Raw genomic sequence first — 57,671 nt, 5'->3', positions numbered from 1 at the left:
CCTTGCAGCGGGTACACCAGGAAACTGCCGCTGTTGAACGACAGCGGGATGATCACCAGCACCGGCAGTATCAGGAACAGCAGGATCAAGCCGCACAAGATCCGCAGGCTGTAGAACCACAGGCGTTCCACGGGCGACATATAAGGACTCAACATCGCAAGGTCTCCTCAGCTCAGGCGCAGGCGGCTGGCGCCCACCAGCCGGTTGTAGATCAGGTACAGCAACACGGTCGCCAGCAGCAGCAAGCCGCCCAACGCCGTGGCCATGCCCCAGTTGATGCTGGTGTTGGTGTAGAACGCCACGAAGTAGCTGACCATCTGGTCGTTCGGGCTGCCGAGCAGCGCCGGGGTGATGTAGTAACCAATCGCCAGGATGAACACCAACAGGCAACCGGCACCGACGCCGGCGTAGGTCTGCGGGAAATACACGCGCCAGAAGCTGGCGAACGGGTGGCAACCCAAGGAAATCGCCGCACGCATATAGGTGGGTGAAATGCCCTTCATCACGCTGTAGATCGGCAGAATCATGAACGGCAACAGGATGTGCACCATAGAGATGTAGACCCCGGTACGGTTGAACACCAGTTCCAAGGGTTTGTCGATCAGGCCCATGCCCATCAAGGCACTGTTGATCAGGCCGCCGGATTGCAACAGCACGATCCACGCGGCGACCCGCACCAGGATCGAAGTCCAGAACGGCAGCAGCACCAGGATCATCAGCAGGTTGCTTTTGCGCGCCGGCAGGTTGGCCAGCAGGTAAGCCAAGGGATACGCCAGCAACAGGCAGATGAAGGTAATTACCAGGCCCATCCAGAAGGTCCGGGCGAAGATGTCCAGGTAGATCGCCTGGTCCGGCGTGGCCGGGGCCACTTCACCCAGGTCGTTGATGCGGTGGTCGACAGCCGCCAGCAGGTAAAACGGCGTGAGACTGCTGGTATTGCGCCGGATCGCCTGCCAGTACGCGGGGTCGCCCCAGCGTTCATCGAGGCTTTCCAACGCTTCTTTATAGGAGGTGGGCGCCTCGGCAAAGGGCAGCGCCCGCGCGGTTTTGGTCAACAGGCTGCGATAGCCGGCCAACTCCATGTTCAAGCGCTTGGACAGGTCGCCCAGCGTCTGGTTTTTGCGGGCTTCGCCCAGGTCTTCGCTGAGTGCCTGATACACCGGATCGCCGGGCAGGCCACGGCCGTCCCAGGTCTTGACCGCCACCACGGTACGCGGCAAACCACCGACCACTTCCTCGTTACCGATACTTTTGTAGAGCAGCGCAATGATCGGCACCAGGAATACCAGCAGCAAAAACAGCACCAGCGGTGCAATCAATGCCTGGGCCTTCCAGCGGTTGAGCCTTTCGGCACGCGCCAGGCGCTGCTTGAGGGTGGGGCTGGGAATGGCGATCGCCATGGCTGACTCCGGAACTTGAGAAGAAATGCAGCCCCCTGTGCGAGAGAGCAGGGCCTCTCCCACAGGGGCTACGCGGTGTTATTTGGCTGCCCAGGAATTGAAGCGCTGCTCCAACTGCTCGCCGTTATCCGCCCAGAAGCTCACATCGATCTGCACCTGGTTCGCGATGTTTTCCGGGGTGGTCGGCATATCCTTGAGGATGTCCTTGGCCAGCAACGGCACGGCTTGGGTGTTGGCAGGGCCGTAGGCGATGTTTTCCGAGTAGGTCTTCTGCTGCTGCGGCTGTACCGAGAAGGCGATGAACTTCTTCGCGGCTTCGGCACGGTCTTTCGCCAGGCCTTTAGGAATGGCCCATGCGTCAAAGTCGTAGATGCCGCCGTTCCATACCACTTTCAGATTGCTTTCTTTCTGCACGGCGGCGATCCGGCCGTTGTAGGCTGAGCTCATCACGACATCACCCGAGGCCAGGTACTGCGGCGGTTGTGCGCCCGCTTCCCACCACTGGATAAACGGTTTGAGTTCGTCGAGCTTCTTGAACGCACGGTCCTGACCATCTTTGCCCGCCAGCACCTTGTACACATCTTTCGGCGCTACGCCGTCGGCCATCAAGGCGAATTCCAGGGTGTACTTGGCACCTTTACGCAGGCCGCGCTTGCCAGGGAATTTCTTGGTGTCCCAGAAATCCGCCCAACTGGTCGGCGCGGAAGCCAACTTGTCGGCGTTGTAGGCCAACACGGTGGACCATACGAAGAAGCCTACGCCGCACGGCTGGATCGCGCCCTTCACGTAGTCCGCGCCATTACCGAACAGTTTCGGGTCCAGAGGCTCGAACATGTCTTCGTCACAACCACGGGACAGCTCCGGCGACTCCACTTCCACCAGGTCCCAGGACACGCTCTTGGTGTCGACCATGGCCTTGACCTTGGCCATTTCACCGTTGTACTCGCCGGCGACGATCTTGCCGTTGCCCGCGCTTTCCCAAGGTGCGTAGAACGCTTTGACCTGAGCGGCCTTGTTCGCGCCACCAAAGGACACGACGGTCAGGTCCGGGCCTGCCATGGCCTGGGTTGCGCCGATCAAGCCAATAGCCAGCGCTGAATACTTAAGGGATCTCAACATTGTTGTGCTCTCCACGTGCAGGGTTGGTGAAGCCATGGGGGCGATCAATTCGCCTCTAGAAGTGGGTCGAGTGCGCGAACGTGCTCGACTTGCCAGCCAATCGGTACCACGTCGCCGACCGCCATGGCCGGGTCCAACTCGGCGATCGGTTGTTTCACAAAAAAATCGCTCTTGCCGCAGACTTCCAGACGCACGCGCACGTGGTCGCCCAGGTAGATGAATTCCGCCACCCGTCCCGAAAAACGATTGATGCAGCTTTCGCTGGAACTATTGAGGCTGATTCGCTCCGGACGCACCGACAGCGTCACCGGCTCGCCGAGCTGACCCACATTCACCGCCAGCGCTTCGACTTTTTCGCCGCGCGCCAGCTCCACTACGCAGCGCTCGCCGGTATGGCTGTGCAGGCGGCCGTTGAGGCGGTTGTTCTCGCCGATGAAGTTGGCGACGAAGGTATTTTTCGGTTCTTCATACAAGGTACGCGGCGCAGCAATCTGCTGGATCTCGCCCTGGTGAAACACCGCCACGCGGTCGGACATGGTCAAGGCTTCGCCCTGATCGTGGGTCACGTACACCACGGTCACGCCGAGACGTTGATGCAGGTGTTTGATTTCCATCTGCATGTGTTCACGCAGTTGCTTGTCGAGGGCGCCGAGCGGTTCGTCCATCAATACCAGTTGCGGTTCGAACACCAGCGCACGGGCCAGTGCCACGCGCTGTTGCTGACCACCGGAAAGTTGGGCCGGGTAACGCTGGGCGAAAGCATCGAGCTGGACCATGCTCAGCACGCGCTTGACCCGTTCACTGATATCGGTCTTGCTCAACGAGCGCACCGATAGCGGGAACGCCAGGTTCTCGGCGACCGTCATGTGCGGGAACAACGCGTAGTTCTGGAACACCATGCCGATATCGCGCTTGTGCGGCGGCACATTGTTGATGGAGCGTCCGGCCAGGAGGATTTCGCCGGCGGTCGGTGTTTCAAAGCCGGCGAGCATCATCAGGCTGGTAGTCTTGCCCGAGCCCGACGGCCCAAGCAGGGTAAGGAACTCGCCCTTGCGAATTTCCAGGTTGAGGTCTTTGACGATCAGGTTCTCGCCGTCGTAGCTCTTCTGCACGCCACGAAAGCTGACCAGCACATCATTTGTATCCACCTCGCTCATACCCGCACCTTTGTGTTTTGGACCGCAATGGAACAAGCGTAGTCCAGGCGCAAGCCCCCGAAAATCGGGGGCCGAGAGAGAATGGCATCAGCCGGCTGGAAGGTCGGGGGTAGGGATTGCCCTACAGCGATGGCGGGCACAGGACGGTGCAGCTACAAGGAGTGAGCTGCAAGCGGCAGGAATGGGCTCGGTGATGTTTTACAGGGTGTCGCTAATGGGCATGTCGTCAGAGCAGCCTGTGTTCCATGGCGTACTTCACCAGTTCCGCCAGCGAGGTGATATTGAGCTTTTGCATCAACCGCGCCTTGTGAGTGCTGATGGTCTTGCTGCTCAGCGCCAACTGCTGGGCAATGTCATTGACGTTGGCGCCGTGGGCCAGGCGTTCGAACACCGAAAACTCGCGCTCCGACAACAACGAATGCAGCGGGCGCGTATCGGTCAGGCCGACTTCGAAGACCATACGGTCGGCCAGGTCCGGGTCGATATAGCGCCCGCCGGCTGCCACTTTGCGGATCGCGGTCAGCAACAGCGCCGGGTCGCTGTCCTTGGTGGCATACCCCGCCGCGCCGACCTTCAGGGCGCGGGCGGCCATTTGCGCTTCATCATGCATCGACAACACCAGAATCGCCGGCGGATTGCTCAGCGCCCGAATGCGCGCTATGGCCTCCAGGCCATTCACGCCCGGCATCGAGATATCCAGTAACACCACCTCGCACGCGACATGGCGCAAGGTGTCCAGCAACTGCTCGCCATTGCTGGCTTCACCGACCACCTGCAGGTCTTTGGCCAGGCCGATCAATTGCTTGATGCCCTCCCGGACGATGGTGTGGTCTTCGGCTACCAGTACGCGAATCACAGGCATTTCCTCTTGTTGTTATGCATCCAACGGCACCGTGACACTCAGGGTGGTGCCTTCGCCCACTTCGCTATGCAGGCTCAGTTGCCCGCCCATCATCAGCACCCGTTCACGCATACCGACCACACCAAAAGATACAGGGCGGCCGAGGGTCTCGACGAAACCGACACCATCATCGCTGATGGTCAACCGCAGGTCTGCTCCCTCAATCACCAAGGTCAACTCGACGGTATGCGCCTGGGCATGGCGCATCACGTTGGTCAGCGCCTCCTGCAGGACCCGGAACAAACCGATCGCCTTGGCATCGCTCAAGGCCGGCAGGTTGTCCGGCACCTGCACCAGACAAGGGATTTGCGTACGAGCCTCGAAACGGCGGGCCTGCCATTCGATGGCCGAGGCGATGCCGGCGTCGAGAATCGGCGGGCGCAGCGCAGTGGCCACGTCGCGCACCAGTTGAAACAGTTGGGCGATCAGGCGCTTCATGCTGTTGAGCCGTTCATTCAGGCCGGGGTCGAGCTGCGCATAGGCCAGCTCGCACATCGAAGTTTCCAGCTTGAGCACCGTGAGCATCTGGCCCAACTCATCATGCACCTCGCGGGCGATACGGGCTTTTTCTTCTTCTCGCACGGTTTCCAGGTGGGCGGACAACTCGCGCAACTGCGCCTCGCTTTGCAACAAGGCGGCCACGTAACGACGGCGCTCGGTGACATCGTTGAGGTACACCACCAGGTATTCGCCCTGCGCAAAACGCAGGAAGCTCAAAGACACATCGGCGGGCAGGATGCTGCCGTCGGCACGCACGCAATCAGTGGCGAAGGTTTGCCCGCCCTCCTCGCTGGCGCGCGCACGTTTCCACAGGCTGAGCCAGCGATCCATGTTCAAGGTCGGATCGACATCGATCAGCGGCCGCTCGATCAACGCACCCGCGCCGTAGCCAAGCATGGTTTCTGCCGCACGATTGGCGTAACGCACATGGCTGTCCCAATTGACCCACAGGATACCAACCGTACTTTGATCGATGGAAAACTGCGTCAATCGCAAGGCTTCGGCACCGGCAGCGCGGGCGGCGCTTTCTTCGCGCGCCGCCAGCAAGTCGTGTTCCAGGCCACGTTGCTGGCGACGTTGCCAGACCACCATCGCGAGGCAGATGAGCAGGAGTATGCCCAACAACAGGCTGAGGTTCTTCCAGAAACCCGGGAACTCCGCCAACTGCGGGTATTGGGGTTGCAGCCAGCGGTTGTGCAACTGGTCCAGGTCACGGGCGGGTATCGCCCGCAGGGCGCTCTGCATCAGGGTTGCCAATTCCGGCCAATCACGACGCGTGGCCACCCGCAGCAACTGCGGCAGGCCGATATCGCCGACCACTGCCAGCCCCGCAAACTCTGCCTCGCCGGACAACCGACTCAATTGGGCTTCATCAACCACGGCATACCGAGCCTGTTGGCTCACCAGCAACTGCAAGGCCTGGCGCTCCATAGGCACCCCTTGCACGTTGAGGTTGGGATAAGTGCTGCGCAGGTAATCGGCCACGGCACTGGGCATGCGCACGGCAATGCGGGATTGCTCGTCGAGCTTTTCCAGTTCCACCGCGCCGCCGCCTCCACGGACACCGACGATATGCTGGGGCACACGCATATAAGGGTCGGTGAATAACCACAGGCGCAAACCCGCCGGGGTTTGCTGCAGGCCAGGCGCAATATCCACTTCGCCGTCGCGTACGGCAGCCTCCAATTGCTCCTGATCGGGGAAGTTGCGCCACAACACCTCACTATTCAGTGCCTTGGCCAGCCACTGCATCAACTCCACATTGGCCCCGGACAAGCGCTGCAAACGCCGATCGTATTGCGCGTAAGGCGCCTGCAACACCAGCCCCACGCGCAACTCCGGATGCCTGCCCAGCCACTCACGCTGCTGCGCATTGAGCTGTGCCTGCGGCGCAACGGGCGCAGGCGCGGCATTCGCCATCAAGGCGCAGCACAAACCGCCGATAACCAGCAGACAGCGAAAAACCATGATCCACGTCTCACATCACTGACAAATACTGACCAACCCATTAGGCTGCTGGAATCACTTCTGGCCGGGAATCAACGATGCCCTTTCACCACCGTTCGGCACTGCCAGCATTGTGCCTGTCTCTGCTATTTACCAGCGTCTTTTCCGTTCAGGCCGCTGACGCCCCCGCGCCCGCCGCCGAAAAGCCCGCAGAGCGCCAACCTCTACCCGAGCGTAGCCAGGAAGAGGCCAGCGCCCTGGAGCGCAATATCCCACAACACGAACAACAACAATTGCAGGCCGGCAGCGATTCATTCCTGGCCTTGTGGAAGCCCGCCAACAGCGCCGAATCGGAAGGGGTGGTGATTATCGTCCCCGGCGCCGGGGAAAATGCTGACTGGCCGCAGGCAATTGGCCCATTGCGCCGCAAATTGCCGGATGCCAACTGGGGCAGCCTCAGTCTGTCGCTGCCGGACGTGAGCATGGACACCCTGCCGCCACGGGTGATTGAAGCACCCAAGGCGACCGTCGACACCAGCAGCAAAGACGGCAGCACTGTCGCCAAGCCCGTCGAACAAGCCGCCAGCGCCGAAGCCGAAGGCACCGATCCGGCAGTAGTGCCGGGAGCGGATGAACAGGACAAGACCGACGCCAAGCGTATTTTCGACAGGATCGACGCAGCCGTGGCCTTTGCCCAGACCCAGAGCGCCCGCAGCGTAGTGCTGCTCGGCCATGGTACTGGTGCCTGGTGGGCCGCACGTTACCTGAGCGAGAAACAACCGGCTCAGGTTCAGAAGCTGGTGATGGTGGCCGGCAAGACCCCGGTGGGTCGCCAGCCGGATCTGCAACAAGTGGCCCCTGCATTGAAGGTGCCGACGGCGGATGTCTTCTACCAAGACAGTGCCCAGGAACGCAAAAATGCCCTGGCGCGCCTTCAGGCCGCCAAGCGTGGGAAGAATGACGGCTATAAGCAGGTGTCACTCAAGACCCTGCCCGGCAACAGTTCGGCCGAGCAGGAGCAGCTGTATCGGCGGGTTCGCGGCTGGTTAAGCCCACAGACCGTCGACTGAGGCTTACCTGAAGTCGCGCCGCTCGCGAATCAACGCATAGGCGTTGTGCAGTTCGCGGGTGCGCTCGGTTGCCTCGCGCACCTGCGCGGGGCTCGCGCCTGTGCCGGCAATCTTGTCCGGATGGTGACGGCTGAGCAGGCGGCGATAGGCGCGTTTGATCGCTGAGGGCTCCGTAGTGGCTGTTACCCCCAGAATCCGCAACGCTTCTTGATAGGCCCCTCCTCGGTTCGCCAGCGGCTTGCGCTCGGGGGCGTAATCGGACGCCAGCGCGTGCAGTTGTTGCGGCGTCCACCCCAACCACTTGCCCCACTGATCAATCAAATCGCGCTCGGCGTCATCCGCCCTCCCATCGGCCCATGCCATGCGCCAGCAAGCGCGCAATACACCCTCTGCCGCATGGGGTTGCGCCTTGAGCACGCGCAGATAGCTACGCACCCGATCGCTCCCGGACTTGCCCCGATTGAATGCAGTGATGGCGCGTCGCTGGGCGGGCTCGTTCATGTCCAGCGCGCGCATTTCCTGGCGCGCCTGCTGGATATGCCCATCCGTAACCCGACCATTGCTTTTAGCCAGCCGTCCCAGCAGCACAAACAGCAATTCGTCATTGCGCAGCGTCGGTCGGCCGCCCATGCGTTCGCGTAACTGCGCCCAACTCTGCAGCTGCAAGCGGCGATCCAACGCCTGTCCCAACAATGCCCCCAACAAAGCCCCCGGGATACTGGCAATGGCAAAGCCAGCCCCGGCGCCGATCAGCGTCCCTGGCCACAACATCTTATTGCTCCGTAGTCAGCAGGGTGTCGACCTGCGCCAGGCGCTCCAGTGTCCCCACATCAATCCAGCGTCCCGCCATGTGCTCCCCCGTTACCAGACCTTTCGCCATGGCCGCCCGCAGCAGCGGTGCCAATTTGAAGGCACCGGCACTGCAACCCGCGAACAACTGTGGGTCGAGTACCGAAATGCCACTGAAGGTCAGGTTATCGGCACCGGGCGCGGCATCATGAAGCAAACCCTGGTCCAGGTAGAAATCACCACCCGAGGGATGATGCGCCGGGTTATCCACCATCACCAGGTGGGCCAAGCCCTGGAGCGGCTGCCGTAGCCGAGTGAAGTCGTAATCGGTCCAGATATCCCCATTGACCACCAGGAACGGCTCATCACCCAGCAACGGCAAGGCCTGGAAAATCCCGCCTCCGGTTTCCAGAGGCTCACCTTCGGCCGAGTACTGGATGCGCAGGCCAAACTGCGCGCCGTCACCAAGGTAACTTTCGATCTGCTGACCGAGCCAGGCATGGTTGATCACAATCTCGGTGAAGCCGGCCTTCGCCAGTGCCTCAAGGTGATATTCGATCAACCGCTTACCGCCTGCCTGCACCAGCGGTTTGGGCGTGTGCAAGGTCAGCGGGCGCATGCGCTCGCCCTTGCCCGCCGCCAGGATCATCGCCTTCATACGCTCGCCTCGGCAGGTTCACGCAGGCTGGCAAGCAACTCACCCAGTTCGCGCAGTTCGGGCCGGTCTGCAAGCACCGCCTCTATATAAGCAAAGAAGCGCGGCACATCCGCCAGATAGCGTGGCTTGCCATCGCGGTGGCAAATGCGCGCAAAGATGCCGATGACCTTGAGGTGGCGCTGCACGCCCATCAGGTCGCTGGCACGCAGGAAAGCGTCGAAGTCGGCGTGCACGGGGATGCCCAATTGCGCGGCACGCTCCCAGTAGCTGCGTTGCCATGCCCGCACACGGGCCTGGGGCCAACTGAGGAACGCGTCCTTGAACAGGCAGGTGATGTCATAGGTCACCGGACCGTAGACCGCATCCTGGAAATCCAGCACACCTGGATTGGGCGCGCTGATCATCAGGTTGCGTGGCATGTAATCACGGTGCACCAGCACCTTTGGCTGGGCCAGGGCGCTGTCGATCAGTTGTTCGCTGACGCGTTGCCAAAGATCGCGCTGCCGAGTATCGAACTCGATACCCAGGTGCCGGCGAACGTACCACTCAGGAAACAATTCAAGCTCACGGCGTAGTAACGCTACGTCATAGCTGGGTAACGGTGCGTCCATCGGCAACTGCTGAAAAGCCAGCAACGCGTCGATGGCATCGCTGAACAATTGGTCGGCGTTTTGAGCGTCAATCACGTCCAGATAGGTTTTTCTGCCCAGGTCATTAAGCAAAAGAAAGCCACGAGGCAGATCTTCAGCATAAATTTTTGGCACGTTTATGCCCGATTTCGCCAGCAAATCTGCAATATCGACGAAAGATTTGCAGTTTTCCTGGGGTGGAGGCGCGTCCATGACAACGAATGTATGCGCCCCCCCTTCCCACCGGAAGTAACGCCTGAAACTCGCGTCGCTGCTGGCCGCGGTCAATGTGGCCGGGGGTACGGCACCCCAACCTTGAGCGTTGAAAAGGATCGGTAATTGCTCATCCAGCCAGCTTTGCAACTGTTGTAAACGTAGATCTTGCTCGGGCATTACTAGGGTCTCCGACGGCGCTAGCCGTCAAGCGGGGCATGCTTTATTATCACGCATCTTTTTCAGACCATCGAGAGGCGTGCGGCCCAAACCGCGGGCAGATGGCACGCAGGAAGCCCGGACTAATAAGATGGCATTGAAATCCCCCGCGTTTCGTAGAAAATTTCCGTTGCTGGTAACCGGCAGTCTGCTGGCCTTGCAACCCTTCGCCACCTCATTCGTGGTCGCCGCGGAACAGTATGACTGCTCAGTCTCTGCTTCGGGTGCCTGGGATTGCGCGCCGAAAACCGCCGCAGCCCCACTGCCACCACGCCCGGTGCATGATGGCTCTGCCGTCAGCTCGGCCAACGGTACGCCGCAAGGCGAAACCGGCGGCAGTGCCGACGCCGAGCCCAAGACCATGTTGGTCACCGAATCCAAGGGCCGTGGCCTGCGTTCGCGCAGCGCCGACTACAGCCACCTGGACTGGGTGCCTCGCGAGAAGCTGACCGCCGCCCAGTTGGCCGAAACCGGCCCGTATTGCGGTGGTGCGTACATCGAGCCGACGCGTCCAGGCATGAATGACAAGACGAACAAGAGCGACGCGCCGACGTTCATCGGCGCCAAGGCCTCTCGTTACGAGCAGGAACAACAGATCGCGACCTTGGCCGGTGACGTCGTCATGCGCCAGGGCAGCATGCAGTTGGAAGCTCAGGAAGCCAGCCTGTATCAGGCGGAGAACCGTGGCGAGCTGAACGGCAACGTTCGTCTGCGCGACAACGGGGCCCTGATCGTTGGTGATCATGCCCAGGTGCAGCTCGACACCGGTGCAGCCCAGATCGACAATGCCGAATACGTGATGCACAAGTCGCGTATCCGCGGTAACGCGCTGTACGCCAAGCGTGCAGAGAACGCGATCATCCGTCTCAAGGACGGTACGTACACCACGTGCGAGCCAGACAGCAACGCCTGGCAGCTCAAGGGCAACAACATCACGTTGAACCCTGCCACCGGCTTCGGTACGGCAACCAACGCGACGTTGCGGATCAAGAACATCCCGATCCTCTATACCCCTTACATCTATTTCCCGATCGACAACCGTCGTCAATCCGGCTTCCTGCCGCCGAGCTTCAGCACCGGTGGCGAAACCGGCTTTACCCTGGTCACGCCGTACTACTTCAACCTGGCGCCGAACTACGATGCCACGTTGTACCCGCAATACATGACCAAGCGCGGCATGTTGATGGAAGGCGAATTCCGCTACCTCACAAAGTCCAGTGAGGGTCAGTTTGGGGGCGCGTATCTGAATGACGATAGCGACGAACGGAAGAAACAGAGCGATTACGAAAAAACCCGCTACATGCTCAATTGGCAGCATAAGGGTGGGCTGGATTCGCGTCTGACGACACAGGTGGATTACACCAAGATCAGTGATCCATACTACTTCCAAGATCTGAAGGCCTATCAGGAAGGTATTCGGAGCCAGGACTTCCTTAACCAGCAAGGTTCTGTGTCGTATCGCGGCGACTCCTACCAGGCTCGCTTGAATCTCCAGGCGTACCAGTTAGCGACGATTTCCCAGATCACGCCGTATGATCGATTGCCGCAAATCACTTTCAACGGGGCTTTGCCGTATCACCCTGGCGGGTTGAACTTCACGTACGAAACAGAAGCTGTTCGGTTTGAGCGCAGCCTTGAAAATGGCATCTTTACAGATGAGAACGGCGCAGAGTCAGCTCGCTTGGACACGAACGTCCATGGGCTTACTCGTGCAAACGGCACTCGATTGAATGTTGCTCCAGCAGTCGAATATCCGATGAACTGGACCTACGGGTTTATTACGCCGAAGTTGAAGTACGTATACACCAAGTACGACCTGGACCTTGACGGTACGGGCAAGGCGGACATGATCGCTGCTGGTCAGACATTCAAAAGCTCGCAGGATCGTGCGCTGCCAGTCGCTAGCGTAGATAGCGGACTCTACTTCGACCGCAACACCAACTGGTTTGGCAAGGATTACCGTCAAACTCTGGAACCGCGTGCCTACTACCTCTACGTACCGAACAAAGACCAGAGCGACATCCCGGTCTTTGATACCAGCGAGTACACATTCAGCTATGCCTCGCTATTCCGCGATAACCGCTTCAGCGGTAGCGATCGGATCGGTGACGAGAACAAGCTGTCCCTTGGCGTGACCAGCCGCTGGATCGAAGACAATGGCTTTGAACGCCAGCGCGTGTCCGTGGGCCAGGCGCTGTACTTCAAGGACCGTGAAGTACAACTTCCCGGCATCCTGGCATCCGACCGTGCCGATGCACAATCGAACGTATCGCCGATTGCTCTGGACTACGAGTTCCGCTTCAACCGCGACTGGCGTGCTACTGCCGATTACAACTGGGATCCAGACAGCCATAGCCCCCGTTCAGGCAGCGCGATGTTCCACTACCAGCCAGAAGACAACCCGAACAAGGTTGTCAACGTCGGTTACCGCTATCGGAACGACCAAGTGGTCTACAACCAGTTGACCGGCAAATGGCAGTTTGGCGGCGATTACGGCAGGGAAGGCGATGCGACCTTCGTGAAGGATTACTACAAAATCCAGCAACACGACTTCTCGATGATGTGGCCAATCGTTCCGCAGTGGAACCTGATCACCCGCTGGCAGTATGACTACGCCCGTAACCGCACCTTGGAAGCCTTCGGTGGTTTCGAGTACGACAACTGCTGCTGGAAACTGCGCGTTATCAACCGTTACTGGGTTTCCAACGACGAATATACCCAGATCGCCCCCCTTAACGAAAAGGGTGACCACGGGCTCTTCTTCCAGATCGTCCTCAAAGGACTCGGCGGCCTGACCGGCGCCAAGGTAGAGAGCTTCCTCGACAAAGGCATTCAAGGTTATCGTGAACGTGAAGATCAAGCTTTCTGATTGTCTGCGCCCACTCGTGCTGGGCGCGTTGTTCCTGGGCACCGTATCGGCACACGCTGCCGTTCAACAGCTGGATAAAGTCGCGGCCATTGTCGATAACGACGTGATCATGCAGAGCCAGCTTGACCAGCGGGTCAAAGAGGTTCAGCAAACCATCGCCAAGCGTGGCGGCGGTGTGCCACCGACCAGTGTCCTGGAACCCCAGGTGCTGGAGCGCCTGATCGTCGAAAACCTGCAACTGCAGATCGGCGAACGCTCCGGCATCCGCATTTCGGACGAAGAGTTGAACCAGGCCGTAGGCACCATTGCTCAGCGCAATAACATGAGCATCGATCAGTTCCGTGCCGCGCTGGCTCACGATGGGTTGTCCTATGAGGACGCCCGTGACCAGATCAAGCGTGAAATGATCATCAGCCGTGTGCGTCAGCGCCGTGTGGCAGAGCGGGTTCAGGTCTCCGAACAGGAAGTGAAGAACTTCCTGGCTTCGGACCTCGGCAAGATGCAGCTCTCCGAAGAACTGCACCTGGCCAATATCCTGATTCCGACGCCGGACAGTGCCAGCGCCGAGCAGCTCAATGCCGCCGCCGCCAAAACCCAGGCCGTTTATGACCGCCTGAAGGCCGGCGCTGACTTTGCTCAGACCGCCATTGCCGTATCCGGTAGCGATAACGCCCTGGACGGTGGTGACATGGGCTGGCGTAAAGCCGCTCAGTTGCCACCTCCGTTCGACCGCGAGCTCAGTGCAATGGAAGTGGGTGGTATCACCCAGCCTGCCCGTACACCAGGCGGCTTCATCATCCTCAAGCTGTTGGGCAAACGCGGTGGCGAGACCTCGTTGAAAGACGAAGTCCATGTTCGTCATATCCTGGTCAAGCCAAGTGAAATCCGCACCGAGGCACAAACCAAGGAACTGGCCCAGAAGATCTATGACCGCATCGAAGGCGGTGAAGACTTCGCGACCCTGGCCAAGAGCTTCTCGGAAGACCCGGGTTCGGCGCTTAACGGCGGCGACCTGAACTGGATCGACCCGAAAGCACTGGTGCCGGAGTTCCAGGAAGTGATGGCCAAGACTCCGCAAGGCGTCCTGTCCAAGCCCTTCAAGACCCAATATGGCTGGCATGTGCTGGAAGTCCTTGGCCGTCGCGCCACCGACAACACCACCCAGGCTCGCGAGCAACAAGCCTTGACCGTGCTGCGTAACCGCAAATACGACGAAGAGCTGCAAACCTGGCTGCGTCAGATCCGCGACGAAGCCTACGTTGAGAACAAGCTGCCAGGCGCCGAGCAAACAGGCACCAACCAGGCAAGCCAGTGAAACCCCAACGTTTTGCGGTCACCCCCGGCGAGCCGGCCGGCATTGGTCCAGACCTTTGCCTGCTGCTCGCCTCGCAACCCCAGCCACACCCCCTGATAGCCATTACCAGCCGCGACCTGCTCCTTGAGCGGGCTGCGCAACTGGGCCTGGCCATCAACTTGCTGGACGTGGCGCCGGGCAACTGGCCCGATGTGCCAGCCCCCAAAGACAGCCTGTATGTGTGGGACACCCCGCTGCCGGCCAAAGTGGTTGCCGGACAACTGAACAAGGCCAACGCGGCCTTTGTGCTGGAAACCCTGACCCGCGCCGGGCAAGGCTGCATGGACGGCGACTTCGCCGGCATGATCACGGCCCCTGTACACAAAGGTGTGATCAACGAATCCGGCATCGCCTTTTCCGGCCATACCGAATTCCTCGCCGAACTCACCCATACCGCCCAAGTCGTGATGATGCTGGCGACTCGCGGCCTGCGCGTTGCGTTAGTGACGACGCATCTGCCGCTGCGTGAGATTGCAGACGCGATCACCGCCGAGCGGGTGGAGCGTGTCACGCGCATCCTGCACACCGACCTGCAACAGAAATTCGGCATCGCCCAACCACGCATCCTGGTCTGTGGGCTCAACCCCCACGCCGGTGAAGGCGGCCACCTGGGCCATGAAGAAATCGACATCATAGAACCGACATTAGAGCGTCTGCGCCAAGAAGGTATGGACCTGCGTGGCCCACTGCCTACGGACACTCTGTTTACCCCCAAATATCTGGAGCACTGCGATGCAGTGCTGGCGATGTACCATGACCAAGGGCTGCCCGTGCTGAAATACAAAGGCTTCGGCGCCGCAGTCAACGTGACACTGGGCCTGCCGATTATCCGTACCTCCGTCGACCATGGCACTGCCCTGGACCTGGCAGGCAGCGGCAAGATTGACACCGGCAGCCTGCACGTGGCCTTGGAAACCGCCTATCAGATGGCCGAGACCCGTATATGACTGAGCACTACCAACACCGGGCGCGCAAGCGCTTCGGGCAAAACTTCCTGCACGACGCTGGCGTGATCGACCGTATTTTGCGCTCCATCCATGCCAAGCCCGAAGATCGTCTGCTGGAAATCGGCCCGGGCCAAGGCGCATTGACCCAGGGCCTGCTGGCCAGCGGCGGTCAACTGGACGTGGTTGAGCTGGACAAGGACCTGATCCCGATCCTCAATCAGCAGTTTGCCGACAAGCCCAACTTCAACCTGCACCAGGGTGATGCGCTGAAGTTCGACTTCAATAGCCTCAATGCTGCGCCCAACAGCCTGCGCGTCGTCGGCAACCTGCCGTACAACATCTCCACGCCGCTGATTTTCCACCTGTTGAACAACGCCGGAATCATCCGCGACATGCACTTCATGCTGCAAAAGGAAGTGGTTGAGCGTCTGGCCGCCGGCCCGGGCGGCGGTGACTGGGGTCGCCTGTCGATCATGGTCCAGTACCACTGCCGCGTAGAACATTTGTTCAACGTCGGCCCTGGCGCATTCAATCCGCCGCCCAAGGTCGACTCGGCTATCGTGCGACTGGTGCCTCACGCCGTGCTCCCGCATCCCGCCAAGGACCATCGACTGCTCGAACGCGTGGTACGTGAAGCATTCAACCAGCGTCGCAAGACCTTGCGTAACACGCTCAAGGCACTGCTGAGCAACGCTGAAATCGAAGCCGCTGGCGTCGATGGCAGCTTGCGCCCAGAGCAACTGGACCTGGCCGCGTTCGTACGCCTGGCCGACCAGCTTGCTATCCAACCGCCGCCCGCCGCGGACTGAAGCCAGCGATGCATAGGCCGGACAGCGAGTCTGGCCTAGTGCCCGCCTCATGGCCTAGACTGATCCGCATCTGCTGTCCTCCGCTTTTGCTTTTAAGGTAAGGCCTCTCGCATGTCCGATCCTCGCTACCAGATCGACGTCAGCGTCGTCACCCGCTTCCTCGCGGACCAATCGCAACCCGAACACAACCGTTTCGCCTTCGCCTATACCGTCACGGTGAAGAACAACGGGCTGGTGCCGGCCAAGCTGCTGTCGCGCCACTGGGTAATCACCGACGGTGACGGCCAGGTAGAGGAAGTGCGCGGTGCGGGCGTTGTCGGCCAACAGCCGTTGATCGACAGCGGCGCCAGCCACACCTACAGCAGCGGCACGGTCATGACCTCCAAAGTCGGAACCATGCAAGGCTCGTATCAAATGAAGGCCACCGATGGCCAACTGTTCGACGCCATCATCGCGCCCTTCCGCCTCGCGGTGCCGGGAGCCCTGCACTGATGGCGACCTACGCGATCGGCGACCTGCAAGGCTGCCTGGAGCCCCTCAAGTGCTTGCTTGAGCGAGTCAACTTCGACCCGCTGAACGATCGCCTGTGGTTGGTGGGCGACCTGGTCAACCGTGGCCCACAGTCACTGGAGACCCTGCGCTACCTCCATCGCATGCGCGACTCGCTGGTATGCGTGCTGGGCAACCATGACCTGCACCTGCTGGCGGCCGGCAATAACATCGAACGGCTGAAAAAGGGCGACACCCTGCGGGAAATTCTCGAAGCGCCGGATCGCGCCGAGCTGCTCGACTGGCTCCGCCGGCAAAAGCTCATGCATTATGACGAAGGCCGCAACATGGCCCTGGTCCATGCCGGCATCGCGCCCCAGTGGTCGTTGAAGAAAGCGCTCAAGTGCGCCGCCGAAGTGGAGGCCGCGCTGGCCGATGACAACCTCTATACCGCCTTCCTCGATGGCATGTACGGCAACGAACCGGCGAAGTGGGACAACGACCTCACCGGCGTCACCCGCCTGCGAGTGATCACCAACTATTTCACGCGCATGCGCTTCTGCACCGCCGAGGGCAAGCTGGACCTTAAAAGCAAGGAAGGCGCTGATACGGCACTACCGGGATACAAACCTTGGTTTGCCCATAAGGAGCGCAAGACCCGCGACACGAAGATCGTCTTCGGTCACTGGGCGGCCTTGGAAGGCAAGTGCGAAGAACCAGGCGTGTATGCCCTTGACACCGGTTGCGTGTGGGGCGGCGCCATGACCCTGATGAACATCGATACCGGCGAGCGCCTGAGCTGCCAGTGCCAGCCCCCCGTTACCGCCACCCTGCCGACCGCCGCCAAGCCATAGGAGCCCGCCATGAGCGAATTCAAACGTATCCCTCCCGAACAAGCCCAGGCCCTGCGCGAGCAGGCCGCAGTGGTAGTGGATATCCGTGATCCCCAGGCCTACGCCGCGGGCCATATCAAGGGTGCCCAACACCTGGACAACCACAACATCGCCGATTTCATTCGTGCGGCCGACCTTGATGCACCGGTGATCGTGGCGTGCTACCACGGCAACTCCAGCCAGAGTGCCGCTGCCTACCTGATCAGCCAGGGCTTCTCCGACGTCTACAGCCTGGACGGCGGCTTTGAGCTGTGGCGCACGACATATCCTGCAGAAATTTCCTCAGGCGATCCGCAATAATTTTTTTCGCACCCCGCTACCCCGCGTGACGCTTGGGCTCGCGCCGTTTCTGACGAACGGCGCAGCCAAACTTATTACGCATCGCACCTTGACCTCCCCGATTCCGAACTATCCTTAAGCGCAGGCCATCCGAATCAGGGGAGAGCCGGTACACCGGCGTGCGGGTCATCGGTAGCGTTTCAGGGTGTTTGGGGGGAAAACAGTCATTGGCGTCTGCCAATGTCTGCCAGCATCGACTGATTGACCCGGCGCCGGCTCCACGTATCGAGCGAGGTGACGACGTCATGAGTATTTTCAGCCACTTCCAACAACGCTTCGCATCCACACAGCAGGAAGAACTCACGCTGCAAGAGTATCTTGAGCTGTGCAAACAGGACCGCAGCACCTATGCATCTGCCGCCGAGCGCCTGCTATTGGCAATCGGCGAACCGGAGCTGATAGACACCTCGAATAATTCGCGCCTGTCGCGGATATTTTCCAACAAGGTGATCCGCCGCTACCCGGCCTTTGAAGACTTCCATGGCATGGAAGAATGCATTGACCAGATCGTCTCCTACTTCCGCCATGCCGCCCAAGGCCTGGAAGAGAAGAAACAGATCCTCTACCTGCTCGGTCCCGTCGGCGGCGGTAAGTCGTCCCTGGCGGAAAAGCTCAAACAACTGATCGAGAGGGTGCCCTTCTACGCCATCAAGGGCTCGCCGGTCTTCGAGTCGCCTTTGGGCCTGTTCAACGCCACGGAAGATGGTGCGATCCTCGAAGAAGACTTTGGTATCCCACGGCGCTACCTCAATACCATCATGTCGCCCTGGGCCACCAAACGTCTGGCCGAATTTGGTGGCGATATCAGCCAGTTCCGCGTGGTGAAACTCTACCCGTCGATCCTCAACCAGATCGGCGTAGCGAAGACCGAGCCAGGGGATGAAAACAACCAGGACATTTCGGCCCTGGTGGGTAAAGTCGATATCCGCAAACTCGAAGAATTCCCGCAGAACGACGCCGACGCCTACAGCTACTCAGGCGCGCTGTGCCGGGCCAACCAGGGCCTGATGGAGTTCGTGGAGATGTTCAAGGCACCAATCAAGGTGCTGCACCCACTGCTCACCGCCACCCAGGAAGGCAACTACAACAGCACCGAGGGTCTGGGCGCGATTCCGTTCACCGGCATCCTGCTGGCCCACTCCAACGAATCGGAATGGCACACCTTCCGCAACAACAAGAACAACGAAGCCTTCATCGACCGGATCTACATCGTCAAAGTGCCGTACTGCCTGCGGGTCAGCGATGAGATCAAGATTTACGACAAATTGCTGTTCAACAGCTCGCTGGCCAAGGCTCACTGCGCGCCCGATACCTTGAAGATGCTTGCACAGTTCACCGTGCTGTCGCGCCTCAAGGAACCGGAAAACTCGAACATCTATTCGAAGATGCGCGTGTACGACGGCGAAAACCTCAAGGACACCGACCCCAAAGCCAAGTCGATCCAGGAGTACCGCGATACGGCGGGCGTGGACGAAGGCATGAACGGCCTGTCGACACGCTTTGCATTCAAGATCCTCTCCAAGGTCTTCAACTTCGACCCTCACGAGATCGCCGCCAACCCGGTGCACCTGCTCTACGTACTCGAACAGCAGATCGAACAGGAACAGTTCCAGGCGGAAACCCGCGAACGCTACCTGCGCTTCCTCAAGGAATACCTGGCGCCGCGCTACATCGAGTTCATCGGCAAGGAAATCCAGACCGCCTACCTGGAGTCCTACAGCGAATACGGCCAGAACATCTTCGACCGTTACGTGCTGTACGCCGACTTCTGGATCCAGGACCAAGAATACCGCGACCCGGAAACCGGCGAAATTCTCAACCGCGTGGCGCTCAACGAAGAACTGGAGAAGATCGAAAAACCGGCTGGCATCAGCAATCCGAAGGATTTCCGCAACGAAATCGTCAACTTCGTGCTGCGTGCCCGCGCCAACAACAACGGCAAGAACCCAACCTGGCTCAGCTACGAGAAGCTGCGGGTGGTCATCGAGAAGAAAATGTTCTCCAACACCGAGGATCTGCTGCCTGTCATCAGCTTCAATGCCAAGGCCAGCAAGGAGGATCAGCAAAAACACAACGACTTCGTCACACGAATGGTCGAGCGCGGCTACACCGACAAACAGGTACGCCTTCTTTCGGAATGGTACCTACGGGTCCGGAAATCGCAGTGAGAGAAGCAGCTGCAAGCTTCTAGCTACAAGCCGCAAGAGAAAAGCCAGTGAGCCCGGCACGTACGGGCTCTTTCTTGTAGCTTGCAGCTTACGACTTGAAGCTCCCCGGAGGGGCCTATGAGCTATGTGATCGACCGACGCCTCAATGGCAAGAACAAAAGCACGGTAAACCGCCAGCGTTTCCTGCGGCGTTACCGTGACCACATCAAAAAGGCCGTTGAAGAGGCCGTCAGCCGCCGCTCCATCACCGACATGGAGCATGGCGAGCAAATCAGTATTCCCGGACGGGATATCGACGAACCCGTGCTGCACCACGGACGTGGCGGCAAACAGACCGTCGTTCACCCGGGCAACAAGGAGTTCACCACCGGCGAACATATCCAGCGCCCCCAAGGCGGGGGCGGCGGCAAGGGGCCGGGAAAAGCCGGTAACTCCGGCGAAGGCATGGACGAGTTCGTGTTCCAGATTACCCAGGAAGAGTTCCTCGAGTTCATGTTCGAAGACCTGGAACTGCCTAACCTGGTCAAACGCAACCTGACCGGCACCGACACCTTCAAGACCGTGCGCGCCGGCATCAGTAACGAAGGTAACCCATCCCGCATCAATATCATTCGCACCCTGCGTTCGGCCCACGCCCGCCGTATCGCCCTGTCGGGCAGCAGCCGCGCCAAACTGAAGGAAGCCAAGGAGGAACTGGCACGCCTCAAGCGTGAAGAACCGGACAACTTCGGCGATATTCAGGAAATCGAGGCGGAAATCGAGAAGCTCAGCGCGCGTATTCACCGTGTGCCGTTTCTCGACACCTTCGACCTCAAATACAACCTGCTGGTGAAACAACCCAACCCCAGCTCCAAGGCCGTGATGTTCTGCCTGATGGACGTGTCCGGCTCCATGACCCAGGCCACCAAGGACATCGCCAAACGCTTCTTCATCCTGCTGTACCTGTTTCTCAAGCGGAACTACGACAAGATCGACGTAGTGTTCATTCGCCATCACACCAGTGCGCGGGAAGTGGACGAAGAAGAATTCTTCTACTCGCGGGAAACCGGCGGCACCATCGTGTCCAGCGCCTTGAAACTGATGCAGGAGATAATGGCCGAGCGCTATCCGGCCAACGAGTGGAACATCTACGCCGCCCAAGCCTCCGACGGTGACAACTGGAACGACGACTCGCCGATCTGCCGCGACATCCTGATCAACCAGATCATGCCGTTCGTGCAGTACTACACTTACGTTGAAATCACCCCCCGTGAGCATCAGGCCCTGTGGTTCGAATACGAGCGCATCGGCGAAGCCTTTGCCGACACTTTCGCCCAGCAGCAACTGGTCTCGGCCGGCGATATCTACCCGGTCTTCCGTGAACTCTTCCAGCGCAGGTTAGTGACATGACCGCCAAAAAAGAGCAAAAACGCCAACCCATTTCCACGGGTTCCGAGTGGACCTTCGAATTGATCCAGGCCTATGACCGGGAAATCAGCCGTATCGCGGCGGGTTATGCCCTGGACACCTACCCCAACCAGATCGAGGTGATTACCGCCGAACAAATGATGGATGCCTACGCTTCGGTGGGCATGCCCTTGGGCTATCACCATTGGTCCTACGGCAAGCACTTCCTCAGCACCGAGAAATCCTACACCCGCGGTCAGATGGGGCTGGCCTACGAGATCGTCATCAACTCCGATCCGTGCATCGCCTACCTGATGGAAGAAAACACCATCTGCATGCAGGCGCTGGTAGTGGCTCACGCCTGCTACGGGCACAACAGCTTCTTCAAGGGTAACTACCTGTTCCGCACCTGGACCGATGCCAGCTCGATCATCGATTACCTCGTGTTCGCCAAGCAGTACATCATGCAGTGCGAGGAACGCCATGGAATTGATGCTGTAGAGGATTTACTCGACTCCTGCCATGCCCTGATGAACTACGGCGTTGACCGCTACAAACGCCCGTATCCGATCTCTGCCGAAGAAGAACGCCTGCGCCAGAAGGAGCGCGAGGAGCACCTGCAGAAACAGATCAACGACCTGTGGCGCACCATTCCCAAACGCGCCGGCAAAAACAACGACAAAGACAATGCACGCTTCCCCGCCGAACCTCAGGAAAACATCCTGTATTTCCTGGAAAAGCACGCTCCGCTGCTTGAGCCTTGGCAGCGGGAAATCGTGCGCATCGTGCGCAAGATCGCCCAATATTTTTATCCACAGCGCCAGACCCAGGTGATGAACGAAGGCTGGGCGACGTTCTGGCACTACACACTGATGAACGACCTGTACGACGAAGGCCTGGTTACCGACGGCTTCATGATGGAGTTCCTCACTTCCCATACCAGCGTGGTGTTCCAGCCAGGCTTCGACAGCCCGTATTACAGTGGGATCAACCCCTATGCCCTGGGCTTTGCCATGTACCGCGACATCCGACGCATGTGCGAGCACCCCACCGAGGAGGACCGCCGCTGGTTCCCGGAAATCGCCGGCAGCGACTGGTTGTCGACCATCAAATTCGCCATGAGCAGCTTCAAGGATGAGAGCTTCATCCTGCAGTACTTGTCACCCCAGGTGATTCGCGACCTCAAGTTGTTCAGCATTCTCGATGACGACCTCAAGGATGACCTGGTAGTACCGGCCATTCACGATGAGTCGGGCTACCGCACTATCCGCGAGACCCTGGCGGCACAGTACAACCTGGGCAATCGTGAACCTAACGTGCAGATCTACAGCATCGATGTACGCGGCGACCGCTCGCTGACCCTGCGCCACCAGCAGCACGACCGTAAACCCTTGGGCGAATCCACCGAAGAAGTGCTCAAGCATCTGCATCGGTTATGGGGCTTCGACATTCACCTGGAAACCCTGCAGGGCGATCAAGTGATGAAGACTCACCACGTGCCACCCCGCACCGATCACAACGACAACGATTACGGCCGCCTGGACCTGGCCGTCGTTCACCTCTGAAACGGCAAAGCCTCCATTGGCACAGCACAGGCGGTATCCTGTGCGGCTAATGGAGGCTTTTTCATGAAAATCTACAAAGTCGGCGGTGCGGTACGTGACCGCTTGCTGGGCATTCCGGTCACCGACATCGATCGTGTCGTGGTTGGCGCAACCGCAGAAGAGATGCTCGCCAAGGGTTATAAGCCGGTGGGCGCTGACTTTCCGGTGTTCCTTCACCCAAAAAACGGTGACGAATACGCCCTCGCCCGCACTGAGCGCAAAAGCGGCCGGGGCTACGGCGGCTTTGTGTTTCATGCCAGCCCCGAGGTCACGTTGGAAGAAGACCTGATTCGGCGCGATCTGACCATCAATGCCATGGCAGAGGACGATGAGGGCAACCTGACCGATCCCTACGGTGGCCAACGCGACCTTGAGATGCGCATTCTGCGTCACGTTTCCCCCGCTTTCGCCGAAGATCCCCTCCGTGTACTGCGTGTTGCACGCTTTGCCGCGCGTTATGCTCATTTGGGTTTTACCGTTGCCCCCCAAACGCTGGAACTGATGCGCCAGCTCAGCGAATCCGGCGAACTGGAAGCGCTCACCGCGGAACGCAGCTGGAAGGAAATTTCCCGGGCGCTGATGGAAGATCAGCCACAGGTATTTATTCAGGTGCTGCGCGACTGTGATGCGCTGAAAACCTTGATACCCGAAGTGAACGCTCTATTTGGCGTGCCGCAACCCGAAGCCCATCACCCCGAAATCGACACCGGCGTGCACACGTTGAGCGTGCTTGAGCAGGCCGCTCTGCATCAGCAGCCGCTGACGGTGCGGTGGGCGTGCTTGCTGCACGATCTGGGTAAAGGTTTGACGCCTGTGGATAAGTTACCGCAGCACATTGCTCACGAGCACCGCGGCCTGAAGCTGATCAAAGCTGTCAACGAGCGCTTCAAAGTCCCGAAGGACTGTCAGGAATTGGCGCTACTCGTTGGTCAATATCACACCCATGGCCACCGCGCCCTGGAGCTCAAAGCCTCGACACTGCTGGAATTGCTGCAAAGTTTTGACGTGTATCGTCGACCACAACGTTTTGAAGAGTTCGTTATTGCCTGCGAGATGGACGCCCGGGGCCGCAAGGGCCTGGAGCAGAGACGTTATCCACAGGCCGATTACTTACGGGGTGCGGCAAAGGCTGCGCGCGAGGTCGCAGTCGCGCCATTGCTGGAAAAAGGTTTGAAAGGCCCGGAGCTGGGCGAAGCCCTCAAGCACGAACGGCTCAAGGCACTGAAAGCCTACAAGGAACGGCACGCCCTATAGGAGCGTGCTCGGTGTCAGTTGCCGGCCTTGCCATTGGAAACCGACAGGCGCCAGCACCTGGTCGATCTGCGCGTCCCGCCACAGCTCAGCCAGGGTCTTGCCCGCTTCAGGGTGCACACGGTCCGGTGCCATCAACGACAACGGCCACAACACAAAGGCGTTCTTCAGGATCTCGGCACGCGGCAGGATCAAACCGTCGAAATTGCCTGCCAGCTCGCCGTACAGCAGCACGTCGATATCCAATGGCAGGCCCTTGCGGTCAGGCGCATAGCGGCCATTGTCGGCCTCGATGAATTTCAGGCGCCGATCCAGCTCCATCAACGGAAGGTCGGTATATCCCGACACCACCAGATTGAAAAACGGTCCGCTCTTGATACCCACCGGCTGGCTTTCGAACACCGCCGAACACCGCATATCGACCAGGAAACCTGCCAGCGCGTCCAAGCCGGCGCACAAGTGGGCCTCGCGCTCGATATTGCTGCCAAGGCCAAGGTAAACCTGAGTTAGCGACATCCGCGCTCGATCTCCACACCCACGCCCTGGGCGGCCGGTACGGCACCCGGCTTGGTCAATTTGAGGTGCAGCCAGGGAATCTGGAACTCGCTCATCAGCACTTCGGCCAAGCGCTCGGCAAAGGTTTCCACCAGTTGGAACTGGGCTTGATCGGCAAATGCCTGGATACGCGCGGATACGCTGGCGTAATCCAGTGCCAGGCTCAGGTCATCCCCGGCCGCGGCCGGGCGATTATCCCAGGCAAAGCTCAGGTCCAGGCGCAGGCATTGCTTGATGCCGCGCTCCCAGTCGTAGGCCCCGATTACGGTGTCGACTTCCAGGCCTTCGATAAACACTCTGTCCAAGCACTCTTCTCCGCAGCACGACAAGGGCGCGATGCCCCGTTAGAATCAGGGCGTCCTCGCCCGGAATAGTTAGCATGTTTTGGTCACTGGCGATTCTCGCCTACCTGCTCGGCTCGCTGTCCTTCGCCATTTTGCTCAGCCGCCTGACGGGGAATCCCGATCCGCGAATGAGTGGCTCAGGCAATGCCGGTGCCACCAATATGTTGCGCCTGGCCGGCAAGAAACTCGCCGTGCTGACACTGCTCGGGGATCTTTGCAAGGGACTGTTGCCCGTGCTGATCGCCAACCTTTGCGGCCTTTCCCTGCAACAGCAAGCCTGGGTGGGCGTGTGTGCCGTCCTGGGCCATCTGTTTCCGCTGTACTTTCGTTTTCGCGGCGGCAAAGGCGTCGCCACGGCGGCCGGCATGCTGCTGGGGATCTACCCGCCGGCGGCGTTGCTGGCCGTACTGGCCTGGCTGCTGACCTTCTACCTGACCCGAACCAGCTCACTGGCGGCGCTGATCGCCACACCGCTCACCCTGCCGTTGCTGGCATGGCAGGAGCCTGCGGCGCTGTTGCCGATGAGCATGCTGACGCTGCTGATTGTATGGCGCCACCGCGGCAATCTACGCGACCTGTTTGCCGGGCGCGAACGGCATTTTTAAATGCTGTCGGTGAAACCCGGCTCACCTTGCGCCCTTACAACGGCGAAAGCTGCTCCATCGGCCAACGCGCCTGCACGCTGATTGCCAGGCTTTCATGCTGGCCAGCCTGCAGACGCTGGCAACCGGCATAGGCGATCATCGCGCCGTTGTCGGTGCAGAACTCCGGCCGCGCATAGAACACGTCGCCCTGCATGTCGCCGAGCATGTTTTCCAAAGAAACGCGCAAAGCCTTGTTGGCGCTGACGCCACCTGCGATTACCAGACGCTTCATACCCGCCTGTTTCAGGGCGCGCTTGCACTTGATGGTCAAAGTCTCCACCACGGCCTGCTGGAACGCCAGAGCAATGTCGCAACGGACTTGCTCACTGTCGTCCCCGGCGCTGACACTTTGCTGCCAGGTATTGAGGGCCGAGGTTTTCAAGCCACTGAAGCTGAACATCAAACCTGGACGATCGCACATCGGACGCGGGAACGTGTAGCGACCCGGTACGCCCTTTTCGGCGAGACGCGCGATTTCAGGACCGCCGGGGTAATTGAGGCCCATCATCTTCGCGGTTTTGTCGAAAGCTTCACCGGCAGCGTCGTCCAGGGATTCGCCCAAAAGGGTGTATTGGCCGATACCATCGACCTGAACCAGCTGCGTATGGCCGCCGGAAACCAACAAAGCGACGAACGGGAACTCTGGCGGAGTTTTTTCCAGCATGGGAGCCAACAAATGGCCCTCCATATGGTGCACACCGAGGGCTGGAATGCCCCAGGCAAAGGCCAGCGCCTGAGCGCAAGAAGCCCCAACCAGCAGGGCTCCAACCAATCCGGGGCCCGCGGTGTAGGCAATTGCGTCAATCTCGGTCGGCACACAGCCGGCCTCATCCAACACCTGGCGAATCAACGGCAGCATGCGTTTGACGTGATCGCGGCTGGCCAGCTCCGGCACTACACCACCATATGCGCGATGCAGGTCGATCTGACTGAACAGCGCATCGGCCAAAAGCCCGCGTTCACTGTCGTAAAGTGCGACACCGGTTTCGTCGCAGGAGGTTTCAAGTCCCAGTACTAGCATGGGTTTGCGCCTTGTAGAGGCTGAATTCGAAGGCGCGCATAATAGTCGCCACTCCCACTCCCGACCAGCGGTTTTCGATCAGAGGCTTTGCATTCCGGGCAATGAGGGGTTAACATCCGCAACCCTTAAAAACCGACGACCTCAGCCGCGAATTTTTTGCGACGAGAACGTTGATCCCGGTAATGAAAGAAGGTAGCTCTGGATGCCAGCCGTCAAAGTTAAAGAGAACGAACCCTTCGACGTAGCTCTGCGTCGTTTCAAGCGCTCCTGCGAAAAAGCCGGTGTACTGGCTGAAGTTCGTAGCCGCGAATTTTACGAGAAGCCAACTTCTGAGCGTAAGCGTAAAGCAGCAGCCGCTGTTAAGCGTCACGCCAAGAAAGTTCAGCGCGAACAGCGCCGCGCCGTTCGTCTGTACTAATACACAGACGTTCGTAGCAAGCTTCTGCCAAGCCCGGCCCTCAGCCGGGCTGCTGGCATTTGCGGATATCGCTTGATGCTTCACTGTTGACGCCGCACATGCGACCGAGACATTGCTTCACACGTCAGGACTGGCTCTTTTGCCAGCGGTGCACGTCTCTTCTGACGAGCCTAACAAGGCTACTGACGAGCACACTTATTTTTTAACAGACGATCAACCGTATCGGCTGCGCCCATCTTCCGAGGCCCATCATTGGCCAGGACCGGAAACCCGGGCAACATTTCAAGGCCGAAGACTGATAGAAATTAACGTCAGTGAACGCTCGGCAGATACACTCCCTGATAGCCCAAGCAGACAATTGTCGATCAAGCCGTGGAATCCCCGTGCTTGAGCACTTGACGGGCCCTCATTTACACGCAGTGATGACGAGAACGCCATGGCCGGGCTAATTCCCCAGAGCTTTATTGACGACCTTCTGAACCGCACCGACATCGTCGATGTTGTCAGCTCGCGCCTGCAAATGAAAAAGGCCGGCAAAAACTACACGGCCTGCTGTCCGTTCCACAAAGAAAAGACGCCGTCGTTCAGCGTCAGCCCCGACAAACAGTTCTACTACTGTTTCGGCTGCGGCGCGGGCGGCAACGCCCTCGGCTTCATCATGGACCACGACAACCTGGATTTCCCCCAGGCGGTCGAGGAACTGGCGAAAGCCGCCGGCATGGAAATCCCCCGCGAAGAGAGTGGTCGCCCGCACAAACCGCGACAGCCCACCGATTCGCCGCTCTACCCGCTGCTGACCGCCGCTGCCGAGTTCTACCGCCAGGCACTTAAAAGCCATCCGCAACGCAAGGCCGCCGTCGATTACCTCAAGGGCCGCGGCCTCACCGGTGAAATCGCTCGCGACTTCGGCCTGGGGTTTGCCCCGCCCGGCTGGGACAATCTGTACAAACACCTGAGCAGCGATACGCTGCAGCAAAAAGCCATGATCGATGCCGGCTTGCTGGTGGAAAATGCAGAGACCGGCAAGCGCTATGACCGCTTCCGCGACCGCGTGATGTTTCCGATCCGCGACAGCCGCGGCCGGATCATCGCTTTTGGTGGCCGCGTACTGGGAGACGACAAACCCAAGTACTTGAACTCGCCGGAAACGCCGGTATTCCACAAAGGCCAAGAGCTTTACGGCCTGTTCGAAGCGCGCAAGAACAACCGCAACCTCGATGAAATCATCGTGGTTGAAGGCTATATGGACGTGATTGCCCTGGCCCAGCAAGGCCTGCGCAATGCCGTGGCGACACTCGGCACCGCCACCAGTGAAGAACACATGAAACGTCTGTTTCGCGTGGTGCCCAGCGTATTGTTCTGCTTCGACGGCGACCAGGCCGGCCGCAATGCCGCCTGGCGCGCACTCGAAGCCACCCTGTCGAGCTTGCAGGATGGGCGTCGCGCACGCTTCTTGTTCCTGCCCGAAGGCGAAGACCCGGACACACTGGTTCGCTCCGAAGGCACCGATGCGTTTCGTGCGCGCATCAATCAACACGCCCAGCCACTGGCGGATTATTTCTTCCAGCAGTTGACCGAAGAAGCCGATCCGCGGTCCCTCGAAGGCAAGGCCCACATGGCCACGCTCGCCGCACCGCTGATCGACAAGGTCCCAGGTGCCAACCTGAAGTCACTGATGCGCATGCGTCTGCTGGAAATCACCGGCTTGAGTGGCGAGGCTGTCAGCCAGCTGGTCCACAGCGCACCGCAGGACGCGCCGCCGGTGTACGACCCAGGCATGGATTACGACGCCATGCCGGACTATGCCGATTTCCACCAACCGCAGGAGGCCTATGCGCCCCAACAGGAGTGGACGCCGAAGAAGCCCGGTGCCGGCGGCAAGAAATGGGACAACAAGAAACCCTGGAGCAAGAACGGCAAGCGCGGTGATCGCGATGAAGCCTATACGCCACGCACTCCCGTAGCGGTGGAAGCACCGATGCTTATCGCATTGCGCACGCTGATTCATCACCCACAACTGGCGGGAAAAGTTGAAAGCGCCGACCATTTTGCCAACGAAACCAACAGCTATGCTCAGGTACTGATCGCCTTGGTCGAGGCGGTCCAGAAAAATCCTAAGCTAAACTCAATTCAATTGATGGCTCGCTGGCATGGCACCGAACAGGGGCGCCTCCTGAAAGCACTCGCGGAAAAGGAGTGGCTAATTGACGGCGATAACCTTGAACAACAATTTTTAGACACCATTAATAGGTTATCTGCGGGTCAGCAAACGCAGACCCTCGATGAACTCATCAAGAAAGCAAGGCAGCCGGGATTGTCGGCTGAAGAGCAAATTCAGATAGCAAAACAGATGCGCGATCTATTAAAACAGAATGTTTCCGCATCAAACCCGACCTCAGCTGGCGTGTGAGGTCATAGCTCGGGTATAATCCTCGGCTTGTTTTTTGCCCGCCAAGACCTTCAGTGGATAGGGTGTTATGTCCGGAAAAGCGCAACAGCAGTCTCGTATCAAAGAGTTGATCGTTCTTGGTCGTGAGCAGGGTTACCTGACTTACGCGGAGGTCAACGACCACCTGCCTGAGGATATTTCAGATCCAGAGCAGGTGGAAGACATCATCCGCATGATTAACGACATGGGGATCAACGTATTCGAAGCTGCGCCGGATAAGGATTCCCTTATGCTGGCGGACGCCGATACCGACGAGGCTGCCGCTGAAGAAGCGGCTGCCGCGCTGGCTGCCGTGGAGACCGATATCGGTCGTACCACCGACCCTGTGCGCATGTATATGCGTGAAATGGGTACCGTCGAGCTGCTGACACGCGAAGGCGAAATTGAAATCGCCAAGCGTATCGAAGAGGGTATCCGTGAAGTGATGGGCGCAATCGCGCACTTCCCTGGCACGGTTGACCACATTCTCTCCGAGTACAACCGCGTCACCACCGAAGGTGGCCGCCTGTCCGACGTCCTGAGCGGTTATATCGACCCGGACGACGGCATTACGCCGCCTGCTGCCGAAGTACCGCCGCCTGTCGATGCCAAGGCTGCGAAAGCGGACGACGACACCGACGACGACGATGCTGAAGCCAGCAGCGACGACGAAGAAGAAGCCGAAAGCGGTCCGGACCCGGTCATTGCTGCCCAGCGTTTCGGTGCGGTTTCCGATCAAATGGAAATCACCCGCAAGGCCTTGAAGAAGCACGGTCGCACCAACAAGCAGGCAATTGCCGAACTGTTGGCCCTGGCCGAGCTGTTCATGCCGATCAAGCTGGTACCGAAGCAATTCGAAGGCCTGGTTGAACGCGTTCGCAGTGCACTTGAGCGTCTTCGTGCTCAGGAACGCGCAATCATGCAATTGTGTGTACGTGATGCACGCATGCCGCGCGCCGACTTCCTGCGCCAGTTCCCGGGCAACGAAGTTGATGAAAGCTGGACCGATGCACTGGCCAAGGGCAAGGCGAAATACGCCGAAGCCATTGGTCGCCTGCAACCGGATATCATCCGCTGCCAGCAAAAGCTGACCGCGCTTGAGACCGAAACCGGCCTGACTATTGCTGAAATCAAGGACATCAACCGTCGCATGTCGATCGGTGAGGCCAAAGCCCGCCGCGCGAAGAAAGAGATGGTTGAAGCGAACTTGCGTCTGGTGATCTCGATCGCCAAGAAGTACACCAACCGCGGCCTGCAATTCCTCGATCTGATCCAGGAAGGCAACATCGGCTTGATGAAGGCCGTGGACAAGTTCGAATACCGTCGCGGCTACAAGTTCTCGACTTATGCCACCTGGTGGATCCGTCAGGCGATCACTCGCTCGATCGCCGACCAGGCCCGCACCATCCGTATTCCGGTGCACATGATCGAGACCATCAACAAGCTCAACCGTATTTCCCGGCAGATGTTGCAGGAAATGGGTCGCGAACCGACCCCGGAAGAGCTGGGCGAACGCATGGAAATGCCTGAGGATAAAATCCGTAAGGTATTGAAGATCGCTAAAGAGCCGATCTCCATGGAAACGCCGATTGGTGATGACGAAGACTCCCACCTGGGTGACTTCATCGAAGACTCGACCATGCAGTCGCCAATCGATGTCGCTACCGTTGAGAGCCTTAAAGAAGCGACTCGCGACGTACTGTCCGGCCTCACGGCACGTGAAGCCAAGGTACTGCGCATGCGTTTCGGCATCGACATGAATACCGACCATACCCTTGAGGAAGTCGGTAAGCAGTTTGACGTGACCCGTGAGCGGATCCGTCAGATCGAAGCCAAGGCACTGCGCAAGTTGCGCCACCCGACGCGAAGCGAGCATCTGCGCTCCTTCCTCGACGAGTGATACCAGAACCCCCGGCCCAGGCCGGGGGTTTTGCTTTCTACAGAAAAATCCCCTGCAATCCCCCTCCCCCGCAATGCCCGTCTACACTCGAAACATTCCCCGTGCCATAACGAGACCGTTATGCCCAGACTGCCGACTGTGTTACTGCTGTCGCTGCTGACCTGGACCGCAACGGCTGGCGCGTTGACTCTTTCTGATGATGAGCGTAGCTGGCTGTCGGACCATCAGGAGCTGCGCCTGGGGGTGGATGCCTCTTGGCCCCCCTTCGAATATCGCGACGAAGATGGTCGCTACCAGGGACTGGCTGCCGACTATGTGCGCCTGATCCAGGATCGCCTGGGCGTGCGGGTCAAACTGATCGAGCCGGCAAACTGGACCGCCGTGCTGGAGCAGGCCAAAAACAATCAGCTCGACCTGCTGCCCGGCATCATGTCCACCCCGGAGCGGCAAAGCTACATGGCCTTCACGCGCCCTTATCTAGACTTCCCCATCGTTATCCTCGCCCATGAAGGTGGTGCTAAACCACGCGACCTCAAGGACCTCTACGGGCTGAAGATTGCCGTGGTGGAGAACTACGCCCCCCATGAATTGCTGCGCACCCACCACCCCGACCTCAACCTGGTGGCGATGCCCAATGTCAGCTCGACACTGCAGGCCCTGGCCACCGACGAGGTGGATGCCGTGGTCGGCGACCTGGCTTCCAGTGTCTGGAGCCTGCGCCAACTCAAGCTTGATGGCTTATACGTGAGCGGCGAAACGCCCTACCGCTATCAGTTGGCGATGGGCGTCCCACGGGATGAAAAAATACTGGTGGGTATATTGGACAAGGTGCTCGCCGACCTGAGTCCCGATGAAACCGACGCAATCCAGCAACACTGGGTAGGCAGCGTCACTGATCACCGTACATTCTGGGCCGACCTGCTGATGTACGGCCTGCCCGCTGTGTTGCTGCTGAGCACCGTACTGGCCATCGTGATTCGGATCAATCGCCGGCTCAGCTCGGAGATTTCCCGCCGAGTCGCCCTCGAACAGGAATTGCGTAGCAGCGAATACCATTATCGCGGCCTGGTGGAGAGCTTGTCGGCGATTGCCTGGGAAGCCAGCATCACCGATTTCACCTACAGCTACGTGTCGCCCCATGCCGAAGACCTACTGGGCTATCCCCGCGCCCACTGGCTGATTCCCGGCTTCTGGCGCAACATTATCCACCCCGCCGACCTGACGCGCACCGAAGCCTATTGCTACCGCGAAACCCGCGCCAACCGCGACCACAGCGTGGATTATCGGGTGATCACCGCCGACGGCCGCTGCCTGTGGGTGCGCGACATTGTCAGCCTGATCGAACACGGTCATGAGCCGGTGCTGCGCGGCCTGATGATCGACATCAGCGAAGCCAAGCGCACCGAAGAAGCGTTGCAACTGTCCGAGCAGAAGTTTGCCTCAGTATTCCAGCAATGCCCGGACATCCTGGTGATCGCCAGGATGTCCGATGGCTGCCTGCTGGAGGTCAACAAAGCGTTCGAGGACCAAATTGGCCTGAAGGCCGAGGAGGTCATCGGCAAAACCGCTACCGAGCTGAATATCTGGGGTATTCAAGGCGTGGGGCCCGATCTGCTGCAACGGCTGCAGAACACCAGCATCCGCAACTTGGAAATGCCCTTCTTGCGCAGCAATGGCCAGGCGTTCACCGGCCTGATCTCGGCCGAGCCTTTTCAACTCGACACCACTGCGGCGCTGGTGGTGGTGGTGCGTGACATCAGCCAACTCAAAGAAACCCAACAACGACTGCAGACCTCCGAAGAGAAATTCGCCAAGGCGTTCCATGCCTCCCCGGATGGTTTGCTGCTGAGCCGCCAACGCGATGGCCTGTTGATTGAAGTGAACGAGGGCTTCAGCCGCCTGACCGGCTTCACCAGCGCGACATCACTCGACCAGTCGGTCCTGGATCTGGGCATCTGGGTCGACCTCAACGAGCGCAAGCATATGTTGGAACTGATGCAGCGCGACGGGTTTGTCCGCGACTTCATCTGCCATATCCGCCGCGCCGACGGCCTGATTCGCCTGTGCGAATTGTCCAGCCGCCCGCTACCCATCGGCGATGAAGATTGCATGTTGACCATCGCCCGCGACATCACCGAACGCCAGGCCATGCAGGAAAAGCTGCAACAGGCCGCCACGGTGTTCGAAAGTACCGCCGAAGGTGTATTAATCACCGACACCCGCCAGAACATCAGCGCGGTAAACCGCGCCTTCAGCGAAATCACCGGCTACAGCGAAGCCGAAGCCTTGGGCCATACTCCGCGCCTGCTCGCCTCCGGCCTGCACGACAGCGCGTTCTACGCGGCGATGTGGCATCAGTTGACGGCTCAGGGGCATTGGCAGGGCGAGATATCCAACCGCCGCAAGAACGGCGAGCTGTACCCCAGTTGGCTGACCATCAGTGCCGTGCGCAACCGCGAGCAACTGGTCACCCACTTCGTCGCAGTGTTTGCTGACATTTCCAGCCTCAAGCACGCCCAGGCACGCCTCGACTACCAGGCCCACCATGACCCGCTGACCGGCCTGCCCAACCGTACACTGTTTGAAAACCGCTTGCAGGCGGCGCTCAACAACCAACAGGAAACCGGCAACCAGGGCGCGGTCCTTTTCCTCGACCTGGACCGTTTCAAGCACATCAATGACAGCCTCGGCCATCCCATCGGCGACCTGCTGCTCAAAGGCATTGCCGTGCGCCTCAAGGAGCAACTGCGCGATATCGACACCGTAGCCCGGCTGGGCGGTGACGAATTCATCATCCTGCTGCCCGGCCTGCAGCAAGCCAGCGATGCCCAGCACCTGGCCAATAAGCTGCTTGCCTGCTTCACCCCGCCGTTCCAGGCCGGGGAACACGAGTTCTTTATCAGTGCCAGCATCGGCACCAGCCTGTACCCCCAGGACGGCACCGATGTCGCCACCCTGGTCAAAAATGCCGACGCCGCGATGTACCGGTCCAAGGCCAAGGGGCGCAACCGGGTCGAAAGCTACACCCGCGACCTTACCGCCCAAGCCAACGAGCGCGTAGCGCTGGAACACGAATTGCGCCGCGCCATGGAGCGCGACGAACTGAGCCTCTATTACCAACCAAAACTCAGCCTCTCGACGCACGAAATAATCGGCGCCGAAGCCCTGATCCGCTGGCATCACCCAACCTTCGGTGATGTGCCTCCCGAACACTTCATTGCCCTGGCCGAAGAGAACGGCATGATCCTGCAGATTGGCGATTGGGTCCTGGAACAAGCCTGCCGCCAGATGCACATATGGAAAGAAAACTTCGAAGACTTTGGCCCGCTCTCGGTAAACCTCGCCGGCGCACAGTTGCGTCACCCCAACCTGTTGGGGCGCATCGAACAGTTGCTACGCGATTACCGCCTGGAGCCGGGGCGCCTGCAATTGGAGATCACCGAGAACTTCATCATGAGCCAGGCCGAAGAAGCGCTGGAAGTGTTGCATCAACTCAAACGCCTGGGCGTACAGTTGGCAATTGATGACTTCGGCACCGGCTACTCGTCCCTCAGCTACCTCAAACGCCTGCCGCTGGACTTCCTGAAGATCGACCAGTCCTTCGTGCGCGGCCTGCCCGATGACCCTCACGATGCCGCCATCGTGCGCGCCATCATCGCCCTGGGCCACAGCATGCAATTCACCATCATCGCCGAAGGCGTGGAAAACCCCGCGCAACAAGCCTTCCTGGCCGCAGAGGGCTGCGAGCAGATGCAAGGCTACATCGTCAGCCTGCCCCAGCCGCCGGAGCTTTTCGCCGCGAGCCACCTTCACCTGCGTGTTTCAGAGTTTTCGGATGGCACAGCGGAGAAACCATCGTTATAATCCGCGACCTGTTAAGGGCCTATAGCTCAGTTGGTCAGAGCAGAGGACTCATAATCCTTTGGTCCACGGTTCAAGTCCGTGTGGGCCCACCAACTCCAAAGCCGCGCATTGCGCGGCTTTTGTGTGTCTGGAAGTCTGTAACATGTAGCCCATTGCCGCCCGCACTGGAGTGCCCACTTTGCCCGTCCTCGATGAAATCGACCGCCAACTGATCGCCGCCCTGCAGATCAACGCTCGTGAAAGTGTGGCCATGCTTGCCCGGCAGCTCGGTATTGCACGCACGACCGTGACGTCGCGCCTGGCACGTCTGGAGAAGACCCAGGTGATTACCGGATACGGTGTGCGCCTGGGCCAGCGGGTGGTGGACGGCGGCTTGCAGGCCTATGTGGGCATTACCGTGCAAGCGCGCTCGGGCAAGGAAGTGTTGCGCAGGCTAAGCGCCATGGCGCAGGTCCAACAGTTGTGTGCGGTCAGCGGTGAGTTCGATTATGTGGCGTGGCTGCGCACCGATTCGCCGGAGCAACTGGACCAATTGCTGGACCAGATCGGCAGCGTAGACGGCGTTGAGAAAACCACCACCTCTATCATCCTCAGCAGTAAATTGGACCGCGGCCAGCCAATCTGACCATCGACTTCGTCACTTTGACTGAAAATGTTCCAATTCGACGACACTTTGCGTCTTATTAACGAACGCTGCGCTCCCTAAACTGGCTGCCATCTTTTCCTATACTCAGCGGGACATGTCCGCCGAGTCGCCAGCCAGGTTTGCCATGAACGAATCCAACAAGAAGACTTTCCACAAGAACAATCGTCACCCTGCAGACGGCAAAAAGCCCATCACCGTCTTCGGCCCGGACTTTCCGTTTGCCTTTGATGACTGGATCGAACACCCCGCCGGGCTGGGCAGTATTCCCGTCGCCCATCATGGCGCTGAAGTCGCCATTGTCGGCGCCGGGATCGCCGGGCTGGTGGCTGCTTACGAGCTGATGAAGCTGGGCCTGAAACCCGTGGTGTACGAAGCCTCGAAGATGGGTGGCCGCTTGCGCTCCCAAGCGTTTGAAGGCACCGAGGGCATCATCGCCGAGCTGGGTGGCATGCGTTTCCCGGTGTCGTCCACCGCGTTCTACCACTATGTGGACAAGCTGGGTCTGGAAACCAAACCCTTCCCCAACCCGCTGACCCCGGCCTCCGGCAGCACCGTGATCGACCTCGAGGGCCAGACCCATTACGCGCAAAAACTCTCCGACCTGCCGGCGCTGTTCCAGGAAGTGGCCGACGCCTGGGCCGATGCGTTGGAAGACGGCTCGCAGTTCGGTGATATCCAACAAGCTATTCGCGATCGCGACGTACCACGCCTCAAGGAGCTGTGGAATAAGCTGGTGCCACTGTGGGACGACCGCACCTTCTACGACTTCGTCGCCACCTCCAAAGCCTTCGCCAAGCTGTCGTTCCTGCACCGCGAAGTGTTCGGGCAAGTGGGCTTCGGCACCGGTGGCTGGGATTCGGACTTCCCCAACTCCATGCTGGAGATCTTCCGCGTAGTCATGACCAACTGCGACGACCACCAACACCTCGTCGTTGGCGGTGTGGCGCAGGTGCCCATGGGCATCTGGCGTCATGTGCCGGAACGCTGCGCCCATTGGCCGGCAGGCACCAGCCTCAGCTCGCTGCACCGGGGCGCGCCACGGGCCGGTGTGAAGCGTATTGCCCACGCGGCCGACGGCCGTTTCGCAGTGACGGACAACTACGGCGACACCCGCGAATACGCCGCTGTGCTGACCACCTGCCAAAGCTGGTTGCTGACCACTCAGATCGAGTGCGATGAAACCTTGTTCTCGCAAAAGATGTGGATGGCCCTCGACCGTACCCGCTACATGCAATCGTCGAAGACCTTTGTGATGGTCGACCGGCCATTCTGGAAAGACAAAGACCCGGAAACCGGCCGCGACCTGATGAGCATGACCCTGACCGATCGCCTGACCCGTGGCACTTACCTGTTCGACAACGGTGACGATAAACCGGGGGTTATCTGCCTATCGTATTCGTGGATGAGCGACGCGCTGAAAATGCTGCCGCAGCCCATCGATAAACGCGTGAAGCTGGCCCTCGACGCCCTGAAGAAGATTTACCCGAAAGTCGACATCAAGGCGCGCATCATCGGCGACCCGATCACCGTGTCCTGGGAAGCCGACCCGCATTTCCTCGGTGCCTTCAAAGGCGCGTTGCCCGGGCACTATCGCTACAACCAGCGGATGTATGCGCACTTCATGCAGAAGGACATGCCCGCCGAACAACGTGGGATCTTTATCGCCGGCGACGACGTGTCGTGGACCCCGGCCTGGGTGGAAGGCGCGGTTCAGACCTCGCTGAACGCGGTGTGGGGCATCATGACCCACTTCGGCGGCAGTACTCATCCGGAAAACCCAGGCCCGGGTGATGTATTTGACGAAATCGGGCCGATCGCCCTGGCGGATTAAGGAGTTCAACATGCGCGTCGCCCTATACCAATGCCCACCACGACCGCTGGATGTGGCCGGCAACCTCAAGCGCCTGCATCAACTGGCACACGAGGCGGCGGGTGCCGATCTGCTGGTGCTGCCGGAAATGTTCCTCAGCGGCTACAACATCGGCGCCAAAGCCGTTGGTGCGCTGGCAGAAGCCCAGGACGGCGCGTCGGCGCAGGCGATTGCTACATTTGCCAGAAGCGCCGGGCTGGCGATTCTGTACGGCTACCCGGAGCGCGCCGACGACGGGCAGATCTACAACGCCGTGCAATTGATCGACGCCAACGGTCAGCGCCTGTGCAACTACCGCAAGACTCACCTGTTCGGTGATCTGGACCACTCGATGTTCAGCGCCGGGGAAGACGATTTCCCGCTGGTGGAATTGAATGGATGGAAGCTGGGCTTCCTGATCTGCTACGACCTGGAGTTCCCGGAAAATACCCGACGCCTGGCCTTGGCCGGTGCCCAGTTGATCCTGGTACCCACCGCCAATATGGTGCCGTTCGACTTTGTCGCCGACGTCACCGTGCGGGCGCGGGCTTTCGAAAACCAGTGCTACGTGGCCTACGCCAACTATTGTGGGCATGAAGACGAGATTCAGTATTGTGGGCAAAGCAGCATTGCCGCGCCGAATGGCCAGCGAATCGCCCAGGCCGGGCTGGATGAAGCCTTGATTGTGGGTGAGCTGAATCACCAGGCGATCCTTGATGCCCGCGCGGCCAATCACTATTTGCAGGACCGTCGCCCGGAGCTCTACGGCATGCTGAACGAGCCCTGAGCCAGCCGGTTTGCCGGCGGTTTGTTAACATGGCCACATCCTACGTTTCGGAAGTGTCCATGCCTGCGCCGGCCTACCCCCATCATCGTCATCTGACCCTGGCTAATGGCTTGCGGGTTTCTTTGCGTCATGCATCCCGCTTGAGGCGTTGCGCCGCCGTCGTGCGGGTTGCCGCCGGCAGCCACGATGTGCCCTTGGCGTGGCCGGGGCTGGCGCATTTTCTTGAGCATTTGTTGTTCCTGGGCAACGAGCGCTTTCCCGCGAGCGAAGGCTTGATGGCCTACGTGCAGCGTCACGGTGGTCAGGTCAACGCCAGCACCCGTGAGCGCACCACCGACTTCTTTTTCGAGTTGCCGATGTCGACCTTTGCCGATGGGCTGGAGCGGCTGGCCGAGATGCTGGCTCATCCGCGCCTGGCAATTGAAGACCAACTGCGTGAACGCGAAGTGGTGCACGCAGAGTTTGTCGCCTGGTCCCAGGATGCCGAGGCGCAACGGCAGGTGGCATTGCTGGAAGGCCTGGCCGATGATCATCCGCTGCGTGGTTTTCATGCCGGTAATCGCGACAGCCTGGCTGTAGAAAGCGCGTCGTTTCAGCAAGCGCTGAAGCAATTCCACGCCGATTTCTATCAGAGCGGGCAGATGACCCTGAGCCTTGCCGGCCCTCAGCCATTGGAAGAACTAGAAGCCCTGGCACGTCGGTTCGGCGAACAACTGACCTCGGGGGAACGGCGCCCGCAGGCCGCTGCGCCTGCACTGATGCCTGGCCAGGCCCGAAGCTATTGGCACACCGCCGATGGTCACCTGCACCACGTCATTGCCTGCGACGTACCACGCCAGGCCCTGGATTTTCTCTGTGCCTGGCTCAACACCTCGGCGCCCGGCGGGTTGCTGGCTGAACTGAAAACCCGAAAGCTGGTCAGCGCACTGCATGCTCGCGTGATGTATCAGTTCGCCGGGCAAGCGCTGCTGGATATCGACTTTGTTCTGGGCATTCACGCTGACTCGGCGGCGCAGATCGAGACATTGCTGTACGACTGGCTGAGCTTTTTCGCACACAGTGACTGGTCATCACTGCGCGAAGAGTTCGCCCTGCTGGCGGCGCGCCAACTTCAGGTCCAGGGCGCCCTGGAATTAGCACGGCACGAAAGCGAAGAGCTGTCGGAGCACAGCGTCACTGCGTTGAAGGCCCTGCTTGACTCACTGCATCTGGAGCCCGCTCGGCACACTTGGCAGTTGCCCCCCAACAACCCCTTCCTGCGCCCGCCCGTCAAAGAGGAGCGCGCCGGGCTGATTCGCGGCCAGACCAGCGCCCATCGGGGCTTGCGTACCTTTGCCCAGGATCGTTCCCGAGGACGACGCGAGGTGTCGGCGCTGACATTCAACAAAGCCTTGGCCGATGACACCGATGAGGGTGCGCTGTATCTGAATTGGCGGTTTGATTCAAGCGTACCTGCCGGGCTGGAAAACGCCCTGCAATCGTTACGGGAGAACGCCCATCAGGCGGGCGTCGAATTGTCGTTCGAAACCCTCGCCAATGACTGGTTGGTGAAAATGACCGGCCTCCACGAACCGATGCCGGCCGTGCTCGAAGCATTGGCGCACAATCTGAGCCTGCCCGCGCAAGCCTTGAAGCCCTCCAACGCAGCGCCGCTGATTGCCATCCGAGAACTGCTCAAGGCGCTTCCTGCTTGCTGTGCCGGTGCTTGCCCGCCGGCCGGCGAGATGCCGGTATCGTGGGACACCGCGCGTTGGCAGGGATTGGGCCTGGGGTTGCCCGCCGCGTGCGAAGCCCTGATCAAAACCGCTGCCGCCCGCCTGCCTGGGCAGCCGGCGACCATCGAGTGCCCATCCCAGTCGATTGGTGGTCAGCACCTCTGGCACGCGGTGAAAACAGCGTCCAGCGAAGCGGCTTTACTGCTGTTTTGCCCTGCACCGACCCAATCCATGGCGGACGAAGCCGCATGGCGTCTGCTCGGGCATCTGCTGCAGACGCCTTTCTATCAACGCCTGCGCGTCGAACTGCAAGTCGGCTACGCCGTATTCAGCGGCATCCGGCAGATCAACGGGCAGACCGGGCTGCTGTTTGGCGTGCAATCCCCCAGCGTTTCCCTCGCCAACATCGTCGAGCACCTGCAAACATTCCTGAGACAGCTGCCATCGTTGATCGAGGGCAGCGCCGATCTGGGTTGCGAGGATCTGGCACAGCAGCTCACGGCACTCTCTGTCGCCCAAGCCGCCGAGCAGCTTTGGCACGCCCGGTTGGCTGGCCATCCGTCAGGCTATCTGGAGCAGCTTCAACAACTCATCCGAACCCGCACGCGTAAGGATTTACTGCACGCCGCCCAGCAACTCAACACGGCCTCAGGCGGCTGGCGCTGTGTCGCCAACGGCCCAAGCATCAACGACGGCTGGCAAACGGCAGGCTGATCATTGCCGAGCCTGCAACAGGCTTTTTCTTTGGAGACAGCGCTAACTTGAAAAGAATTGCGTAATATTCATACGCAGTATCTGAACATCTCCGACAGGAGGTGGACTATATGTATTAGTTGGTAGTGAACGTCCCATCCTTTGGTAGGAGTATGAATATGACCTGGTCCAAACCTGCTTACACTGATCTGCGCATCGGTTTCGAAGTCACCATGTACTTCGCCAGCCGTTAATCCGCTGGGTAATACAACGCCTCGGTTCGCCCGGGGCGTTTTTGTTTTGAGCTTTGCTTGATGGAGCGACCATGTTTGTCCAGATTCTAGGTTCCGCCGCCGGCGGTGGCTTCCCACAGTGGAACTGCAACTGCGTGAACTGCGCAGGTTTTCGTGATGGCAGCCTCAAGGCTCAGGCGCGTACCCAGTCGTCCATCGCGATCTCCGACGATGGCGTGAACTGGGTACTGTGCAATGCCTCGCCGGATATCCGCGCGCAACTCCAGGGCTTCGCTCCGATGCAACCCGGCCGTGCCCTGCGCGACACCGGCATCAGCGCAATCATCCTGATGGACAGCCAGATCGACCACACCACCGGCCTGCTGAGCCTGCGCGAAGGTTGCCCGCACCAGGTGTGGTGCACCGACATGGTCCACGAAGATTTGAGCACCGGCTTTCCGCTGTTCACCATGCTCACCCATTGGAACGGCGGCCTGGCCTGGAACCGCATCGAGCTGGACACAAGCTTCACTGTCCCGGCCTGCCCAAACCTGCGCTTTACCCCACTGCCACTGCGCAGCGCCGCGCCGCCCTACTCGCCACACCGCTTCGATCCACACCCGGGCGACAACATCGGCCTGATCGTCGAAGACCTGCGCACCGGCGGCAAACTGTTCTACGCCCCGGGCCTGGGCAAGGTCGACGCACCGCTGCTGGAGATCATGGCCGGCAGCGATTGCCTGCTGGTGGACGGCACAATGTGGGATGACGATGAAATGCAGCGCCGTGGCGTCGGTACCCGCACCGGCCGCGAGATGGGCCACTTGGCCCAGAACGGCCCCGGCGGCATGCTCGAAGTGCTTGCGCAGTTGCCTGAACAGCGCAAGGTACTTATCCACATCAACAACACCAATCCGATCCTCGATGAGGACTCTCCCGAGCGGGCGGAATTGGTGCGACGCAATGTCGAAGTAGCTTACGACGGCATGAGCATCGAACTGTAGGAGCAGGCTTGCCCGCGAAATCCAAGGGCACCGCGCTCATTCAGAATGCCCCCGTCATCGTTAACGACCTTCGCGAGCAAGCTCGCTCCTGCAGGAGACCTCTTATGACTGAAAGACCGATGAACACCGCAGAATTTGAAAAAGCCCTGCGGGCCAAAGGCGCCTTCTACCATATCCATCACCCCTACCATGTGGCGATGTATGAAGGCCGCGCCACCCGCGAGCAGATCCAGGGCTGGGTTGCCAACCGCTTCTACTATCAGGTGAATATCCCGCTGAAAGACGCGGCGATCCTGGCCAACTGCCCGGACCGTGAGATCCGTCGCGAGTGGATTCAACGCCTGCTTGACCACGACGGCGCCCCCGGCGAAGACGGCGGGATCGAAGCCTGGCTGCGTCTCGGCCAGGCCGTCGGTCTGGACCCCGATCAACTGCGCTCCCAGGAACTGGTGTTGCCCGGTGTGCGTTTTGCGGTCGATGCCTACGTCAACTTCGCCCGCCGCGCCAGTTGGCAAGAAGCCGCCAGCAGTTCGCTGACCGAGCTGTTCGCCCCTCAGATCCACCAGTCGCGCCTCGACAGCTGGCCGCAGCATTACCCGTGGATCGATCCGGCCGGCTACGAGTATTTCCGTACCCGCCTGGGCCAAGCCCGTCGCGACGTGGAGCATGGGCTGGCAATTACCCTGCAGCACTACACCACCCGTGAGGGCCAGGAGCGCATGCTGGAAATACTTCAGTTCAAACTGGATATTTTGTGGAGCATGCTGGACGCCATGAGCATGGCCTATGAACTCAACCGCCCGCCCTATCACAGCGTGACCGAGCAACGGGTATGGCATAAAGGGATCACCCTATGAGCTTTGATCGCAGCAAAAAACCGACCTGGCGCCAGGGCTATCGCTACCAGTACGAACCCGCGCAAAAAGGCCATGTGCTGCTGTATCCCGAAGGCATGATCAAGCTCAACGACAGTGCCGCATTGATCGGTGGTTTGATCGACGGCGAGCGTGACGTCGCGGCCATCATTGCCGAGCTGGATAAACAATTCCCCGGTGTACCTGAGCTCGGTGACGACATCGAGCAATTCATGGAGGTCGCCCGTGCCGAGCACTGGATCACCCTTGCCTGAGAAACCCGCTGTCGGCCTGCCGCTGTGGTTGCTCGCCGAGCTGACTTACCGCTGCCCGCTGCAATGCCCGTATTGCTCCAACCCATTGGACTTTGCCGAGCAAGGCAAGGAGCTGAGCACCGCGCAGTGGATCAAGGTGTTTCGCGAAGCGCGGGAAATGGGGGCGGCACAACTGGGCTTTTCCGGCGGTGAACCGCTGGTGCGCCAAGACCTCGCCGAGCTGATCGCCGAAGCGCGCCAGTTGGGGTTCTACACCAACCTGATCACCTCCGGCATCGGTCTTACCGAGCAGAAAATCAGCGACTTCAAGAAGGCCGGCCTGGACCATATCCAGATCAGCTTCCAGGCCAGCGATGAACAGGTGAACAACCTGCTGGCCGGCTCGAAAAAAGCCTTCGCGCAAAAGCTGGAAATGGCCCGCGCGGTCAAGGCCCATGGCTATCCGATGGTGCTGAACTTTGTCACCCATCGGCACAATATCGACAAGATCGACCGCATCATCGAACTGTGCATCGCGTTGGAAGCCGACTTCGTCGAACTCGCCACCTGCCAATTCTATGGCTGGGCGCAGCTCAACCGTGTGGGGTTGTTGCCAACTAGAGAGCAATTGGTGCGCGCCGAACGCATCACCAACGAATACCGCGCCAAGCTGGAAGCCGAAGGGCACCCCTGCAAGCTGATATTCGTCACCCCGGACTACTACGAGGAGCGCCCCAAAGCCTGCATGAACGGCTGGGGCAGTATCTTTCTGACAGTGACGCCAGACGGCACCGCCCTGCCCTGCCATGGCGCCCGACAATTGCCGGTGCAGTTTCCCAACGTGCGCGATCACAGCATGCAGCACATCTGGTACGACTCATTCGGCTTCAATCGCTTTCGCGGTTACGACTGGATGCCCGAACCGTGCCGTTCATGTGATGAAAAGGAAAAGGACTTCGGCGGCTGCCGCTGCCAGGCCTTCATGCTGACGGGAGATGCCAGCAATGCCGACCCGGTATGCAGCAAGTCCGAGCAGCATGGCATCATCCTGCAAGCGAGGGAGGAAGCCGAGCACGCCACCCAGACCATTGAGCAACTGGCTTTTCGCAATGAGCGCAACTCACGGCTCATCGCAAAAGGCTGAGAGCCTCAGCGTTTGGCGATGATATACACCGCGTGCACGATGCCCGGGATGTAGCCGCACAGGGTCAGCAGAATATTCAGCCAGAACGCGCCGCCGAAACCCACTTGCAGAAATACACCCAGTGGCGGCAACAGAATGGCGATGATGATACGAATGAAATCCATAGGGTCAGCTCCAGAAAATCGGCTCGTGTGAGCCGTGTAGCTAATCGACCTTGGGGGTTTGCGAGGGTTCAGTGGGATACGGCATTGGGCCATCGCGCAGTGGGCAGACAAAAAAACGCCCCCAGCCAAAAGAATCAGGCTGGAGGCTCCGCGTAGGCCGCGAGACGGTTCAGGAATAAGGATTTAAACGGCGATGCCCTTGCGGCATTGCAACTGCGCGGTACGCACGCGGGAGAAGGCGCGAGCCAGGCGCAGGAGCATTTCGTCTATGTTGCTTTTGCTCACCGTCAGGGCCGGAGTGAAGCGCAGACAGTCGGGTTGCGGGGCCTTGAGGATCAGGCCTTCGTGCAGGGCTGCCTTTACGACCGCATCCGCAGAATCATCCGACAACGTCAGGCCCCACATCAGGCCTTGGCCGCGCAATTGGCCGTGATCGTAACGATAAGCCAGGCGAGCGAGGCCTTCACCGAGGTAAAGGCCAGCCTCACGCACATGCTCGAGGAAGCCGGGCTCCAGCACCGTATCGAGGACCGCCAGACCGGCCGACGCCATCAACGCATTACCATGATGGGTGCCCTCCAACTCGCCGACTTCAAAGCAGCAGGCTTTGCCGCGTGCCAGCAGCGCCGCCAGCGGCACACCGCCGCCCAGTCCTTTGCCGAGGGTGAAGATGTCGGCGCTGACGCCATATTGCTGTTCGGCGAGCAAGGTGCCGCAACGGCCGATGCCGGTTTGCACTTCATCAAGAATCAGCAGGATGCCCAGCTCACGGCACAGGCGCTCGACGCCTTTGAGGTAATGCTCGGTGGCCGGAATCACGCCGGCTTCGGCCTGGGTCGGTTCGAGCAGGATGGCGACCGTCTGAGCATCCACTGCCGCATGCAGGGCAGGCAGGTCATTGAAGGGGACATGGCTGAAGCCAGGCAGTGACGGCGCAAAGTGGTTGCCCCCAGCGCCCGCCGAGGCCGCCATCGCCGCGAAACTGCGACCATGGCAACCGTTGCTGGCGCTAATGATGTGATAAGCGCCGCCGCGATGCAGTTGGCCCCATTTACGCGCCAGTTTGATTGCGGCTTCACAGGCTTCCGCGCCGCTGTTGAGCAGGTAGCCCTGGTTGCTGGCGGTACGCTGGCACAAGCGATCAATGAGATTGAGCTGGGTGCGGTTGTGCAGACCAATGCCCGGGTTGATCAGCGTTTGGGTCTGTTCGGCCAGCGCCTTGATCAGCACCTGCGGACTATGGCCGAGGCTGTTGGCGGCGCCGCCCTGGTTGAAATCCAGATAGGCACGGTCATCGCAATCCCAAAGCCAGGAGCCCTGACCGCGTACGAACACCTGAGCAGGCCGCGCAACGCCTGGCATCAGGCATTCGCTGGAAGGGGTACTGCCGGCGGTGTCCAGAATCAGATCGTCCAGGCTCGGCGCGGGGCGACGAAACAGGTTCACAATTCGCCTCCGATAGCAATCCGACCTTGATCGGTGCACGGTGCCCATACAGCCTTGAGGTTTTTTGCCTTGCCTATGTAAACGCTATCAAGATAAACGCTGTTCATTGCCCGATCCGGCCCTGTAAGCCCTGCGAATAGGCGCTAGACTAGGCGCCTGCGAGGCCAACGGCCATTTCGATTTTCCAGCTTTTTCGATAAGTAAGTCTTATGGATTTCAAGCAACTGCGTTATTTCGTCGCGGTGTATGAGGAAGGCCACGTAGGCCGTGCCGCTGAACGGCTGTCGATCTCCCAACCGGCGTTGTCGCAACAGATCCGTCAGTTGGAACAACACTTGGATGTGAGCCTGTTCGAACGCAGCAGCAAGCGTCTGTTACCCACCCTGGCCGCTCATACGTTGTACAACCATGCCTTGCCGCTGATCGATGGCATGCAGCAAGCCGTTGAAGCCTTGGGCAACTTCAAGGGCCAGGCGATGCGTACCTTGGCCATCGGCGTGCTGCAGACGGTGCACACCAGCCTGGTTCCGCAAATGCTGGAGCGCGTGCGCAAGGCACAGCCCCACTTGGTGGTGCAAATCTACGAACTGACCGGCCTGGAAATTGAACGGCGCCTGCTCAACGGCTCGCTGGACATCGGCATCAGCTACCTGCCGCCACGCCAGCCGGGGTTGCACGGCGTGCTGCTGTATGAGGATGAGTTGAAGGTGGTGATCCCCGAAGACCACCCCTTGCGCGAATTCAAGAAAGTCTCGCTGAAGCAGGCGGCGGAGTTGCCGATGTTGCTGTTGGGGGAAGAGTTTCAAGTGCGCCAGATCTGGCAGGGCCAGCTGTCCAACCTCGGGCGGCGTCCGCAAGTGCAGGCAGAACTCAACACCATGGTGAGCATTCTCGACAGCCTGCCCCACACCAGACTGGCCACGGTGCTGCCGGGGCGATCCCAGGACGAACACAACAGCAAGGCGTTGTTGTGGAAACCCTTGAGTGAACCCAGGGTGCCGCTGAAAGTGGGGTTGGTGTGCCGTGATCTACAGCGACAGCAGGCGACCGTGGCCTTGTTGCGCACGCTGCTGGAAGACGTGATGAATGCCCCGCAGGCAAGCGCCTGACTTTTTCGCGGGCAAAAGAAAACCCCGCCGAAGCGGGGCTTTGCAGACTGTTTCCCTGACATCCATTTCACTCCGCCGTCCTGGCAGAATCCTACGTGTCCGTGTTGTTGCTTTGCGCTTCCTGCGCGACGTCCATGTGAAGTAGATTATCGGTGGATCCAATTTGGCGATAGAGGACGAATAGCAGCACGTCATGTAAGAGAATGCTTACACGCCCTCAAAGCCTTCAGAACAGCGCCTCATCCAGCAAAAACAGCGACTCACTGCCCGCTTTTACCGAGGCACTCAGCGAGTGGATGCGTGGCAACAGGCGTGCGAAGTAAAAACGTGCCGTGCCAAGTTTGCTGGCGTAGAAGTCCTCTTCAGATTCCTTGCCCATTGCGGCCTTGGCCATGCGTGCCCACATGTAGGCGTAAGCCATGTAACCAAAAGCTTGCAAATATTCAACCGAAGCCGCGCCGATCTCATTCGGGTTGGTCTTGGCGCGGTCGAGCACCCAGGCGGTCAATTCATCCAGGTTATCCACCGCCTCGCTGAGTGGGCGGGTGAACTCGCCCAGGTCGGCATTCGCCGTGGCGATGAACTGTCGGATTTCATCGGCAAACAGGGTGTAGAACTTGCCACCGCTGCCAACGATCTTGCGCCCCATCAGGTCCAGGGCCTGAATGCCGTTGGTGCCTTCGTAGATCTGGGTGATGCGCACATCACGCACCAATTGTTCCTGGCCCCACTCACGGATGTAACCGTGGCCGCCGAACACTTGCTGGCCGAGTACGGTGGTTTCCAGGCCCAGGTCGGTGAGAAACGCCTTCGCTACCGGGGTCAACAGCGCGACCAGGTTATCGGCGCGTTCACGGGCGGCGGCATCTTCGCTGAATTTGGCGATATCCAACTGCGTCGCCACATAGGTGGAGAATGCACGGCCGCCTTCGTTCGCGGCCTTCATGGTCAGCAGCATGCGACGCACATCCGGATGCACGATGATCGGGTCGGCCATTTTGTCTTTGGCCTGGGCGCCGGTCGGTGCACGGCTTTGCAGGCGATCGCGGGCGTATTCAATCGCGTTCTGGTAAGAGCGCTCGCCGGACGCCAAGCCCTGGATACCCACGCCAAGACGTTCGTAGTTCATCATGGTGAACATCGCTGCCAAGCCGCGGTTTGGCTCACCGACCAGATAACCCACGGCTTCATCGAAGTTCATCACGCAAGTCGCAGAAGCCTGGATGCCCATCTTGTGCTCGATGGAGCCACAGCTCACGGTGTTACGTGCGCCCAGGCTGCCGTCGGTGTTCACCATGAACTTAGGCACCAGGAACAGCGAAATCCCCTTGGGCCCCGCCGGTGCGTCCGGCAGCTTGGCCAGTACCAGGTGGATAATGTTGTCGGTGAGATCGTGTTCGCCACCGGTGATGAATATCTTGGTACCGCTGACCTTGTAGGATCCGTCCGCCTGTGGCTCGGCTTTGGTCCGGATCATCCCCAGGTCAGTACCGGCATGAGCTTCAGTCAGGCACATGGAGCCTGCCCACTCACCGGAATACATCTTCGGCAGGTAAGTGGCCTTGAGCTCTTCGCTGGCATGGGTGTTGATCGACACGCAGGCGCCGGAGGTCAGCATCGGGTACAGGCCGAACGCCAGGCTCGACGAGTTGATCATTTCTTCGACTTGCGCCGACACGGCCTTGGGCATGCCCATACCGCCGAAAACCGGATCACCGCCTACACCCACCCAGCCGCCTTCAGCGTAGGTTTTGTAGGCCTGTGGAAAGCCGTCCGGGGTAAACACCGCGGTGTTATCCCAGCGGCAACCCTGCTCGTCGCCACCGCGGCTGAGCGGCGCGATGGACTTGGCGGTGACCTTGCCGGCTTCTTCGAGAATGGCCTCAACGGTTTCGGCATCCACGGTGTCCGCCAATCCCGGCAATTGGGCCCAAGTATTGGCGACCTCAAACACTTCGTTGAGGACGAAGCGCATATCACGCAGCGGCGCTTTGTAATCAGCCATGGCAAACCTCGTGAGAACGTGAAAAGTGATTCGATAGGATCGGTTTTATGAGCCCCGAGTGTACCCGAACAACTTTTCAGACACATAGGGTCCACTTGTGACTGATTGGTATTTTTAAGTCACTACAGCGCAAATGCCTCCGCGGGCAGACTCATCAGGCATTCGCTGCCCGCCTCCACCGCTGCGCGGTGGGCAGCGGTACGCGGCAGCAGACGCTTGAAGTAGAACTCGCAGGTGGCCAGCTTGGCCTTGGCGAAGTCGGCGTCATCGTGCACCAACGCCGCAATAGCCATACGCAACCAGAGATAGGCCAGAATGACGTAGCCGCTGTACATCAAGTAATCCACGGCCGCCGCGCCAACTTCATCGGGGTTCTTCATCGCAGCCATGCCGACCTTCGTGGTCAGTTCGCCCCATTCGCCGTTCAGTTGATTGAGTTGCGCCACATACGCCTTGAGTTGCGGGTGCTCGGCATTGGCGCCGCAGAATTTATGCACAATCCTGGTAAACCCGCGCAGCAACTTGCCCTGGCTACCCAAGACCTTGCGCCCCAGCAGGTCGAGGGCCTGAATGCCGTTGGTGCCTTCATAGATCGGCGCAATCCGCGCATCACGCGCCAGTTGCTCCATGCCCCACTCGCGGATGTAACCGTGGCCGCCGAAGATCTGCATGCCGTGGTTGGTCACCTCAAGCCCGGTGTCGGTCATAAAGGCTTTGCAGATGGGCGTGAGAAACGCCAGCAGGTCTTCGGCTTCCTGGCGCTGCCCCGCGTCGCTGCTCAGGTGTGCAGTGTCGAGTAATTGCGCAGTGAAGTAGGTCAGTGCGCGGTTGCCTTCATTGAAGGCCTTCATGGTCAGCAACATGCGGCGCACATCGGGGTGCACGATGATCGGGTCGGCGGCTTTGTCCGGGGCCTTGGCGCCGGTCAGCGAGCGCATTTGCAGGCGGTCGTTGGCGTATTTGATTGCGCCCTGGAAACTCGCTTCACCGTTGCACAAACCCTGCATGCCGGTACCCAGCCGCGCGTGGTTCATCATGGTGAACATGCAGTTGAGGCCCTTGTTCGGCTCACCGATCAAAAAGCCCTTGGCCCCGTCGAAGTTCAGCACACAGGTAGCCGAGCCTTTGATGCCCATCTTGTGTTCGATGGAGCCACAGTGCACCGCGTTACGCTCACCCGAATCCGCATGGAACTTGGGCACGATAAACAAGGAAATGCCTTTAGTGCCCGCCGGTGCATCCGGCAGCTTGGCCAGTACCAAGTGGATGATGTTGGCGCTCATGTCGTGCTCACCGGCCGAGATGAAGATCTTGCTGCCGGTGACCGCGTAACTGCCATCCGCCTGTGGCACGGCGCGAGTCTTGATCAGGCCCAGATCGGTGCCGCAATGGGCTTCGGTGAGGCACATGGTGCCGGTCCACTCGCCGGCGGTGAGTTTGTTCAGGTAAGTGGCTTTCTGCTCATCAGTGCCATGGGCATGGATCGCCGTCATGGCCCCATGGGTCAGCCCGGGGTACATGCCCCAGGACGTGTTGCTGGAGCCGATCATCTCGCTCAGCACCAGGCCGAGGGACTGCGGCAGGCCCTGGCCGCCGTAAGCCGGGTCTGCCGCCACGCCGTGCCAGCCGCCTTCCACGTACTGGGCGAAGGCTTCCTTGAAACCCTTGGGGGTGGTAACCACGCCATTGTCGAAATGGCAGCCTTCTTCATCACCGCTGCGGTTGAGCGGCGCGAGTACGTTTTCGCAGAATTTTGCGCCTTCTTCGAGGATCGCACTGACCATGTCCGGCGTGGCATCCGTCGCGCCCAACGCCGCGTAATGGCCGTGGAAATCAAACACGTTGTCGATCAGAAAGCGCATGTCGCGCAGGGGAGCTTTGTAGTCAGGCATGGCGATGTCTCCGGCAGCAGATGGTTTCAACCTACTGCCGGCCACCGCCTCAAACAATCACTGTAGAACCGCTGAATACACCGCCATCACTCAACCGGCAGCGCTCTCCATGCGCACCGCGCCGCGCCGGGTCTGCCCGGCCGCGACCACGCAGTTACGGCCGGCGCCCTTGGCGGCGTACAGTGCCTGATCGGCGGACTTGAGCACTTCTTCAGGCGTGCGCTGCTCGGCCTGACGCTCGGCCACGCCAATGCTGACGGTCACCGACACACTGGACGCCCCACTGCCCGCCCGACGCTGACGGCCCTGATGATCGTCATGGGGACGGTCCGGGTTGCGCAGTTTGATGTCGTAGTTGGCAATGATCTCGCGGATCTCCTCCAGGTGCGGCATGCATTCATCCAGGGTCTTGCCGGCAAACACCACGGCAAACTCCTCGCCGCCATAACGGTAGGCACGCCCGCCGCCATTGACCTTGGACAGTTTGCTGGCGACCAGCCGCAGCACCTGGTCACCCACATCGTGGCCATGGGTGTCGTTGAAGCGCTTGAAGTGATCGACGTCGCTCATCGCCAATACATAGTTGCGCCCCAGTCGCTGCATGCGTTCATTGAGCGCGCGACGCCCGGGCAAGCCGGTCAGCTCATCGCGAAACGCCATCTGGTACGCCTCATGGGCCACACCGGCGGCAATCATCAGCATCACCTGGCTGCACATGATGTTCAGGGTAAACGGCAGGATGAAGGTTTGCGGCAGCATCCAGAACATCCCCAACAGCCCGACCAACTGCGCGGCGTGCAACGGACGCGGCTGATACCAGTACTGGGCGGCCAGGGTCACGAAGCCGATCAGGAACATCGGGTAGGAGAGCTGGATCAGGCTCATCCAGCTGCCATGCAGCGCCGGCCAGCGGATTTCCGCCAGCCAGTTCAGCAAGGCCTGGGGATAACTCTGCTCGAGTGCCAGCGCAACGCTGCCCACGGCGAACAGCACCGCACACCGGGCGACGAAGTCACGGAACAGGTGGGTTTTCTCCTGCCACAACGCGTAAATGCTGAACAACAGCGGCAACAACAGGCAACACAGATGAAACACCACGGCGGCGTCTTCGCGCACGCGGCCATTGTCGCGGTAGAAGTCCGTCTGGGTGTCCAGCAAGAAGTAGGTGATATACACCGTGATCATCAGGAACAGTTCACGCTGGCGCCGATACACCGCGCAATACGAACCACCGAGTAACAGCACCAGGGTCGGCAGCACATTGAACAGCGAGGTGAAGAAGACGTTGAGATCTTTGACATACGCAGCCGAGAGCCCGGCCAGCAATAGCAGCAATGAAGGGAGAAAATGGCTGAAACGTACAGCGGACACGCGTGACAAGGGTAAAGCTCCGACCCGCCGAGAAGATGGCACAGTGCCTTCACTGCGCACAGTTAAGCACATTCAATGTGAGCTGTATCACATTGCCATCACTGTAACGGCAGCCGACCACAATCCCTGAGTGCTCCGCTGCGTTTTTTATCGCCCAATAAAAAACCGCCGCTTCCAGCGAAGCGGCGGTTTCAACAGAACCCGGTAAGGCTTAGTAAGCCAGGCCGAAGTCCTCTTCTTTCATGTCCATCAGGTTGTTGGCGCCCGACAGCATGGTTGCAACGTGAGTGCGGGTACGCGGCAGGATGCGCTGGAAGTAGAAGCGCGCAGTCTGCAGCTTGGCGGTGTAGAACGCCTCTTCGGTGGTGCCGGCGGCCAGTTTTTCAGCAGCCAGGCGTGCCATGTCGGCCCAGAAGTAAGCCAGGCACGCGTAACCGGAGTACATCAGGTAGTCCACCGAGGCGGCACCGACTTCTTCACGGTCTTTCATCGCGGCCATGCCGACCTTCATGGTCAACTCGCCCCACTCTTTGTTCAATGCCGCCAGCGGTGCGACGAACTCTTTGACAGCTTCGTTGCCTTCGTTGGCCTGGCAGAACTTGTGCACGATCTTGGTGAAGCCCTTGAGCGCTTCGCCTTGGGTCATCAGCACTTTACGGCCGAGCAGGTCCAGGGCCTGAATGCCGGTGGTGCCTTCGTACAGCATCGAGATGCGGCTGTCGCGAACGTTCTGCTCCATGCCCCATTCGGCGATAAAGCCGTGGCCGCCGTAGATCTGCACGCCGTGGTTGGCCGATTCAAAACCGACTTCGGTCATGAAGGCTTTGGCGATGGGCGTCATGAACGCAAGCAGGCCATCAGCCTGTTTCCTGGCGTCTTCGTCGGTGCTGTATTTGACGATGTCCACTTGCTTGGCGGTGAAGTACACCATCGCACGGTTGCCTTCGGCGAAGGCTTTCATGGTCAGCAGCATGCGGCGCACGTCAGGGTGCACGATGATCGGGTCGGCAGCCTTGTCCGGCGCTTTCGGGCCAGTCAGGGAGCGCATTTGCAGGCGATCACGCGCATATTTCAGGCCGCCCTGAAAGCCGATTTCAGCATGGGACAAGCCTTGCAGCGCGGTACCCAGGCGAGCGGTGTTCATAAAGGTGAACATGCAGTTCAGGCCTTTGTTCGCCGGGCCAATCAGGAAACCGGTGGCCCCGTCGAAGTTCATCACGCAAGTGGCGTTGCCGTGGATGCCCATCTTGTGCTCGAGGGAACCGCAGGTCACTGCGTTGCGCGCACCGATCGAGCCGTCTGCGTTCGGCAGGAACTTAGGCACGATAAACAGCGAAATACCTTTCGTACCGGCCGGTGCATCCGGCAGGCGCGCCAGTACGATGTGGACGATGTTGTCGGCCATATCGTGTTCACCGGCCGAGATGAAGATCTTGGTGCCGGAGACTTTGTAGGAGCCGTCAGCCTGAGGTTCGGCCTTGGTACGCAGCATGCCCAGGTCGGTGCCGCAGTGCGGTTCGGTCAGGCACATGGTGCCGGTCCACTCACCCGACACCAGCTTGGTCAGGTAAGCCTGTTGCTGCTCAGGCGTGCCGTGCTCGGAGATGGTGTTCATCGCACCGTGGGACAGGCCTGGGTACATGCCCCACGACCAGTTGGCCGCGCCAACCATTTCGCTCACTGCCAGCCCCAGGGATTCCGGCAGGCCTTGGCCACCGTGCTCCACGTCGTGGGCCAGGCTCGGCCAGCCGCCTTCGACGAACTGTTTGTAGGCTTCTTTGAAACCAGTAGGGGTCTTAACGCCTGACTCGCTCCAGGTGCACCCTTCGATGTCACCCACACGGTTCAACGGAGCCAGTACTTGCTCACAGAACTTGGCGCCTTCTTCAAGAATGGCGTCAACCATGTCCGGGGTAGCGTCCTGGCAAGCCGGCAGGCTCTGATAGTGCGCTTCATAACCGAGCAGTTCGTCACGAACGAAGCGAATATCACGCAAGGGGGCCTTGTAGTCAGGCATAGCGATAAACCTCTGCTGATGTATCTGGGATGAACAACCGCGTGGATGTGTTGTGGCGGTCAAACAGGTGTTTGAAACATACGTTTACGACCTGGGGTTGTCAAGCATCGTCCAGACGCCATTTGTCATGACACAAATCAATGCCATGCACGGCAAGGCCTGCGGCGGGTTGCCACAAACAGTTCAGAAGAGATTGGAGGATTGCGCAAGCGCAACCGGCTTCAGAAAGAAGCCGGTATTAACAAGAAGGGTTAAGCGTAGGTATCGATCAAGGTGCCGAGCATTGCATCCGAAGCCTTGGCGACTTTTACCCCCAGCTCCACTTGAAACTTGCCTTGGGCCATTTCGACCATGTTGCTCGCCGAGTTGGACGGCTGGGCACGATCGTTGGCTTGCAAACGGTCGCGCTGTGCGTCCGAGGGCTGGGTCGTCGCGGCGCTGGCAATGTTGCCGGCGGCCTGGTCGACACGGTTCTGCCCGGTCTGAATGGTGCTCAGCCCCGAATAAAACGCGCTGCTTCCAGAGATTTCCATGGCGTAAGCCTGCCTTTAGAGAATCGTGATCTTGAATTGAACCAGACATTCCGGCAAAAGGCCCGTCAAAAACACTAATGGCCTATTGCCTTGCCAATAGCCAAAATCAGTCAAGCAGGTCCAGTTCCAGATGCGCGGCGACCGCATCGGCCCCGGCCTGCTTGAGTCTCGGCACCCGCCCCAGGCACGGTGCCGGCAAGCGTTCGGCCAGGGTGGCGAGGTTTTCTTCCAGACGGGAGGTCTTGGGATCGATGATATTCGCCACCCATCCCGCCAGCGACAAACCATCCCGGGCGATAGCCTCGGCGGTGAGTAAAGCGTGGCTGATGCAGCCCAGGCGCACACCCACCACCAGGATCACCGGCAGCTTCAGCGCCATGGCCAAGTCCGACAGGTTGGCCTGATCGGCCAAGGGCACCCGCCAGCCACCCGCGCCTTCGATCAAGGTGAAGTCCGCCTGCTGCGCCAGTATGTGTTGCATCGGTTTCAACAGCGACTGCACCGTCAGTGCAACCCCCGCCTCCCGCGCCGCCAGGTGGGGCGCAATGGCCGGTTCGAATGCCACCGGGTTGACCTCGGCATAGGTCAACGGCAACGAGCATTCAGCCAGCAGCGCCAGGGCGTCGCTATTGCGCAGCCCCTTGGGCGTGATCTGGCAACCCGAGGCCACCGGCTTTCCGGCGGCGGTACTTTTGCCCGCGAGGCGCGCGGCATGCAACAAGCCCGCGGCGATCGTGGTTTTGCCCACATCCGTGTCGGTACCCGTGATGAAGTAAGCGGCGCTCATAAAGGTTTCTCCAGTACGGCGTACACCACTTGATACGTGGCGGGCAGGCCCTGGGCCTGGCGGAACTGCTCGTAAGCGTTCACCAGTGCAGCAATCCGCGCGCGGCCCGTCAACCCTCCCGGGCGACCCGGGTTGAGGTTATGCGCGCCCAACGCCTTGAGTTCATGGGTCAGACTGCGCACATCCGGGTAATGCAGCACATGGGGTTGGCGCTCCAGGCTGACGACGCGCAGACCGCTGGCGGCGCAGAGCTGTTGATACGTCTCGAAGGGACGGAAACGGTTGACGTGCACCAGACCATCCGCCGCGCGCCAGCTTTCGCGCAACTCATGCAATGTGCCGACGCACAGGCTCGCGAACGCCAACACGCCACCCGGTTGCAGCACGCGACGGGCTTCGCTGAGCACCCCATCGAAATTCGCACACCACTGCACCGCCAGGCTGGAATAGATCAGCCCCAGGCTCTCAGCTTTAAGCGGCAAGCGCTCGGCATCACCGGCAATGAAATACCTCGCGCCACCTAAGGGGCTGGCGTGATTGAGCATACCTTCGGCGATATCCAGCGCCACACCCTGGCTGTCGGGCAACCGCTCAGCCAACACACGGCTGAAAAAACCGGTGCCGCACCCCATGTCCAGCCAGCGTTGTGGCGTAAAGGCCGACGGCAGGCGAGCCAGCAATGCGTTGCCCACCGCTCGCTGCAACTCGGCGACGCTGTCGTAACTGGCGGCGGCACGGGAAAAAGATGCCGCCACCTGGCGCTTGTCCGGCAAGCCGCCCGGCAGTAAAGGCAAGGACAAATCAGTCATCAACACACTCATGCAAAAAAGCCTGGATGGCCCCCGCAATACCGTGAGGGTCTTCCAGAAGAAACGCGTGACCAGCCTGTTCAATCAGGCCGATTTCAACATCGGGCAGCAGGGCCAGCAGATCGCCGGCAGCCTCGGCCGGCACCAGCCCATCCAGGCCGGCAAACAAATGTAACTGCGGCCCACGATAGGCCTGCAACGCGGCGCGGGTGTCGAGTTGGGCGAGCAGTTCAAGCCCGGGCATCAACACGCCGGACGGCGTATGCGGCGCGCCACCGAGCAACAGACGCGACAACCCGCGCGGGTCTTCGGCGCCCTTGGCACATAACAGGCCGAAGCGTTTGAGGGTGACTTGGGAGTCGGCATGGCAACCGGCGAGAAACGCATCGAAGGTTTCGGCAGGCATCGCGCTTGGCCAGCCGTCATGGGCAACAAAACACGGGTTGCTCGCCAACGTCAGCAAACCGCAGCAGCGCTCACCGCGCCGCGCCGCCAGCTCGGACGCCAGCATGCCGCCCAGGGACCAGCCGCCCAGCCAGGCGTTGTCCGGCAGCGTGGCGTCAAGTTCGTCGAGCCAGTCATCGAGGTCGCTGGATTCGAGTGCCGGCAACGGCTCGACCTGCACCTGCAAGTGCTCGTCAAGGCCTTGCAAGGCGGCAGCCAAAGGCTCCAGCGGTGACACGCCGAGGCCCCAACCGGGCAGCAATATCAGTCGGTCACGCATGGTCGGGCTCCGTGGCGCCTAACAAGCGGAAACACTCTTCCAACGCATTTAACAATAGCTGCACCTGAGCCTCGCTGTGAGCTGCCGTCAACGTTACGCGTAAACGCGCACTGCCGGCCGGCACAGTGGGTGGGCGGATCGCGGTGACCATCAAACCTCGTTCGCGCAACATCTGGGACAGGCGCATGGCCTTGGCGCTGTCGCCGATCAGGATCGGCTGGATCGGCGTGAAGCTGTCCATCAACGCCAG

At 60.0% G+C, this 57,671-nt stretch carries 50 protein-coding genes and 1 tRNA gene (2 of these 51 only partly in view); 28 read left to right on the top strand and 23 right to left on the bottom strand.

The features are described from left to right. The 6 genes from EXW71_RS15915 to EXW71_RS15890 form a co-directional block, all read right to left on the bottom strand. Nucleotides 1-155 carry the beginning of an ABC transporter permease gene (locus tag EXW71_RS15915; protein ID WP_060757293.1) on the bottom strand. 670 nt of this gene lie to the left of the window's left edge, so only the first 155 of its 825 coding nucleotides appear in the window; it begins with the start codon at nucleotides 153-155; its stop codon lies off the left edge, out of view. Nucleotides 156-167: 12 nt separating this feature from the next. Then, entirely contained in the window at nucleotides 168-1,400 is a 1,233-nt protein-coding gene (locus EXW71_RS15910; protein WP_134658979.1) for an ABC transporter permease, read from the bottom strand. Between the two features lie 78 nt (nucleotides 1,401-1,478). Then, the gene (locus EXW71_RS15905; RefSeq protein WP_123717328.1) at nucleotides 1,479-2,519 is read right to left on the bottom strand and encodes an ABC transporter substrate-binding protein; all 1,041 of its coding nucleotides are present in this window, start codon (nucleotides 2,517-2,519) and stop codon (nucleotides 1,479-1,481) included. A 44-nt stretch (nucleotides 2,520-2,563) separates the two neighbouring features. Continuing rightward, complete coding sequence (locus tag EXW71_RS15900; protein ID WP_134658981.1) at nucleotides 2,564-3,676, bottom strand: ABC transporter ATP-binding protein; 1,113 nt, start codon at nucleotides 3,674-3,676, stop codon at nucleotides 2,564-2,566. A gap of 226 nt (nucleotides 3,677-3,902) precedes the next feature. After that, the gene (locus EXW71_RS15895; RefSeq protein WP_177421593.1) at nucleotides 3,903-4,538 is read right to left on the bottom strand and encodes a response regulator transcription factor; all 636 of its coding nucleotides are present in this window, start codon (nucleotides 4,536-4,538) and stop codon (nucleotides 3,903-3,905) included. A gap of 12 nt (nucleotides 4,539-4,550) precedes the next feature. Next, nucleotides 4,551-6,545, bottom strand: coding sequence for a histidine kinase (locus EXW71_RS15890; protein WP_134658983.1), 1,995 nt, complete (start codon nucleotides 6,543-6,545; stop codon nucleotides 4,551-4,553). 77 nt (nucleotides 6,546-6,622) lie between these two features. Here EXW71_RS15890 and EXW71_RS15885 point away from each other — a divergent pair, with 77 nt between their 5' ends. Then, entirely contained in the window at nucleotides 6,623-7,594 is a 972-nt protein-coding gene (locus EXW71_RS15885) for an alpha/beta hydrolase family protein (RefSeq protein WP_134658985.1), read from the top strand. Nucleotides 7,595-7,597: 3 nt separating this feature from the next. Here EXW71_RS15885 and EXW71_RS15880 read toward each other — a convergent pair whose 3' ends face one another. Genes EXW71_RS15880 through EXW71_RS15870 form a run of 3 tightly spaced genes read right to left on the bottom strand, consistent with a single transcriptional unit; the run spans nucleotide 7,598 to nucleotide 10,063 of the window. After that, nucleotides 7,598-8,365 carry a TerB family tellurite resistance protein gene (locus EXW71_RS15880; RefSeq protein WP_134658987.1) on the bottom strand — a complete coding sequence of 256 codons (768 nt, stop codon included), beginning with the start codon at nucleotides 8,363-8,365 and terminating at the stop codon, nucleotides 7,598-7,600. A 1-nt stretch (nucleotide 8,366) separates the two neighbouring features. Next, entirely contained in the window at nucleotides 8,367-9,041 is a 675-nt protein-coding gene (gene murU, locus EXW71_RS15875) for an N-acetylmuramate alpha-1-phosphate uridylyltransferase MurU (RefSeq protein WP_134658989.1), read from the bottom strand. Continuing rightward, nucleotides 9,038-10,063, bottom strand: a complete 1,026-nt coding sequence (locus tag EXW71_RS15870; protein WP_134658991.1) for an aminoglycoside phosphotransferase family protein — start codon at nucleotides 10,061-10,063, stop codon at nucleotides 9,038-9,040. The genes murU and EXW71_RS15870 overlap by 4 nt, the downstream gene beginning before the upstream one ends. A gap of 130 nt (nucleotides 10,064-10,193) precedes the next feature. Here EXW71_RS15870 and EXW71_RS15865 point away from each other — a divergent pair, with 130 nt between their 5' ends. The 11 genes from EXW71_RS15865 (at nucleotide 10,194) to EXW71_RS15815 (ending at nucleotide 24,214) form a co-directional block, all read left to right on the top strand. After that, complete coding sequence (locus EXW71_RS15865) at nucleotides 10,194-12,971, top strand: LPS-assembly protein LptD (RefSeq protein WP_134658993.1); 2,778 nt, start codon at nucleotides 10,194-10,196, stop codon at nucleotides 12,969-12,971. Beyond that, nucleotides 12,946-14,286 carry a peptidylprolyl isomerase gene (locus EXW71_RS15860; protein WP_134658995.1) on the top strand — a complete coding sequence of 447 codons (1,341 nt, stop codon included), beginning with the start codon at nucleotides 12,946-12,948 and terminating at the stop codon, nucleotides 14,284-14,286. The genes EXW71_RS15865 and EXW71_RS15860 overlap by 26 nt, the downstream gene beginning before the upstream one ends. Beyond that, nucleotides 14,283-15,272: a 4-hydroxythreonine-4-phosphate dehydrogenase PdxA gene (gene pdxA / locus EXW71_RS15855; RefSeq protein WP_134658997.1), complete on the top strand. Its 990-nt coding sequence runs from the start codon at nucleotides 14,283-14,285 to the stop codon at nucleotides 15,270-15,272. Before EXW71_RS15860 ends, pdxA begins: the two co-directional genes overlap by 4 nt. After that, the gene (gene rsmA / locus EXW71_RS15850) at nucleotides 15,269-16,081 is read left to right on the top strand and encodes a 16S rRNA (adenine(1518)-N(6)/adenine(1519)-N(6))-dimethyltransferase RsmA (RefSeq protein ID WP_134658999.1); all 813 of its coding nucleotides are present in this window, start codon (nucleotides 15,269-15,271) and stop codon (nucleotides 16,079-16,081) included. The genes pdxA and rsmA overlap by 4 nt, the downstream gene beginning before the upstream one ends. Nucleotides 16,082-16,192: 111 nt before the next feature. Continuing rightward, on the top strand, nucleotides 16,193-16,573 hold the full coding sequence (gene apaG / locus EXW71_RS15845; protein WP_123717318.1) for a Co2+/Mg2+ efflux protein ApaG: 381 nt from the start codon (nucleotides 16,193-16,195) through the stop codon (nucleotides 16,571-16,573). Further along, entirely contained in the window at nucleotides 16,573-17,424 is an 852-nt protein-coding gene (locus EXW71_RS15840; RefSeq protein ID WP_123717317.1) for a symmetrical bis(5'-nucleosyl)-tetraphosphatase, read from the top strand. The genes apaG and EXW71_RS15840 overlap by 1 nt, the downstream gene beginning before the upstream one ends. A 9-nt stretch (nucleotides 17,425-17,433) precedes the next feature. Beyond that, a complete protein-coding gene (gene glpE, locus EXW71_RS15835) occupies nucleotides 17,434-17,763 on the top strand; it encodes a thiosulfate sulfurtransferase GlpE (protein WP_123717316.1) in 330 nt (109 codons plus the stop codon). 284 nt (nucleotides 17,764-18,047) lie between these two features. After that, a complete protein-coding gene (locus tag EXW71_RS15830; RefSeq protein WP_071494319.1) occupies nucleotides 18,048-19,970 on the top strand; it encodes a PrkA family serine protein kinase in 1,923 nt (640 codons plus the stop codon). Between the two features lie 117 nt (nucleotides 19,971-20,087). Then, the gene (locus tag EXW71_RS15825; RefSeq protein ID WP_016977872.1) at nucleotides 20,088-21,359 is read left to right on the top strand and encodes a YeaH/YhbH family protein; all 1,272 of its coding nucleotides are present in this window, start codon (nucleotides 20,088-20,090) and stop codon (nucleotides 21,357-21,359) included. Continuing rightward, nucleotides 21,356-22,921 carry a SpoVR family protein gene (locus tag EXW71_RS15820; RefSeq protein ID WP_134659001.1) on the top strand — a complete coding sequence of 522 codons (1,566 nt, stop codon included), beginning with the start codon at nucleotides 21,356-21,358 and terminating at the stop codon, nucleotides 22,919-22,921. Before EXW71_RS15825 ends, EXW71_RS15820 begins: the two co-directional genes overlap by 4 nt. A gap of 63 nt (nucleotides 22,922-22,984) precedes the next feature. Next, nucleotides 22,985-24,214 carry a multifunctional CCA addition/repair protein gene (locus EXW71_RS15815; protein WP_134659003.1) on the top strand — a complete coding sequence of 410 codons (1,230 nt, stop codon included), beginning with the start codon at nucleotides 22,985-22,987 and terminating at the stop codon, nucleotides 24,212-24,214. Here EXW71_RS15815 and folK read toward each other — a convergent pair. Both folK and folB read right to left on the bottom strand, forming a co-directional pair. After that, nucleotides 24,209-24,727: a 2-amino-4-hydroxy-6-hydroxymethyldihydropteridine diphosphokinase gene (gene folK / locus EXW71_RS15810; RefSeq protein WP_123717314.1), complete on the bottom strand. Its 519-nt coding sequence runs from the start codon at nucleotides 24,725-24,727 to the stop codon at nucleotides 24,209-24,211. The genes EXW71_RS15815 and folK overlap by 6 nt on opposite strands. After that, entirely contained in the window at nucleotides 24,718-25,071 is a 354-nt protein-coding gene (gene folB / locus EXW71_RS15805) for a dihydroneopterin aldolase (RefSeq protein ID WP_123717313.1), read from the bottom strand. Before folB ends, folK begins: the two co-directional genes overlap by 10 nt. Before the next feature lie 74 nt (nucleotides 25,072-25,145). Between folB and plsY the strand changes: the two genes are divergently transcribed. Next, on the top strand, nucleotides 25,146-25,715 hold the full coding sequence (gene plsY, locus EXW71_RS15800) for a glycerol-3-phosphate 1-O-acyltransferase PlsY (protein WP_123717312.1): 570 nt from the start codon (nucleotides 25,146-25,148) through the stop codon (nucleotides 25,713-25,715). Nucleotides 25,716-25,749: 34 nt separating this feature from the next. Here plsY and tsaD read toward each other — a convergent pair whose 3' ends face one another. Further along, complete coding sequence (gene tsaD / locus EXW71_RS15795; RefSeq protein ID WP_123717311.1) at nucleotides 25,750-26,775, bottom strand: tRNA (adenosine(37)-N6)-threonylcarbamoyltransferase complex transferase subunit TsaD; 1,026 nt, start codon at nucleotides 26,773-26,775, stop codon at nucleotides 25,750-25,752. 202 nt (nucleotides 26,776-26,977) lie between these two features. Between tsaD and rpsU the strand changes: the two genes are divergently transcribed. The 14 genes from rpsU (at nucleotide 26,978) to pqqE (ending at nucleotide 44,564) form a co-directional block, all read left to right on the top strand. Beyond that, the gene (rpsU, locus tag EXW71_RS15790; protein WP_002551877.1) at nucleotides 26,978-27,193 is read left to right on the top strand and encodes a 30S ribosomal protein S21; all 216 of its coding nucleotides are present in this window, start codon (nucleotides 26,978-26,980) and stop codon (nucleotides 27,191-27,193) included. A 436-nt stretch (nucleotides 27,194-27,629) separates the two neighbouring features. After that, entirely contained in the window at nucleotides 27,630-29,603 is a 1,974-nt protein-coding gene (dnaG, locus tag EXW71_RS15785; protein ID WP_134659005.1) for a DNA primase, read from the top strand. Between the two features lie 67 nt (nucleotides 29,604-29,670). Further along, the gene (rpoD, locus tag EXW71_RS15780; RefSeq protein WP_134659007.1) at nucleotides 29,671-31,521 is read left to right on the top strand and encodes an RNA polymerase sigma factor RpoD; all 1,851 of its coding nucleotides are present in this window, start codon (nucleotides 29,671-29,673) and stop codon (nucleotides 31,519-31,521) included. Between the two features lie 120 nt (nucleotides 31,522-31,641). Beyond that, nucleotides 31,642-35,385 (top strand): bifunctional diguanylate cyclase/phosphodiesterase, encoded by a 3,744-nt coding sequence (locus EXW71_RS15775; protein ID WP_134659009.1) that lies wholly within the window; start codon nucleotides 31,642-31,644, stop codon nucleotides 35,383-35,385. Nucleotides 35,386-35,400: 15 nt separating this feature from the next. After that, nucleotides 35,401-35,477, top strand: a tRNA-Ile gene (locus EXW71_RS15770). A gap of 86 nt (nucleotides 35,478-35,563) precedes the next feature. Continuing rightward, nucleotides 35,564-36,010 (top strand): Lrp/AsnC family transcriptional regulator, encoded by a 447-nt coding sequence (locus EXW71_RS15765; protein ID WP_123717306.1) that lies wholly within the window; start codon nucleotides 35,564-35,566, stop codon nucleotides 36,008-36,010. A 145-nt stretch (nucleotides 36,011-36,155) separates the two neighbouring features. Continuing rightward, nucleotides 36,156-37,862, top strand: coding sequence for an NAD(P)/FAD-dependent oxidoreductase (locus tag EXW71_RS15760; RefSeq protein ID WP_134659011.1), 1,707 nt, complete (start codon nucleotides 36,156-36,158; stop codon nucleotides 37,860-37,862). 10 nt (nucleotides 37,863-37,872) lie between these two features. Continuing rightward, nucleotides 37,873-38,667: a carbon-nitrogen hydrolase family protein gene (locus EXW71_RS15755; RefSeq protein ID WP_134659013.1), complete on the top strand. Its 795-nt coding sequence runs from the start codon at nucleotides 37,873-37,875 to the stop codon at nucleotides 38,665-38,667. Nucleotides 38,668-38,726: 59 nt separating this feature from the next. Continuing rightward, on the top strand, nucleotides 38,727-41,096 hold the full coding sequence (pqqF, locus tag EXW71_RS15750) for a pyrroloquinoline quinone biosynthesis protein PqqF (protein ID WP_134659524.1): 2,370 nt from the start codon (nucleotides 38,727-38,729) through the stop codon (nucleotides 41,094-41,096). Nucleotides 41,097-41,254: 158 nt separating this feature from the next. After that, the gene (gene pqqA, locus EXW71_RS15745) at nucleotides 41,255-41,329 is read left to right on the top strand and encodes a pyrroloquinoline quinone precursor peptide PqqA (protein ID WP_003194766.1); all 75 of its coding nucleotides are present in this window, start codon (nucleotides 41,255-41,257) and stop codon (nucleotides 41,327-41,329) included. 71 nt (nucleotides 41,330-41,400) lie between these two features. Beyond that, nucleotides 41,401-42,312, top strand: a complete 912-nt coding sequence (gene pqqB / locus EXW71_RS15740; protein ID WP_123717302.1) for a pyrroloquinoline quinone biosynthesis protein PqqB — start codon at nucleotides 41,401-41,403, stop codon at nucleotides 42,310-42,312. A 104-nt stretch (nucleotides 42,313-42,416) separates the two neighbouring features. Next, a complete protein-coding gene (pqqC, locus tag EXW71_RS15735) occupies nucleotides 42,417-43,169 on the top strand; it encodes a pyrroloquinoline-quinone synthase PqqC (protein WP_060757260.1) in 753 nt (250 codons plus the stop codon). Beyond that, nucleotides 43,166-43,441, top strand: a complete 276-nt coding sequence (gene pqqD / locus EXW71_RS15730; RefSeq protein ID WP_003194772.1) for a pyrroloquinoline quinone biosynthesis peptide chaperone PqqD — start codon at nucleotides 43,166-43,168, stop codon at nucleotides 43,439-43,441. Before pqqC ends, pqqD begins: the two co-directional genes overlap by 4 nt. Next, nucleotides 43,434-44,564, top strand: a complete 1,131-nt coding sequence (gene pqqE, locus EXW71_RS15725) for a pyrroloquinoline quinone biosynthesis protein PqqE (RefSeq protein ID WP_134659015.1) — start codon at nucleotides 43,434-43,436, stop codon at nucleotides 44,562-44,564. Before pqqD ends, pqqE begins: the two co-directional genes overlap by 8 nt. Before the next feature lie 5 nt (nucleotides 44,565-44,569). Here pqqE and EXW71_RS15720 read toward each other — a convergent pair whose 3' ends face one another. Then, nucleotides 44,570-44,728, bottom strand: a complete 159-nt coding sequence (locus EXW71_RS15720; protein WP_003228885.1) for a YqaE/Pmp3 family membrane protein — start codon at nucleotides 44,726-44,728, stop codon at nucleotides 44,570-44,572. A 183-nt stretch (nucleotides 44,729-44,911) separates the two neighbouring features. Further along, nucleotides 44,912-46,174, bottom strand: a complete 1,263-nt coding sequence (locus EXW71_RS15715; protein WP_134659017.1) for an aspartate aminotransferase family protein — start codon at nucleotides 46,172-46,174, stop codon at nucleotides 44,912-44,914. Between the two features lie 209 nt (nucleotides 46,175-46,383). On the opposite strand from EXW71_RS15715, the gene EXW71_RS15710 reads away from it, so the two are divergent. Further along, nucleotides 46,384-47,283, top strand: coding sequence for a LysR family transcriptional regulator (locus tag EXW71_RS15710; RefSeq protein WP_123717298.1), 900 nt, complete (start codon nucleotides 46,384-46,386; stop codon nucleotides 47,281-47,283). Between the two features lie 226 nt (nucleotides 47,284-47,509). On the opposite strand, the gene EXW71_RS15705 is transcribed toward EXW71_RS15710, so the two are convergent. The 9 genes from EXW71_RS15705 to bioF form a co-directional block, all read right to left on the bottom strand. Beyond that, a complete protein-coding gene (locus EXW71_RS15705; protein ID WP_123717297.1) occupies nucleotides 47,510-49,288 on the bottom strand; it encodes an acyl-CoA dehydrogenase C-terminal domain-containing protein in 1,779 nt (592 codons plus the stop codon). Nucleotides 49,289-49,410: 122 nt separating this feature from the next. Continuing rightward, entirely contained in the window at nucleotides 49,411-51,180 is a 1,770-nt protein-coding gene (locus EXW71_RS15700; RefSeq protein WP_134659019.1) for an acyl-CoA dehydrogenase C-terminal domain-containing protein, read from the bottom strand. A gap of 90 nt (nucleotides 51,181-51,270) precedes the next feature. Beyond that, nucleotides 51,271-52,560, bottom strand: coding sequence for a diguanylate cyclase (locus EXW71_RS15695; protein ID WP_123717295.1), 1,290 nt, complete (start codon nucleotides 52,558-52,560; stop codon nucleotides 51,271-51,273). 202 nt (nucleotides 52,561-52,762) lie between these two features. Next, nucleotides 52,763-54,568 (bottom strand): phenylacyl-CoA dehydrogenase, encoded by a 1,806-nt coding sequence (locus tag EXW71_RS15690; RefSeq protein ID WP_134659021.1) that lies wholly within the window; start codon nucleotides 54,566-54,568, stop codon nucleotides 52,763-52,765. A gap of 251 nt (nucleotides 54,569-54,819) precedes the next feature. Next, the gene (locus EXW71_RS15685; RefSeq protein WP_123717293.1) at nucleotides 54,820-55,101 is read right to left on the bottom strand and encodes a pyrroloquinoline quinone biosynthesis protein PqqE; all 282 of its coding nucleotides are present in this window, start codon (nucleotides 55,099-55,101) and stop codon (nucleotides 54,820-54,822) included. 106 nt (nucleotides 55,102-55,207) lie between these two features. Then, nucleotides 55,208-55,888: a dethiobiotin synthase gene (bioD, locus tag EXW71_RS15680; RefSeq protein ID WP_134659023.1), complete on the bottom strand. Its 681-nt coding sequence runs from the start codon at nucleotides 55,886-55,888 to the stop codon at nucleotides 55,208-55,210. Continuing rightward, the gene (gene bioC / locus EXW71_RS15675; protein WP_134659025.1) at nucleotides 55,885-56,697 is read right to left on the bottom strand and encodes a malonyl-ACP O-methyltransferase BioC; all 813 of its coding nucleotides are present in this window, start codon (nucleotides 56,695-56,697) and stop codon (nucleotides 55,885-55,887) included. Before bioC ends, bioD begins: the two co-directional genes overlap by 4 nt. Then, nucleotides 56,690-57,421: an alpha/beta fold hydrolase gene (locus tag EXW71_RS15670; RefSeq protein ID WP_134659027.1), complete on the bottom strand. Its 732-nt coding sequence runs from the start codon at nucleotides 57,419-57,421 to the stop codon at nucleotides 56,690-56,692. The genes bioC and EXW71_RS15670 overlap by 8 nt, the downstream gene beginning before the upstream one ends. Then, nucleotides 57,414-57,671, bottom strand: the 3' end of a protein-coding gene (gene bioF, locus EXW71_RS15665; protein ID WP_123717289.1) for an 8-amino-7-oxononanoate synthase. It continues 924 nt past the right edge of the window; only the last 258 of its 1,182 coding nucleotides appear in the window; the start codon falls outside the window, past its right edge; its stop codon occupies nucleotides 57,414-57,416. Before bioF ends, EXW71_RS15670 begins: the two co-directional genes overlap by 8 nt.

The sequence above is a fragment of the Pseudomonas sp. BCA17 genome, assembly GCF_004519405.1.
GTDB lineage: Bacteria > Pseudomonadota > Gammaproteobacteria > Pseudomonadales > Pseudomonadaceae > Aquipseudomonas.
Note: the sequence above shows the minus strand (reverse complement) of the source record. Positions and strands in the feature narration are given on the sequence as shown.

Bases quoted from the DNA above. Each gene is read 5' to 3' on its own strand.
- EXW71_RS15900 (WP_134658981.1), bottom strand. From the start codon at position 3,676: ATGAGCGAGGTGGATACAAATGATGTGCTGGTCAGCTTTCGTGGCGTG.
- EXW71_RS15825 (WP_016977872.1), top strand. From the start codon at position 20,088: ATGAGCTATGTGATCGACCGACGCCTCAATGGCAAGAACAAAAGCACG.
- EXW71_RS15865 (WP_134658993.1), top strand. From the start codon at position 10,194: ATGGCATTGAAATCCCCCGCGTTTCGTAGAAAATTTCCGTTGCTGGTA.
- pqqC (WP_060757260.1), top strand. From the start codon at position 42,417: ATGACTGAAAGACCGATGAACACCGCAGAATTTGAAAAAGCCCTGCGG.
- bioC (WP_134659025.1), bottom strand. From the start codon at position 56,697: ATGACTGATTTGTCCTTGCCTTTACTGCCGGGCGGCTTGCCGGACAAG.
- EXW71_RS15755 (WP_134659013.1), top strand. From the start codon at position 37,873: ATGCGCGTCGCCCTATACCAATGCCCACCACGACCGCTGGATGTGGCC.
- EXW71_RS15905 (WP_123717328.1), bottom strand. From the start codon at position 2,519: ATGTTGAGATCCCTTAAGTATTCAGCGCTGGCTATTGGCTTGATCGGC.
- EXW71_RS15670 (WP_134659027.1), bottom strand. From the start codon at position 57,421: ATGCGTGACCGACTGATATTGCTGCCCGGTTGGGGCCTCGGCGTGTCA.
- plsY (WP_123717312.1), top strand. From the start codon at position 25,146: ATGTTTTGGTCACTGGCGATTCTCGCCTACCTGCTCGGCTCGCTGTCC.
- EXW71_RS15820 (WP_134659001.1), top strand. From the start codon at position 21,356: ATGACCGCCAAAAAAGAGCAAAAACGCCAACCCATTTCCACGGGTTCC.
- EXW71_RS15830 (WP_071494319.1), top strand. From the start codon at position 18,048: ATGAGTATTTTCAGCCACTTCCAACAACGCTTCGCATCCACACAGCAG.
- pqqF (WP_134659524.1), top strand. From the start codon at position 38,727: ATGCCTGCGCCGGCCTACCCCCATCATCGTCATCTGACCCTGGCTAAT.
- EXW71_RS15700 (WP_134659019.1), bottom strand. From the start codon at position 51,180: ATGCCTGACTACAAAGCTCCCCTGCGCGACATGCGCTTTCTGATCGAC.
- bioD (WP_134659023.1), bottom strand. From the start codon at position 55,888: ATGAGCGCCGCTTACTTCATCACGGGTACCGACACGGATGTGGGCAAA.
- EXW71_RS15870 (WP_134658991.1), bottom strand. From the start codon at position 10,063: ATGCCCGAGCAAGATCTACGTTTACAACAGTTGCAAAGCTGGCTGGAT.
- EXW71_RS15775 (WP_134659009.1), top strand. From the start codon at position 31,642: ATGCCCAGACTGCCGACTGTGTTACTGCTGTCGCTGCTGACCTGGACC.
- pqqD (WP_003194772.1), top strand. From the start codon at position 43,166: ATGAGCTTTGATCGCAGCAAAAAACCGACCTGGCGCCAGGGCTATCGC.
- apaG (WP_123717318.1), top strand. From the start codon at position 16,193: ATGTCCGATCCTCGCTACCAGATCGACGTCAGCGTCGTCACCCGCTTC.
- EXW71_RS15910 (WP_134658979.1), bottom strand. From the start codon at position 1,400: ATGGCGATCGCCATTCCCAGCCCCACCCTCAAGCAGCGCCTGGCGCGT.
- EXW71_RS15890 (WP_134658983.1), bottom strand. From the start codon at position 6,545: ATGGTTTTTCGCTGTCTGCTGGTTATCGGCGGTTTGTGCTGCGCCTTG.
- folK (WP_123717314.1), bottom strand. From the start codon at position 24,727: ATGTCGCTAACTCAGGTTTACCTTGGCCTTGGCAGCAATATCGAGCGC.
- EXW71_RS15885 (WP_134658985.1), top strand. From the start codon at position 6,623: ATGCCCTTTCACCACCGTTCGGCACTGCCAGCATTGTGCCTGTCTCTG.
- EXW71_RS15705 (WP_123717297.1), bottom strand. From the start codon at position 49,288: ATGGCTGATTACAAAGCGCCGCTGCGTGATATGCGCTTCGTCCTCAAC.
- EXW71_RS15880 (WP_134658987.1), bottom strand. From the start codon at position 8,365: ATGTTGTGGCCAGGGACGCTGATCGGCGCCGGGGCTGGCTTTGCCATT.
- rpoD (WP_134659007.1), top strand. From the start codon at position 29,671: ATGTCCGGAAAAGCGCAACAGCAGTCTCGTATCAAAGAGTTGATCGTT.
- EXW71_RS15895 (WP_177421593.1), bottom strand. From the start codon at position 4,538: ATGCCTGTGATTCGCGTACTGGTAGCCGAAGACCACACCATCGTCCGG.
- rsmA (WP_134658999.1), top strand. From the start codon at position 15,269: ATGACTGAGCACTACCAACACCGGGCGCGCAAGCGCTTCGGGCAAAAC.
- EXW71_RS15840 (WP_123717317.1), top strand. From the start codon at position 16,573: ATGGCGACCTACGCGATCGGCGACCTGCAAGGCTGCCTGGAGCCCCTC.
- rpsU (WP_002551877.1), top strand. From the start codon at position 26,978: ATGCCAGCCGTCAAAGTTAAAGAGAACGAACCCTTCGACGTAGCTCTG.
- EXW71_RS15685 (WP_123717293.1), bottom strand. From the start codon at position 55,101: ATGGAAATCTCTGGAAGCAGCGCGTTTTATTCGGGGCTGAGCACCATT.
- EXW71_RS15815 (WP_134659003.1), top strand. From the start codon at position 22,985: ATGAAAATCTACAAAGTCGGCGGTGCGGTACGTGACCGCTTGCTGGGC.
- EXW71_RS15720 (WP_003228885.1), bottom strand. From the start codon at position 44,728: ATGGATTTCATTCGTATCATCATCGCCATTCTGTTGCCGCCACTGGGT.
- EXW71_RS15760 (WP_134659011.1), top strand. From the start codon at position 36,156: ATGAACGAATCCAACAAGAAGACTTTCCACAAGAACAATCGTCACCCT.
- EXW71_RS15710 (WP_123717298.1), top strand. From the start codon at position 46,384: ATGGATTTCAAGCAACTGCGTTATTTCGTCGCGGTGTATGAGGAAGGC.
- EXW71_RS15690 (WP_134659021.1), bottom strand. From the start codon at position 54,568: ATGCCTGACTACAAGGCCCCCTTGCGTGATATTCGCTTCGTTCGTGAC.
- dnaG (WP_134659005.1), top strand. From the start codon at position 27,630: ATGGCCGGGCTAATTCCCCAGAGCTTTATTGACGACCTTCTGAACCGC.
- pqqB (WP_123717302.1), top strand. From the start codon at position 41,401: ATGTTTGTCCAGATTCTAGGTTCCGCCGCCGGCGGTGGCTTCCCACAG.
- murU (WP_134658989.1), bottom strand. From the start codon at position 9,041: ATGAAGGCGATGATCCTGGCGGCGGGCAAGGGCGAGCGCATGCGCCCG.
- glpE (WP_123717316.1), top strand. From the start codon at position 17,434: ATGAGCGAATTCAAACGTATCCCTCCCGAACAAGCCCAGGCCCTGCGC.
- tsaD (WP_123717311.1), bottom strand. From the start codon at position 26,775: ATGCTAGTACTGGGACTTGAAACCTCCTGCGACGAAACCGGTGTCGCA.